The organism is Paraburkholderia haematera (assembly GCF_905220975.1).
Lineage (GTDB): Bacteria > Pseudomonadota > Gammaproteobacteria > Burkholderiales > Burkholderiaceae > Paraburkholderia > Paraburkholderia haematera.
The window spans coordinates 56,809-103,470 of the sequence record NZ_CAJNBK010000023.1 but is presented as its reverse complement, the minus strand read 5'-3'; the positions used below and the strand labels follow the sequence as shown (position 1 = coordinate 103,470).

General features: G+C 61.6%; 40 protein-coding genes and 1 pseudogene (1 of these 41 only partly in view). 22 read left to right on the top strand and 19 right to left on the bottom strand.

Annotated features, from left to right (window positions below; translation table 11 throughout):
- Positions 1–767: 767 nt before the first annotated feature.
- Positions 768–2,051 carry a 4-aminobutyrate--2-oxoglutarate transaminase gene (locus KHO23_RS28230; protein WP_211615304.1) on the bottom strand — a complete coding sequence of 428 codons (1,284 nt, stop codon included), beginning with the start codon at positions 2,049–2,051 and terminating at the stop codon, positions 768–770.
- A gap of 123 nt (positions 2,052–2,174) precedes the next feature.
- Here KHO23_RS28230 and pdxR point away from each other — a divergent pair, with 123 nt between their 5' ends.
- Positions 2,175–3,692 carry a MocR-like pyridoxine biosynthesis transcription factor PdxR gene (pdxR, locus tag KHO23_RS28225; protein WP_211615302.1) on the top strand — a complete coding sequence of 506 codons (1,518 nt, stop codon included), beginning with the start codon at positions 2,175–2,177 and terminating at the stop codon, positions 3,690–3,692.
- 32 nt (positions 3,693–3,724) lie between these two features.
- Here the strand turns inward: pdxR and KHO23_RS28220 are convergent, their stop codons facing one another.
- From KHO23_RS28220 to phnC, 6 genes are all read right to left on the bottom strand, one after another.
- On the bottom strand, positions 3,725–4,297 hold the full coding sequence (locus KHO23_RS28220) for a PIN domain-containing protein (RefSeq protein WP_211615300.1): 573 nt from the start codon (positions 4,295–4,297) through the stop codon (positions 3,725–3,727).
- A 3-nt stretch (positions 4,298–4,300) separates the two neighbouring features.
- Positions 4,301–4,759: a helix-turn-helix domain-containing protein gene (locus KHO23_RS28215; protein WP_211615299.1), complete on the bottom strand. Its 459-nt coding sequence runs from the start codon at positions 4,757–4,759 to the stop codon at positions 4,301–4,303.
- 89 nt (positions 4,760–4,848) lie between these two features.
- Positions 4,849–5,685: a DMT family transporter gene (locus tag KHO23_RS28210; protein ID WP_211615298.1), complete on the bottom strand. Its 837-nt coding sequence runs from the start codon at positions 5,683–5,685 to the stop codon at positions 4,849–4,851.
- Between the two features lie 270 nt (positions 5,686–5,955).
- On the bottom strand, positions 5,956–6,798 hold the full coding sequence (phnE, locus tag KHO23_RS28205; protein ID WP_211615297.1) for a phosphonate ABC transporter, permease protein PhnE: 843 nt from the start codon (positions 6,796–6,798) through the stop codon (positions 5,956–5,958).
- Positions 6,795–7,772, bottom strand: a complete 978-nt coding sequence (phnD, locus tag KHO23_RS28200) for a phosphonate ABC transporter substrate-binding protein (protein ID WP_211615296.1) — start codon at positions 7,770–7,772, stop codon at positions 6,795–6,797. Before phnD ends, phnE begins: the two co-directional genes overlap by 4 nt.
- Positions 7,773–7,814: 42 nt before the next feature.
- Positions 7,815–8,732 (bottom strand): phosphonate ABC transporter ATP-binding protein, encoded by a 918-nt coding sequence (phnC, locus tag KHO23_RS28195; protein ID WP_211615295.1) that lies wholly within the window; start codon positions 8,730–8,732, stop codon positions 7,815–7,817.
- A gap of 291 nt (positions 8,733–9,023) precedes the next feature.
- On the opposite strand from phnC, the gene KHO23_RS28190 reads away from it, so the two are divergent.
- From KHO23_RS28190 to KHO23_RS28170, 5 genes are all read left to right on the top strand, one after another.
- The gene (locus tag KHO23_RS28190; RefSeq protein WP_211615293.1) at positions 9,024–10,058 is read left to right on the top strand and encodes a M14 family zinc carboxypeptidase; all 1,035 of its coding nucleotides are present in this window, start codon (positions 9,024–9,026) and stop codon (positions 10,056–10,058) included.
- Positions 10,055–10,831 carry an alpha/beta fold hydrolase gene (locus KHO23_RS28185; protein WP_211615290.1) on the top strand — a complete coding sequence of 259 codons (777 nt, stop codon included), beginning with the start codon at positions 10,055–10,057 and terminating at the stop codon, positions 10,829–10,831. The genes KHO23_RS28190 and KHO23_RS28185 overlap by 4 nt, the downstream gene beginning before the upstream one ends.
- Before the next feature lie 146 nt (positions 10,832–10,977).
- Positions 10,978–15,819, top strand: a complete 4,842-nt coding sequence (locus tag KHO23_RS28180; protein ID WP_211615288.1) for an NAD-glutamate dehydrogenase — start codon at positions 10,978–10,980, stop codon at positions 15,817–15,819.
- A 154-nt stretch (positions 15,820–15,973) separates the two neighbouring features.
- Positions 15,974–16,879, top strand: coding sequence for a cation diffusion facilitator family transporter (locus KHO23_RS28175; RefSeq protein ID WP_211615286.1), 906 nt, complete (start codon positions 15,974–15,976; stop codon positions 16,877–16,879).
- A 229-nt stretch (positions 16,880–17,108) separates the two neighbouring features.
- Positions 17,109–18,182, top strand: coding sequence for a purine-nucleoside phosphorylase (locus KHO23_RS28170; RefSeq protein ID WP_211615284.1), 1,074 nt, complete (start codon positions 17,109–17,111; stop codon positions 18,180–18,182).
- 938 nt (positions 18,183–19,120) lie between these two features.
- Here KHO23_RS28170 and KHO23_RS28165 read toward each other — a convergent pair.
- Complete coding sequence (locus KHO23_RS28165; RefSeq protein WP_211615282.1) at positions 19,121–19,432, bottom strand: DUF4148 domain-containing protein; 312 nt, start codon at positions 19,430–19,432, stop codon at positions 19,121–19,123.
- 238 nt (positions 19,433–19,670) lie between these two features.
- The gene (locus tag KHO23_RS28160) at positions 19,671–20,675 is read right to left on the bottom strand and encodes a LysR family transcriptional regulator (RefSeq protein ID WP_211615280.1); all 1,005 of its coding nucleotides are present in this window, start codon (positions 20,673–20,675) and stop codon (positions 19,671–19,673) included.
- 174 nt (positions 20,676–20,849) lie between these two features.
- Between KHO23_RS28160 and KHO23_RS28155 the strand changes: the two genes are divergently transcribed.
- The 4 genes from KHO23_RS28155 (at position 20,850) to KHO23_RS28140 (ending at position 27,846) form a co-directional block, all read left to right on the top strand.
- Positions 20,850–21,704 carry an alpha/beta hydrolase gene (locus tag KHO23_RS28155; protein WP_211615278.1) on the top strand — a complete coding sequence of 285 codons (855 nt, stop codon included), beginning with the start codon at positions 20,850–20,852 and terminating at the stop codon, positions 21,702–21,704.
- A 45-nt stretch (positions 21,705–21,749) separates the two neighbouring features.
- Entirely contained in the window at positions 21,750–22,961 is a 1,212-nt protein-coding gene (locus tag KHO23_RS28150) for an efflux RND transporter periplasmic adaptor subunit (RefSeq protein WP_211615276.1), read from the top strand.
- 74 nt (positions 22,962–23,035) lie between these two features.
- Positions 23,036–26,221, top strand: a complete 3,186-nt coding sequence (locus KHO23_RS28145; RefSeq protein WP_211615274.1) for an efflux RND transporter permease subunit — start codon at positions 23,036–23,038, stop codon at positions 26,219–26,221.
- Between the two features lie 14 nt (positions 26,222–26,235).
- Positions 26,236–27,846 carry an efflux transporter outer membrane subunit gene (locus KHO23_RS28140; RefSeq protein ID WP_211615272.1) on the top strand — a complete coding sequence of 537 codons (1,611 nt, stop codon included), beginning with the start codon at positions 26,236–26,238 and terminating at the stop codon, positions 27,844–27,846.
- A 99-nt stretch (positions 27,847–27,945) separates the two neighbouring features.
- Here KHO23_RS28140 and KHO23_RS28135 read toward each other — a convergent pair whose 3' ends face one another.
- Together KHO23_RS28135 and KHO23_RS28130 are read right to left on the bottom strand one after the other, a co-directional pair.
- Positions 27,946–29,247, bottom strand: a complete 1,302-nt coding sequence (locus tag KHO23_RS28135) for a type II toxin-antitoxin system HipA family toxin (RefSeq protein ID WP_211615271.1) — start codon at positions 29,245–29,247, stop codon at positions 27,946–27,948.
- Positions 29,240–29,539 carry a helix-turn-helix domain-containing protein gene (locus KHO23_RS28130; RefSeq protein ID WP_211615269.1) on the bottom strand — a complete coding sequence of 100 codons (300 nt, stop codon included), beginning with the start codon at positions 29,537–29,539 and terminating at the stop codon, positions 29,240–29,242. Before KHO23_RS28130 ends, KHO23_RS28135 begins: the two co-directional genes overlap by 8 nt.
- A gap of 382 nt (positions 29,540–29,921) precedes the next feature.
- On the opposite strand from KHO23_RS28130, the gene KHO23_RS28125 reads away from it, so the two are divergent.
- Genes KHO23_RS28125 through KHO23_RS28095 form a run of 7 tightly spaced genes read left to right on the top strand, consistent with a single transcriptional unit; the run spans position 29,922 to position 36,834 of the window.
- Positions 29,922–30,761: a MetQ/NlpA family ABC transporter substrate-binding protein gene (locus KHO23_RS28125; RefSeq protein ID WP_211615315.1), complete on the top strand. Its 840-nt coding sequence runs from the start codon at positions 29,922–29,924 to the stop codon at positions 30,759–30,761.
- 52 nt (positions 30,762–30,813) lie between these two features.
- Positions 30,814–32,244, top strand: coding sequence for an LLM class flavin-dependent oxidoreductase (locus KHO23_RS28120; RefSeq protein ID WP_211615266.1), 1,431 nt, complete (start codon positions 30,814–30,816; stop codon positions 32,242–32,244).
- 13 nt (positions 32,245–32,257) lie between these two features.
- Positions 32,258–33,415 carry a methionine ABC transporter ATP-binding protein gene (locus KHO23_RS28115; RefSeq protein ID WP_211615264.1) on the top strand — a complete coding sequence of 386 codons (1,158 nt, stop codon included), beginning with the start codon at positions 32,258–32,260 and terminating at the stop codon, positions 33,413–33,415.
- The gene (locus KHO23_RS28110) at positions 33,408–34,064 is read left to right on the top strand and encodes a methionine ABC transporter permease (protein ID WP_211615262.1); all 657 of its coding nucleotides are present in this window, start codon (positions 33,408–33,410) and stop codon (positions 34,062–34,064) included. The genes KHO23_RS28115 and KHO23_RS28110 overlap by 8 nt, the downstream gene beginning before the upstream one ends.
- 21 nt (positions 34,065–34,085) lie before the next feature.
- On the top strand, positions 34,086–34,265 hold the full coding sequence (locus KHO23_RS28105) for a hypothetical protein (RefSeq protein ID WP_211615260.1): 180 nt from the start codon (positions 34,086–34,088) through the stop codon (positions 34,263–34,265).
- Positions 34,252–35,445 carry an acyl-CoA dehydrogenase family protein gene (locus KHO23_RS28100; protein WP_211615258.1) on the top strand — a complete coding sequence of 398 codons (1,194 nt, stop codon included), beginning with the start codon at positions 34,252–34,254 and terminating at the stop codon, positions 35,443–35,445. The genes KHO23_RS28105 and KHO23_RS28100 overlap by 14 nt, the downstream gene beginning before the upstream one ends.
- A 60-nt stretch (positions 35,446–35,505) precedes the next feature.
- Positions 35,506–36,834 carry an Nramp family divalent metal transporter gene (locus KHO23_RS28095; protein WP_211615256.1) on the top strand — a complete coding sequence of 443 codons (1,329 nt, stop codon included), beginning with the start codon at positions 35,506–35,508 and terminating at the stop codon, positions 36,832–36,834.
- Positions 36,835–36,995: 161 nt separating this feature from the next.
- On the opposite strand, the gene flhC is transcribed toward KHO23_RS28095, so the two are convergent.
- The 6 genes from flhC to KHO23_RS28065 all read right to left on the bottom strand — a co-directional run bounded on the left by flhC (position 36,996) and on the right by KHO23_RS28065 (position 41,024).
- A complete protein-coding gene (gene flhC, locus KHO23_RS28090; protein WP_211615254.1) occupies positions 36,996–37,565 on the bottom strand; it encodes a flagellar transcriptional regulator FlhC in 570 nt (189 codons plus the stop codon).
- Positions 37,566–37,579: 14 nt separating this feature from the next.
- Positions 37,580–37,900 carry a flagellar transcriptional regulator FlhD gene (flhD, locus tag KHO23_RS28085; protein WP_007177882.1) on the bottom strand — a complete coding sequence of 107 codons (321 nt, stop codon included), beginning with the start codon at positions 37,898–37,900 and terminating at the stop codon, positions 37,580–37,582.
- A 790-nt stretch (positions 37,901–38,690) separates the two neighbouring features.
- Positions 38,691–39,218 carry a GNAT family N-acetyltransferase gene (locus KHO23_RS28080; RefSeq protein ID WP_407946082.1) on the bottom strand — a complete coding sequence of 176 codons (528 nt, stop codon included), beginning with the start codon at positions 39,216–39,218 and terminating at the stop codon, positions 38,691–38,693.
- 101 nt (positions 39,219–39,319) lie between these two features.
- A complete protein-coding gene (locus KHO23_RS28075) occupies positions 39,320–40,183 on the bottom strand; it encodes a helix-turn-helix domain-containing protein (RefSeq protein ID WP_211615250.1) in 864 nt (287 codons plus the stop codon).
- A 170-nt stretch (positions 40,184–40,353) separates the two neighbouring features.
- A complete protein-coding gene (locus KHO23_RS28070; protein ID WP_063499837.1) occupies positions 40,354–40,656 on the bottom strand; it encodes an addiction module antidote protein in 303 nt (100 codons plus the stop codon).
- Positions 40,653–41,024, bottom strand: a complete 372-nt coding sequence (locus KHO23_RS28065) for a type II toxin-antitoxin system RelE/ParE family toxin (RefSeq protein ID WP_211615248.1) — start codon at positions 41,022–41,024, stop codon at positions 40,653–40,655. Before KHO23_RS28065 ends, KHO23_RS28070 begins: the two co-directional genes overlap by 4 nt.
- A gap of 292 nt (positions 41,025–41,316) precedes the next feature.
- On the opposite strand from KHO23_RS28065, the gene KHO23_RS28060 reads away from it, so the two are divergent.
- The 5 genes and pseudogenes from KHO23_RS28060 (at position 41,317) to KHO23_RS28040 (ending at position 43,712) form a co-directional block, all read left to right on the top strand.
- Positions 41,317–41,685: a nuclear transport factor 2 family protein gene (locus KHO23_RS28060; RefSeq protein ID WP_211615246.1), complete on the top strand. Its 369-nt coding sequence runs from the start codon at positions 41,317–41,319 to the stop codon at positions 41,683–41,685.
- Positions 41,686–41,714: 29 nt separating this feature from the next.
- A pseudogene (locus KHO23_RS35585) lies at positions 41,715–41,945 on the top strand (hypothetical protein); the annotation flags it as partial.
- Between the two features lie 187 nt (positions 41,946–42,132).
- The gene (locus KHO23_RS28050) at positions 42,133–42,597 is read left to right on the top strand and encodes an RbsD/FucU family protein (RefSeq protein WP_211615243.1); all 465 of its coding nucleotides are present in this window, start codon (positions 42,133–42,135) and stop codon (positions 42,595–42,597) included.
- A gap of 346 nt (positions 42,598–42,943) precedes the next feature.
- Complete coding sequence (locus KHO23_RS28045) at positions 42,944–43,375, top strand: DoxX family protein (RefSeq protein WP_211615241.1); 432 nt, start codon at positions 42,944–42,946, stop codon at positions 43,373–43,375.
- Between the two features lie 64 nt (positions 43,376–43,439).
- Complete coding sequence (locus KHO23_RS28040; RefSeq protein ID WP_211615239.1) at positions 43,440–43,712, top strand: hypothetical protein; 273 nt, start codon at positions 43,440–43,442, stop codon at positions 43,710–43,712.
- A 12-nt stretch (positions 43,713–43,724) separates the two neighbouring features.
- On the opposite strand, the gene KHO23_RS28035 is transcribed toward KHO23_RS28040, so the two are convergent.
- On the bottom strand, positions 43,725–45,305 hold the full coding sequence (locus KHO23_RS28035; protein ID WP_211615237.1) for an MFS transporter: 1,581 nt from the start codon (positions 45,303–45,305) through the stop codon (positions 43,725–43,727).
- A gap of 151 nt (positions 45,306–45,456) precedes the next feature.
- Positions 45,457–46,662, bottom strand: the 3' portion of a protein-coding gene (locus tag KHO23_RS28030) for an MFS transporter (protein ID WP_211615235.1). 96 nt of this gene lie beyond the right edge of the window; only the last 1,206 of its 1,302 coding nucleotides appear in the window; its start codon lies off the right edge, out of view; its stop codon occupies positions 45,457–45,459.

The window sequence follows — 46,662 nt, the reverse complement described above, 5'->3', positions numbered from 1 at the left end:
TCGAGGCACTCTAGGCAGACGAGCTGACTGTCCATGTGGCGACAACTGATCGGGTCGACGCCACAGGAGGGAATATACAAGTAGGCAAAAGAAAGCGGCTCACACCGCCAGTTCTTAAGCGGGTCCCCTGGCTTGGAGGAGGTAGTGGTGCATCTGGAATCGGTGCCCTCGCACATTCGGCGTGAGTGACAAGGCCGTCATTCCTCCGGCGGCGCTGCGCGCGCCGAAGCGCACTTTACAAAACCAACCACCGTGTTCTGGCTCTCGCGTTTTGCTCGGCACCCTAGCCCATCATTGCACCGCAACCGCAACCGCAACCGCAACCGCAACCGCAACCGCAACCGCAACCGCAACCGCAACCGCAACCACCCGACATTTCATTCGAAGTGGGGGCACTCGTAAGTGCACGGGCGCAACGCCGAGGCGAAGCCGATGGCCCCCACCGCACACGAACGAAGCCCCTGGTTTCCCGGGTAGACCCGTCCGCGACGCACGCAGTGCGGAGTGGGAGCTGATGACTCCCTTGTCACCAACGCAGAATGTGCGAGGGCACGGATTCCAGATGCACCACTGCCTCCTCCAAGCCAGGGGACCCGCTTAATAGTTAGCGGTGTGAGCCGCTTTCTTTTGCCTACTTTTCTTTGCGGCAGGCAAAGAAAAGTAGGTGCCGCCCCGCACAGGGGCGACGCTAATAGACCGCTAAGAAAACAAGGAAAGGCCAACACCGCAGGCATACAACCACCCGCCGCGCAAGCCAAAAAAAACAATCAAACAGCTACAGCAACACTTTCCTTAAGCACAGCTTCCAAAATCCCCATCGCCTCATCAAAAACAGAATCCTGAATCGTAAGAGGAAAAAGAAACCGAACCACGTTCGAATAAACACCACAAACCAGCAACAACAACCCGCGCTCAAGCGCCCGAGCCTGCACCCGCTTGGTGAAGTCAGCATCCGGCTCCGTCCCACCCGCCTTGCAGAACTCAACAGCCACCATCCCACCCGGCCCACGCACATCGGCAATCTGCGGCACGTCGCTCTGAAGCGCGATCAGCTTCGCCTTAACACGATCGCCCAAAACAGTAGCCCGCTCGCAGAGCTTCTCTTCATCGATGATATCGAGCACGGCATGTGCGGACGCAACCGCCAGCGGGTTACCCGCATAAGTGCCGCCCAAACCGCCAGGCGCAGCCGCATCCATCAAATCAGCACGCCCGACCACACCCGACAACGGCATGCCGCCCGCCAGGCTCTTGGCCATCGTCATCAGATCAGGCACCACGTCATAGTGATGCATGGCAAACAACTTGCCAGTACGGGCAAAACCCGTCTGCACTTCATCGGCAATCAGCAAAATGCCATGCTCGTTGCACAGCTTGCGCAAGGCGCGCACGAACTCGGCCGGCGCCGGATAGAAACCGCCTTCGCCCTGAACCGGTTCGAAAATAATCGCCGCGACGCGCTTCGGATCAATGTCGGCCTTGAACAGAAACTCGATCGCCTTCAGCGAATCAGCCGTCGTCACGCCATGCAGCGGATTCGGGAACGGAGCGTGGAACACGTCCGCCGGGAACGGGCCAAAGCCGATCTTGTACGGCGCAACCTTGCCGGTCAGCGCCATGCCCATCATCGTGCGGCCATGAAAGCCGCCAGTGAACGCAATCACGCCCGGACGGCCGGTCGCGGCACGCGCAATCTTGATCGCGTTTTCAACGGCTTCGGCGCCAGTCGTGAAGAAAGCGGTCTTCTTCGGATAGTCGCCCGGCGCACGCGCGTTGATCTTTTCAGCCAGTTCGACGTACGACGCGTACGGCACGATCTGATACGCGGTGTGCGTGAAATGATCGAGCTGGTCGCGGATCGCCGCCAGAATCTTCGGATGACGGTGGCCCGTGTTGCACACGGCGATACCCGCGGCGAAATCGATGAAACGGCGGCCTTCAACGTCCCACAACTCGGCGTTCTCCGCGCGCTCGGCGTAGAAATCGCACATCACCCCAACGCCGCGCGGCGTGGCAGCGTCTTTGCGGCTCTTCAGTTCAGCATTCTTCATGGTATCTCCTTCGCTCCTCGGTTTTTGCGGGGTGTCGCGCGCTCAGCGCAGCACATGCAGCGACTATAATGAGATTTGGCTCTTAATTTCAGAGCCATTTCAATAAAAATATAGGAGCCAATCTTGCGCACAAGCGTTTTGTCCGACTGGCTGGCGCAGCGCCTCGACCGTGGCAACGGTCAGCCGATCTATCGTCAGCTTCATCGGCTGTTGCAGCAAGCGATTTTGTCGCGCGAATTGCCGGCGGGCAGCAAGGTGCCGTCATCGCGTCTGCTGGCGCAGGAATTGGGTATCGGACGCAATACCGTCACGCAGGTGTACGAGCAGTTGGTGCTCGAAGGCTATGTCAGTTCGACAACCGGCCGCGGCACGTTCGTCGCCGATAGCGCGCCGGACGAGATCGTCGGCGTGCCCGACGCCGAGGTGCCGGCCCCGCCGCTCGAGTCATTGCCGCCGCCACGGACGTTGGAGGGCAACCGCGCGTTGTCGACGCGCGGCGCGCGGCTCATCGCGGGGGCGGGCGTGTCGAAGCGGCAATGGGGCGCGTTCATGCCCGGGGTGCCGGATGTCACGAAGTTTCCGGCGCGCGTGTGGAGCCGCCTGCACAACAAGTATTGGCGCCGTCTGCGCCCGGACCTGCTGACCTACGCGCCGGGCGGCGGGCTGGCCTCGCTGCGGCACGCATTGGCCGACTATTTGCGTACTTCGCGCTCGGTGCGGTGCACGCCCGAGCAGATCATCATCACGACCGGGATCCATCAGTCGGTCGATCTGGCTGTGCGCCTGCTTTCCGATCCGGGCGACGTGATCTGGACCGAAGACCCTTGCTACTGGGGCGTGCGCAGCGTGCTGCACGTGTCCGGCCTGCAATCGCGGCCGATCGCCGTCGACGAAGAAGGCATCAATCCTTCCGCCGACGATCTCGCGCAGCCGCCCAAGCTGATGCTCGTCACGCCGTCGCATCAATATCCGCTTGGGATGGTCATGAGCCTCGCGCGGCGCCGCATGCTGCTCGAGTATGCTCGGCAGAATCAGTGCTGGATCATCGAAGACGACTACGATAGCGAGTTCCGCTATGGCAGCCGGCCGCTGGCATCGCTGCAAGGCCTGGACCGGTCTGGACAGGTGATTTATGTAGGCAGCTTCGGCAAAACGCTGTTTCCGGGCTTGCGCATCGGCTACCTGGTGGTGCCCGAAGCACTGGCCGAGAGCTTTGCGACCGCGAGCGCGGAGTTATACCGGGAAGGGCAATTGTTGCAGCAGGCGATGCTCGCGGAGTTCATCGCGGAAGGGCATTTCACGTCGCATATCCGCAAGATGCGCACGCTTTACGGGCAGCGCCGCCAGACCTTGCTGGATGCTGCCGCGCACCGTTATGGCGATGCGCTGCCGGCCGTAGGCGGCGATGCCGGTTTGCATCTGGTGATGCAATTGCCTGACGGCAGCGATGACCGCGCGGTGGCGGCCGCCGCGCTGGAACGCAATATCGTCGTGCGGCCTTTGTCGGGGTATTACGCGCAACCGGCGCTGGCGCCATCGGGTTTGCTGATCGGCTATGCATGCGTGCCGGACGAGGAGATCGCGCCTGCTTTCAATACACTGGCCGATGCGATCGACGCGACGCTTGTGCAGTTCGCGTGAGGGAGTAAGGGCCTGGATGACGGGGTGTTGTTTCAGATCGCCACGCTGTAGGGGCGAACCGCAGAAACGGTTTGCGTAAGTCCCAGGCTAGCGAGAGTGTTCAGGTATTCCTCGACGGACTTGGGCGGATTTTTCAACGATTTTCTGTGCTCGGCCATCGCTTCGAGAACTGTAGTCGGGTTCAGGTCAAAGAGATCGGTGATGAAGTCGTCAGGATGTTGCGCGGCTACGTTGAAGGTGCTTAAAGCGTCGGCCGGAAAGTCCTTCAGGTTAAACGTGACGATGAGTTCGGCGCCGCAATGCACGGCGGCGGCGACCCCATGAGCATCATCCGGGTCCGGTAAATGAATGGCCGGTATTAGGTGCTCGTAGCTGTCGACCAACGCGTCCCGCACGTGCGCGTCCATGAGTTCGCGGACGCGATGAATTTTGTCAGGGTCGAGGTCGGGTCGGTTCGCAATCAGATTGCGTGTCCACTCGTCGTGAATAGCCGGCGTCCAGCGCGCCCGGTAAAGATCGGTTAGCGCCAGACGCATCAACAGGTTTCGTAATGGTTGGGAGTACAGAACGCAAGCGTCGTAAATGGCTGTGAAATGTGACGACATCGATTATTCCAGACCCATGTCCTGCGACAACGCCGCGAGTTCGTCCAACGCCTTGCGACGGTTCGAGTCGATTCGGTTCTTATAGGCCATTACGTCTTCGTAACGCACGCGCCGATGCGTGTTCACCTTCCGGAAAGGGATTTCTTTCTTCTCCAGCAACTGGACGAAATACGGGCGCGATACATTGAGCAGGTCGGCCGCTTCCTGAGTGGTCAATTCGGCATGAATAGGGATGATCGAGACAGCATTGCCCTGACCGATTTCCGCAAGGACGTCGACAATCAGACGCACGACCGACGTCGGCAATTCAACACTGCGCGTTTCGCCCTCGTTGTCCTTGAAGTCGAACTGCTGTGTCTCCGCGCGGCTCGAAAGGACGACCGACAGATTCCGACCGGAGACGCGAGCGAGTTCGGCCTCTTGTGCGGACGGAAGCGGTGTGGGGTGGATAGAGGTGTTCATGGCACGATTCCTTTCGAATTCCGGCATTGTAAATCGAAATATTCGAAATCGCAATAAACGAAACAAGCCGGCGCACGTCCTTTGAGGCGTCAAATCCGAATCAACACCGCCCCCAGCGTAACCAGTGCGCACGCCAGGATCCGCCGCGCCGTCAGCTTCTCGTGCATGAACAGCCAACCGATCAGCACCGCGAAGATCGAACTCAGCTCACGCAATGCCGACACCATGGCAATCGGCAGATAGCGGTAGGCCTCGATGATCAGGCAATAGGCGGTGAGCGCGAGCGCGCCGGATGCAATGCCCTTAAGCACCACCGCGCGGCCGATGAAAAGCCCCCGGGCGCCACCGCGCCAATGCCAGGCGAGCAGAAACTGCGGGATATTCCAAATCAGATAAACCCACATGATGTAGCTCAGGCCGTTGCCCGCCACGCGCGCGCCGATTCCGTCGACGACCGAATACGACGCGATGAAGAAGCCGGTCAGTAGCGCAAACGGCACGCTTTCGCCGGAGAACTGCATGCCGCGGCGAAATGCCAGCGAAACGATGCCGAGCGACACGAGCGCCACGCCGATCGCCGCCAGCGGTTTGAGCGTTTCGTGCGCGAACACCAGCGCGCCGACGAATACCAGCATCGGCGAAAGACCGCGCGCAATCGGATAGATTTGCCCAAAGTCGCCGCTCCTGTAAGCGCGGATCAGTGCCAGCAGGTAGCCGAATTCGAGTACCACCGAGGCGAAGATGTAAGGCCAGGCCGCCGGTTCAGGTAGAGGCAGCACGATCACGCCCACCGCGCTGACGGCGATATACGGAATCGCCATCATGCCGAGCAGCCATACACGGTCTTCGGAGAGATGCAGAAACGCGTTCCAGGTGGCGTGAAGCAGCGCGGAGAGCAGCACCAGCGAGACGACAAAGGAGTCCATCGAAGGAAGGCCAGGGAGAGAAGAAAGAAGGCCAGGGGGCGGCCGCAAGCACGTGATTATTCCAGCAGAACGCCGGAATGGAGGGGTGGACGACTAAAGTGAAGGGGCTTTATGTAGCAAAAAGAGGCAATTTGTGGCAACGGAAACCCGCTGCCCAACTTTAGCGCTGGGTCGTCACGTCGGCGCACTGACACACTGCCACGCAATATCGAAGCGATCTGGGTGAGGGGCGTCTGGCCAGCCCCTTCGCATCGAGGAATCGTGAAACGGTTACGTCACCCGTTCTCGCAGCCACGCGGACGCCAGATCGATCACCGTCACGACGACGATCACCATGATCATCACCGCGGCCGTCTGCGCATAATTGAAAGAGCGGATCGCCTCGTACAGCACCACGCCGATCCCGCCTGCGCCCACCATGCCGACCACCATCGCCGAGCGCACGTTCGATTCGAAGCGATATAACGCGTACGAGATCCACAACGGCAGCACTTGCGGCAGCACGCCGTAAATGATTTCGTCGAGACTGGTCGCGCCGGTGGCGCGCACGCCTTCGGCCGGACGCGGATCGATTGCCTCGACCGCTTCGGCGAAGAGCTTGGCGAGCACGCCGGTGGTGTGCACCCACAACGCCAGCACGCCGGCGAACGGACCGAGTCCCACCGCGACGATGAACAGCATCGCGAAGACCATTTCATTGATCGCGCGGCACGCGTCCATCATGCGGCGCATGGGCTGCACGATCCACATTGGCGCCATGTTGTGCGCGGACATCAGTCCGCACGGCACCGCGCACACCAGCGAGAGGGCCGTGCCCCATACCGCCACGGACAGCGTCACAGCCATCTCGTGCAGATAGCTGCGCCATTCGGTGAAGTCCGGCGGGAAGAAGTCCTTGGCGAACTGGCCCATGTTGCCGGAGTCGGAGAGCAGATCGAGCGGACGCATATCGGCGCCGTGCCATGCGCCACCCAGCACGGCAAGCACGGCGATCCAGCCGATGAGCGACAGCCAGCTTCGCTTGCCCGCAGCGGGGGCGGCAGGGCGCGCCGCCTGCGCGGCGAGCGCTTCGCTCGCACGCGCGGGCGACGTGATCAGATCAACCGTGTTCATTGCTTGGCTACGGCGCTGTTGAGCGCGCTCAGTTTCGCATCGAGCGCGGCCAGTTGGGTCTTGCGGTCGTCGTCGGAAAGATGCGTGTCGCTCTCAATCTTCTGCTTCTGCTGGAACAACGCGACCTGGCGAATCGGCAGCAACTGCGCATCCGACGATGCCGCGAAACCGGCGTAACCCGTAATCTGCGCCATCACCGCTTTTTCATGCGGATCGGTCTTCCCATAGTTCACGAAGAAGTTGCGGATCTTGTCCTTGGTCGCTTGCGGCAGATCCTTGCGCCATACCAGCGGGTCCGACGGAATCAGCGGCGACGTCCACAGCACCCGTACTTGTGCAAACTTGTCCGGATGCTGCTTCTTCAGCGAGTCGAGTTCCTCGGTGTTGTTGGTCGCAATGTCGACCTTGTTGTTCACGACCGCCAGCAGATTCGCTTCGTGGCTCGACGGCAGCACGGCTTTGAACGACGTGTTGACCGGCGTGTTGTGCTGGGCGAACAGGTAATAGCCAGGGATCAGCGTGCCCGAGGTGGAGTTCGGATCGCCGAAACCGAGCGTGACGTCCCTGGTGTTTTTAAACACGTCGTCGAGCGTCTTGAAACGGCTGTTCACGTTGGTGATCAGCACCGACTTGTAACCGGCTTCGCCATTCAGATACAGGACCTTCGCGAATACTTCGCCTTGCGAGCGATCCACCGCTTCGATCGCCGAGGCATTGCCGAAATAGCCGACCTGTACCTTGTTAAAGCGCATGCCTTCGATGATGCCGGCGTAGTCGGTCGCGAAAAACGCTTTGACGTTCAGGCCGGTTTGCTTGTTCATGTCCGCGATCAGCGGCTCCCAGCGCTCTTTCAACACGGAGGAGGAGTCGGTCGAGATAATGCCGAGGTTGATGTCCTCGGCTTGTGCAGTGGCGACGCAGGCGAATGCGGCCGCGCCGACGGTCAGCGTGATCAGTGAACGCAGGAATTTCATCGCTTTGAGGTCCGGTTGAGTGAACAGAATGGGTGGGCGCGCTCAGTTCGAGTGCGCCGGATTGAGGGCGAACGCATAGCGCGTCGAGGTGGGCGCGGCGTCTTGCGCCGGGGTGCTGGTATCGCCGCCGTTAGCGTGGTTGTCCGCATGATTGGGCGTGCTATCGGCGCTGGCCTCGTCGAGCAGTTCGCGGGCGTCGTCGCCGTAGAGCTTCTTGAGCAGGGCAGGGCTTAGCGCTGCGGAGGGGCCTTCGTAGACCACCTTGCCGCGCCGCAATGCAACGGTGCGCGGGCAATACTGCATGGCGATGTCGACCTGATGCAGCGACACCAGTACCGTCAGTTGATGTTCGAGGTTGAGCGTGCGCAGCATCTCCATGACGCGGCGCGACGATTCGGGGTCGAGCGAGGCGATCGGTTCGTCGGCGAGCACGATGCGCGCGCGTTGCACCAGCGCGCGCGCCAATGCCGCGCGTTGCTGCTGGCCGCCGGAGAGATTGGCGGCGCGTTCGCGCGCATGGTCGCCAATGCCGACTTCATTGAGCGCGGCCATCGACAACGCCCGTTCCGCGCTCGGAAAGCGTCCGCTCAAACGGCGCCACAAAGGCAGCCGTGCAAGCGCGCCGATCAGCACGTTGCTCTCCACGGAAAGCCGGTTCACCAGATTGAATTGCTGGAACACGAAGCCGATATCGCGGCGAATGCTGCGCACTTCGCGCACGATGCGACCGTTCTGCTGGATCGGCCGGCCGAGAATCGCGATCTGCGACGGCTGCGCGTCCGAGGCCGTGAAGCCCGCGATGTGCCGCAGCAGCGTCGATTTGCCCGAGCCCGAGGCGCCGATCAAGGCAACCATTTCGCCCGGCTCGATACGCAGATCGATTTCGTCCAGCGCCTTACGGCCGTTGCTGAACGTCTTGCTCAACCGTTCGATACGAATCGCTTCCCGAATTGCTTCCATAAGTACCCCTTCATGCATCCGGCCGTTGCCGGCATGTGTGGGGCTCATTCTAGGAAGCGTCTGTGACGGTTGAGTGAAGGCGTCGCAACGTCTAGACGACTATATCTTCATGTGTCTTTTTTGCGTCGCTGGAAAGGCAGGAAAAAGTCACTTGCCCGAATGAAAAATGACACCCGTATGACACGATTTGCATTGGACCGGTCCGGCTGCGCATGATCGCCCGTTGCCAGGCTATATTGCGTCATTCGGTGTGCCGTCCCCAATAACCTTGCAGTTCTATTCGATGTCGTCATGCAGCCTTTGAGCTTTCTTCCCGACAGTTTTGCGGAGTACGACGATCTCAAGACGATCCTCGAGCAAGGGCGCGCCAGCTTCGAGATCCGAACGGTCTGCGAGACGACCGTGCGTGGCCGGCAATTCGCGGTGCACACCGCGAGTATCGGTTCGACGGATCCGCTCGCGCCGGCCATAGGATTTTTTGGCGGCATTCACGGGCTGGAACGGATCGGCTCGCAACTCGTGCTTGATTACATGCGTGCGCTGCTCTCCCGGCTGGAATGGGACGAACTGCTGGTGCGGCAATTGCAGTCGATTCGTCTGATCTTTATGCCGATCGTCAATCCGGGCGGCATGTGGGCCGCCACGCGCGCCAATCCCAATGGCGTCGATCTGATGCGCAACGCGCCGCAGAATGCCGACGAACGCGTGCCGCTGCTTGCCGGCGGCCAGCGGGTGGGTGCGTGGCTGCCGTGGTATCGCGGCAAAGAAGGCGATCCCATGGAGCCCGAAGCGGCAGCGCTCCTGCGGGTAGTCGAAACCGAAATGGCGGCGCGGCCCCTGAGCATTGCGCTCGATTGCCACTCGGGTTACGGCTGGCGGGATAGCATCTGGTTTCCCTACGCGCGCACGCGCGAGCTGATGCCGCATCTGCCGGAAATGTACCTGCTGAAAACCATGTTCGAGCGCGCGCATCCGCACCATGGCTACGCGTTCGAACCGCAGAGCCATCAATACCTGTTGCACGGCGATCTGTGGGACTTCGCGTATGACCGTACACCGGCGCCGAACGTCTTTCTGCCGATGACGCTCGAACTCGGTTCGTGGCTGTGGATCAAGAAGAATCCGCGCCAACTGTTTTCGCGTCAGGGCATGTTTAATCCGGTAAAGGCACATCGCACTGCGCGCGTGCTGCGGCGTCATGCGAATCTGCTCGATTTCCTCGCGCGCGCGGCGTTCTCGTCGCAACGCTGGCTGCCGCAAGGTCGTCATCGCGAGGAATTGCTGCAAAGCGCGATCGACCATTGGACCAAACCGGAAGCGTTATGAGCACGTGGATCCTGTTGCGTGGGCTGACGCGCGAAACACGCCACTGGGGTCGCTTGCCCGACTTGCTGCGCGAGGTAGCCGGCACGGACCGCCTGGTGCTGCTCGATCTGCCCGGCAACGGCGAGTTCGCTCATTTACGCGCGCCGGCAATGGTCGAAGACATGGTGGGCTTCGTGCGGATTGCTGCGCTGCAAACGGGAGCAACAGGACCCTATCGCGTGCTGGCGATGTCGCTGGGCGGCATGGTGGCGACCGACTGGGCGCAGCGGCATCCGGGCGAAATCGAGCGGCTCGTACTGATCAATACCAGCATGCGTCCCTTCAGCCGCATGCACGAACGCTTGCGTCCATCCGCATGGCCGGGTCTTCTGGGCGTCGCGGCACACTGGCGCGACGCGACGCGCGCGGAAGGCGGCATTCATCGGCTCACCTGCAATAACGTCGACACGCTGGGCGAGGATCTCGATGCATGGAGCGAGATTCGCCAGAGCGCCCCGGTGAGCCGGGGCAATGCGATACGGCAGCTTTGGGCCGCCGCGCGCTTTAGCGCGGCGGCAACGAAACCACGTTGCCCGTTGCTTATTCTTTCTTCGCGCGCCGACAAGCTGGTCAACCCGGTGTGTTCGGCGAAGCTCGCGGCTGCGTGGGGCGCAGCGCATCGCGAGCATCAATGGGCCGGTCACGACCTGCCGCACGACGACCCGGCGTGGACCAGCGAACAGGTTCAAGCATGGCTTGGGCAAGCTGCTGGCGAATCGAAGGCCATGCTTTAAACAGAGGCAGCACCTTCACTGGCAGCGGGTATAACCTAAGTGGGCTCGCGCATCGCTTTTCGGGGCGGCAGGTGCATAATCCCCGTTCAGACGATGCATGCGAATCAAGCGATACCCGCTATTGCCGCCCGCCACGGGAGTTGATCATGCAAGCAAAGAATGAAGAAGCCGTCACGCACCTGCTAAACGATGTCTTCGAATTTGCGCGCGGGCGCTTGCCAGAGCCGACCTTCGCAGTCGTCGAGCCTTTCCTGCGGCACTACTACGATTTCGTCGACGCCGACGATCTGCAGAGCCGCGCGATCGCCGATCTTTACGGCGCGGCGCTCGCGCACTGGCAAACCGCGCAGCGCTTCGTGCCAGGCAGCGAAAGGCTGCGCGTCTACAACCCGATACTCGAACAGCATGGCTGGCATTCCGATCACACGGTGATCGAGATCGTCAATGACGACATGCCGTTCCTGGTCGATTCGGTATCGATGGCGGTCAACCGCCTCGGGCTCGCGCTGCATTCCGTCGTGCATCCGGTGTTTCGCATCTGGCGCGGACCGGATGGCAGCATCGTGCGAGTCGGTCAGGGCGCTGAAGATTCCGCCGATACGCGCTCGCAGCTTGCTTCGTTCATTCACTTCGAAGTGGACCGTTGCGGCGACGCAGCGAAGCTCGACGCCCTGCGTGACGAGATCGCCAAGGTGCTGCGCGACGTGCGCGCTGCCGTCGAAGACTGGCCGAAGATCGTCGAACTCGCGCGCGCCACCGTCAAAGGCATGAAGGCCGGCGAGGCGGGGCCCGAAGGTGTCGAGGCTCGCGCGTTCCTCGAATGGATGGTGGCTGATCATTTCACGTTTCTTGGCCAGTGCGACTATGAATTGGTGCAGCACGATATCGGCTTTGGCTTGCGTGCGGTACCGGGCTCTGGACTCGGCATCCTGCGTGACGCGATGCGTCCCGCCGGCGCGCCCGAAGTCACGCCGTTGTCACCGGCGGCCGCCGACATTATCTCCGGCGCGTGGCCCATTTTCCTGACCAAGGCCAACTCGCGCGCGACGGTGCATCGGCCGGGCTATCTGGATTACGTCGGCATCAAGCTGACCGGTGCGGACGGCAAGGTGAGCGGCGAACGGCGTTTTATCGGCCTGTATACGTCTACCGCGTACCTGGTTTCGACTTCGGAAATTCCGATCGTGCGGCGCAAATGCGCGAACATCGTGCGGCGGGCCGGGTTCCTGCCGAAGGGCCACCTGGCCAAATCGCTGGTGACGGTACTCGAAACCTATCCGCGCGACGAACTCTTTCAGGCCGACGAAGACCAGCTCTACGACATCGCGCTGGGCGTGCTGCGATTGCAGGAGCATCAGCGCACGCGTCTATTCGTGCGGCGCGACCGTTTCGACCGCTTCGTGTCGTGTCTCGCGTTCGTGCCACGCGACAAGTACAACACCGATCTGCGGCGACGCATTGCCAACCTGCTGACCGACGCATTCAACGGGGAAAGTGTCGAGTTCACGCCACTGTTGTCGGAGTCGGCCATCGCGCGCATTCACTTCGTTGTGCGTGCGAAACCGGGTGGCATGCCCAACGTCGATACGCGCGAACTCGAGGCGCGGCTCGTGCAGGTCACACGCCGCTGGCAGGACGATCTCGCCGACGCCTTGCTCGACGCATTCGGTGAAGAGCAGGGCAACCGTCTCCTGCAACACTATGCGGATTCGTTTCCCCCCGGCTATCGCGACGACTATCCGGCTCGCACCGCGGTGCGGGATATCGAGCTGATCGAGCGCGTGCAGGGTAGCGAGCGGCTCGCCATGAACCTGTACCGCCCGATCGAAGCCGGGCCGCGCGCGTTTCGCTTCAAGGTCTATCGTGCGGGCTTGCCGATTGCGTTGTCGCGCAGCTTGCCGATGCTTGAACATCTCGGCGTGCGTGTCGATGAAGAGCGGCCTTATCTGATCGAAGCGATCGACGCCACGCCGGCCTGGATTCACGACTTCGGCCTCGAACTCGCGGACGATGCGGAATTCGATATCGAACGCGTGAAGGATCTCTTCGAAGATGCGTTCGAACAGGTGTGGACCGGCGGAATCGAAAGCGACGATTTCAACCGCCTCGTGTTGCGCGCGCAACTGAGTGCGCGCGAGGTGACGATTCTGCGCGCTTATGCCAAGTACCTGCGGCAAGTGGGGTCGACCTTCAGCGACGCCTATATCGAGCGCGCGGTCACCGGCAATCCGGCGATTGCCCGCATGCTGGTGGAGTTGTTCGTGACTCGCTTCGATCCAGTACTCGGCGATACGCGCGAGGCGCGCGTCGACGGCTTGTTGAAGACGATCGACAGCGCGCTCGATCAGGTGCCGAATCTCGACGAGGACCGGATACTCCGGCAATTCCTCGGCGTTATCAAGGCGACGCAACGCACGAACTACTATCGCTTCGATGCCGACGGCCATCCTAAGCCGTATCTGTCGTTCAAGTTCAATCCCGCGCACGTGCCCGGTTTGCCTGAACCGAAACCGATGTTCGAAATATGGGTGTACTCGCCGCGCGTGGAAGGCGTGCATTTGCGCGGCGGCCGTGTCGCTCGCGGCGGGCTGCGCTGGTCGGATCGGCGTGAGGACTTCCGCACGGAAGTGCTTGGGTTGATGAAGGCGCAGATGGTGAAGAACGTGGTGATCGTGCCAGTCGGCTCCAAAGGCGGTTTCGTCGTGAAGAATCCGCCGCCGCAAACCGACCGCGACGCGTGGATGCGTGAAGGCATTGCCTGCTATCAGACGTTCCTGCGCGGTCTGCTCGATTTGACCGACAACCTCGCGGGTACGGCCGTGGTGCCACCGCCCGATGTGGTGCGGCATGACCCCGACGATCCCTATCTGGTGGTCGCCGCCGACAAGGGCACCGCCACCTTCTCCGACTACGCGAACGCGATCTCTCAGGAATACGGCTTCTGGCTCGACGACGCCTTTGCGTCGGGCGGTTCGGTCGGCTATGACCACAAGAAAATGGCGATCACGGCGCGCGGCGCGTGGGAGTCGGTCAAGCGGCACTTCCGGGAAATGGGCGTCGATACGCAGGCGATGGATTTCACCGTGGTTGGCGTCGGCGATATGTCGGGCGATGTGTTCGGCAATGGCATGTTGTTGTCGCCGCATATCAAACTGGTGGCGGCGTTCGATCACCGGCATATTTTCCTCGATCCGAATCCCGATCCGGCGGTAAGCCTTGCCGAACGCGGGCGTCTGTTCGTTCTGGACCGGTCGAGCTGGGCCGACTACGATCCGGCGTTGATCTCGGCCGGCGGCGGGGTGTTTCCACGCACGGCCAAGACGATTCCGTTGTCTGCGGCGGTGCAGTCGGTGCTTGGCATCAGCGCGCCGGCGCTCGCACCCGCTGAATTGATGCGTGCGATTTTGCAGGCGCCTGTCGATCTGCTCTACAACGGTGGCATCGGCACCTACGTGAAAGCGAGTCGTGAAACGCATCTGCAGGTCGGCGACCGCGCCAATGATGCGATCCGCGTCAACGGCGCCGATTTGCACTGCAAGGTCGTCGCGGAAGGCGGCAATCTGGGTCTCACGCAACTCGGGCGTATTGAATTCGCGCAGCGCGGCGGCCGCATCAATACCGATGCGATCGACAACTCCGCCGGGGTCGACTGTTCGGACCATGAGGTCAACATCAAGATTCTGCTGGGTCTGGTCGTCTCCGATGGCGAAATGACTGAGAAACAGCGCAACGCACTGCTCGCGGAAATGACCGACGAGGTGGGCTTGCTCGTTTTGCAGGACAACTATTACCAGACCCAGGCGCTCTCCATTGCGGGCCGCTACGGCGTCGAATTGCTCGATGCCGAAGCGCGCCTGATGCGTTACCTCGAACGCGCGGGCCGCCTGAACCGCGTGATCGAGTTCTTGCCGACCGATGAGGAAGTCGCAGAACGCCTGGCCGCGAAACAAGGGTTGGCCACGCCCGAGCGCGCCGTGCTGCTTGCCTATAGCAAGATGTGGCTGTACGACGCCCTGCTCGAGTCGTCGATGCCGGAAGACGCGCTCGTTAGCGACATGCTGATTGAATACTTTCCGAAGCCGTTGCGGCAGCGTTTTAGCGAGCCGATGCAACGTCACCCGTTGCGGCGCGAAATCCTCGCCACGCATCTGACCAATGCGTTGGTGAATCGCGTGGGCTGCGAGTTCGTGCATCGCCTGATGGAAGAGACCGATGCGAAGCCCGGTGACATCGTGCGGGCCTGCATCATGGCGCGCGACGTGTTCGATCTCGACGAGGTGTGGCGCAGTATCGATGCGCTGGATAACCGTGTCGCCGACGATGTGCAGGCGCGCATGTTCGTCGAAGTGGCGCGGCTCGTCGAACGTTCGGCGCTGTGGTTCCTGCGGCAGTTGCAATCGGGGGCGCTCAGCGACGGCGATGTCGCCGGCTTGCTCGCACGCTGCCGCGACGCGGCGCAACGCCTCGCGCCGCAATGGCCCGCGCTGCTGCCCGCCGCCGATCTCGAAGCGCTGTCCGAGCGGCAACGCGCGCTCGTGGACGCGGGTGTCGATAGCGAACTGGCGGTGCGTATCGCCAGCGGCGAGATCTCGGCGGCGTTGCTCGACATCGCTGAGGTGTCGTCGACCTGCGGGCGTAGTCTCGAACTCGTGGCGGGCGTCTACTTCGCGCTCGGTACGTTGTTGAACTATGGCTGGATCAGCGAGCGCGCGGCCGCACTGCCGGCGCCCACGCACTGGGACATGCTGGCGCGCGCCACCGCGCTGGCGGAGCTCGCACGCCTGAAACGCGCACTGACTACGAGCGCGCTGGCCGACGCCGACGAGGCGTCGACGCCGGAGGTATTGGTGCAAGCATGGCGCGAGAAGCGCGCCGCGCAACTCGAACGTTACGCGCGCCTGCTTGCCGATTTGCGGGCCACGGGCGGCGCGAGCTTGTCGATGCTGCTGGTGATCGTCCGGGAGATGGCTGCGCTCGAAAGGGTTTAGCACGACGGAGCGCGAGCGAGGGTCGAGGCGCTGCCTGCGTCCGACCTCAGCGCAAAACTGCGCCGGGGTTGGACGCATGCGGGCTGGCATGTCCATAATACGGACTCTTGCCAACCGAAAGCGCTCTGCACACTCACGGACCCCCGCCACGACGATGAAAGAAGAATCGCCGAAAGCCATTTTCTATGCGCTTGCCGCCAACCTCGGCATTGCCGTCTGCAAGTTCGCTGCTGCCACGTTTACCGGTTCCGGCTCGATGTTCGCCGAAGCCATTCATTCCACCGCCGACTGCGGTAACCAGTTGCTGCTGCTATTCGGCTTGCGTGAAGCGCGCAAGCCCGCGAGCGCGTTGCATCCCATGGGCAGCGGCCGCGAGATCAATTTCTATTCGCTGCTGGTGGCGTTGCTGCTGTTCTTTGTCGGCGGTGCGTTTTCGGTGTACGAGGGCGTGCATCGTCTGTTTGCGCGCGAGCCTTTGCAGTATGCCTATGTGGCGCTCGTCGTCCTTGGTGTTTCGGTGGTGCTCGAAGCCCTTTCGTTGTGGGGGGCGCTTAAGGAGATCCGCAAGACGCATCCCGACAAAAGCCTGTGGCGCTGGTTTCGTGAAACGCGCGAGTCCGAACTGCTGGTGGTGGCCGGCGAGGACATTGCCGCGTTAGCGGGTCTTGCGATCGCCTTTGTCGCCGTGCTGCTGACGATGGTGACCGGCAATCCCGTCTACGACGCGCTGGGCTCAATCGGCGTGGGTGTGTTGCTGATGGTGATTGCGTGGCTAGTGGCGCGCGAAGTGAAGTCGATGATCGTCGGCGAATCGGCGGGCCCGGAAGTGCGTCGCGCGATCGAGGCGCATCTGGGCGCCCGCGCCGAGATTCGCAGCATCATCAACATGATTACGCTGCAGTGGGGCCGTCACGTGGTGGTGGCCGTGCAGGCTGAAATGATCGACTACGCGAGTGGGCGCGCGATGGTCGATGCGATCAACGTGATCGAAGCGGACCTGCAGGCGGCGTTCCCGCAAGTGCGTTGGGTGTTTTTTGAACCGGACGTGCCGCGGGGTTGAGGCATTGGCTTGCTTGCGGCGTGTGTCTGGTCCTCCGCTTTAGACGCGGCCGCGTTGATGTGCAGAGGCGCTGATGGGCCAACCGAACGCGTGGGTCGGCCGGGTTCAATCGCCGCGCATGAATTGCTGCAACACGTAGTGGAAAATAATTTCTTCGCATCTATACTTCTTTCGGCTTGAAAGCGGCCTTTCTCCCAATCTGCATCACAAGCAAAAAGGAAGAATCACGATGCTGACTCGCACATTAGGTGCAATCTCCGTCATTACGCTTGCGGCTTGCGCCGCCTTCACGTCCGGGCCTGCCAGCGCGGACGACAACGATGGCTTCTCGCAAGGCGACGGCGGCTCGCACGGGCGGCCGGTCAAGGTGATGATCATTTCGATGTTCGGGCCGGAAGGGCAGGTATGGCTCGATCGGCTCGGGCCATGGCGCGAGATTACGGTTGACGGCTTGTCGCCCGATTACCCGACGGTTCATTGCAATAAGCAGGACGTGTGCGTTATGACGACCGGCATGGGGCATAGCAATGCTGCCGCGTCGATCATGGCGCTGACCTTCTCGCCGCGTTTCGATTTGCGGCATACGTACTTTATGGTGGCGGGGATTGCCGGGATTGATCCGCAACAGGGCACGGTTGGGTCTGCCGCGTGGGCGAAGTACCTGGTGGATTTCGGGATTCAGTGGGAGATCGATGGGCGGGAGATTCCGTCTGGCTGGAATACCGGGTACCTGGGGATCAATACCAAGAGCCCGGCGGATAAGCCGCCGCTCGACTATCGGACGGAAGTGTTTCAGTTGAATACTCAGCTCGCCGATACGGCGTTTGCTTTGTCGCGTAGTGTTGTGCTGTCGGATAACGCTCAGGCGCAGGCTGCGCGGGCCAAGTATTCGTATGCGCCTGCGAATCGGCCGCCTGCTGTCATTCAATGCGATACGCTGGCTGGGGACACCTGGTGGTCAGGGACGCTGCTTGGGCAGCGGGCTCGGGATTGGACGAAGATTCTGACGGATGGTAACGGCGTTTATTGCACGACGCAGCAGGAGGATAACGCGACGTATGAGGCGCTTAAGCGCGCGGCCTCTGTGCATAGGGTTGACTTGAGCCGCGTTGCGGTGCTGCGGGCTGGGTCCGATTTTGATCGGCCGTACGATGGGCAGACTAGTGCGGATAATCTGCTTAACTATGCCGCGCAAGGGGGCTTTACGATTGCTATTGAGAACCTGTACAGGTCGGGGAATCCGCTTGTGCAGGATATTGCTACGCATTGGGGGGAGTGGCGGGAGGGAGTGCCGAAGAGGTAGGTTTTTGGTTTGCCTGCGCGGCGCTTGGTTGTGGTTTTATGGCGTTGGCCTTTCCTTGTTTTCTTAGCGGTCTATTAGCGTCGCCCCTGTGCGGGGCAGCACCTACTTTTCTTTGCCTGCCGCAAAGAAAAGTAGGCAAAAGAAAGCGGCTCAAACCGCTAACTATTAAGCGGGTCCCCTGGCTTGGAGGAGGTAGTGGTGCATCTGGAATCGGTGCCCTCGCACATTCTGCGTTGGTGACAAGGGAGTCATCCGCTCCCACTCCGCACTGCGTGCGTCGCGGACGGGTCTACCCGGGAAACCAGGGGCTTCGTTCGTGTGCGGTGGGGACCATCGGCTTCGCCTCCGCGTTGCGCCCGTGCACTTACGGGTGCCCCCACTTCGAATGAAATGTCGGGTGGTTGCGGTTGCGGTGCAATGATGGGCTAGGGTGTCGAGCAAACGCGAGAGCCAGAACACAGTGGTTGGTTTTGTAAAGTACGCTTCGGCGCGCGCAGCGCCGCCGGAAGTATGACTGCCTTGTCACTCACGCCGAATGTGCGAGGGCACGGATTCCAGATGCACCACTACCTCCTCCAAGCCAGGGGGCCCGCTTAAGAACTGGCGGTGTGAGCCGCTTTCTTTTGCCTACTTTTCTTTGCGGCAGGCAAAGAAAAGTAGGTGCCTGCCCCGCACAGGGGCGACGCTAATAGACCACTAACAAAACAAGGAAAGGCCAACGCCACAGGAACACAAACAAACAAGCGCCGAGAAGGCAAAAACCAAACCCAAATCTAAACCATCACTGCGGCGCCCGATAAGGCATCCACACTGGCGCATCCACATCCCAATCATCAAGTTCAGACGGTGTCATAACAAGCCCCATTGAAAACAGAGAAAACAGCCTAAATCGCAATGAAAAATTACTTCGGAAACCGAATCATCGCGGCGTATCCGCCTTACTGCCCGTTGGCAACACGAGTGACATCACCACCGGCACCTTCTTGCAATGCAATGCGCGCAGCCTGCGTCTGACCAATCAAACCTTTATTCGGATACGACGTCCGATTCAGCGAAGCCAGCGACCCGTCGCGATACGCAGCAACCAATTCGGCCTGAACTTCAGCACGCGTTTTGCCGCCAGTAGCCGGCGCGGATTGCGTTTGATATGTGCCCGCATGGCCAATGCCACCGCCGCCATTGCTTTGTGCAAACACCGGCGCGCTGGCAAGCAGCGAAACAACCAGACCTGCTAAGAGATTGCGTTTCATGATCCACTCCTGTCGATTCGTTTGCAGCACAAGCAGCGCTGCGACAGGGTGAAATGTAGACTTCGACGCAGTACGGATAAACCGCACTTTCACGAAATGAATTGTCGCGATTCCAGAACAATCGCGATGACGCTGGCGTTCCCCGGCTATTGCGAGGCAACCGCGGCATTAGCGCCGCGGCTGGAATTCACTGTTTCAATTTCTGTACTTCAACTCGCGCGAATCAAGCGACCCATAATCAAGCAACCCATTCCGTTATCACCGGCGTATCGAGCATCGGAGCAGACTCACGTTCTTCGAAAGTACGCTTCGTGCACATTGCGTCGAGACTGCCACGTCCGCTTAGCAACGGGCAGCGGTCAAACAGCTCGGCAATCCAGTCTACGAAAACACGGACTTTAGGCGACAGATGCCGGCTGTGCGGATAGACTGCGGAAATCGGCATCGGCAAAGGTTTCAGCTCCGGCAGCACTTCAACCAGTTGACCCGAACGCAGATGCGGCAGCACCATGAAGAGCGCCGGCTGAATCAGGCCGAAGCCCTCCAGTCCGCACGTTACGTAGGCATCGGCGTCGTTCACCGACACAATGCTCTTCATCTTCACTTCGATTTCTTTGCCATCAACCATGAAGGCCCAATCGATCGTGCGCCCCGTGCGGCTCGAGAAATAATTGACCGCTTTTTGATTGTCGAGGTCCTCAAGCGAAGTCGGCATGCCCGCGCGCTTGATGTACTCGGGGGAGGCGCAAGTCACGCCCTCGAACAAACCGATACGCCGCGCCACCAGCGACGAATCCTGTAGCGCACCCACACGCACCACGCAATCCACGCCTTCCTGCAACAGATCGACGGGCCGATCCGTCAATCCGAGCTGCAGGTCGATGTCCGGATATCGCGTGTGGAATTCACACAGCGAAGGGATCACCAGCAGGCGCCCGATCGATCCCGGCATGTCGATGCGCAACTTGCCGTGCGGCTTCTTGTTGCCGCTCTGGAAGCTGGCCTCGGTCTCTTCGACGTCCGCGAGGATGCGCACGCAGCGTTCGTAATACGCGGCGCCGTCCGGCGTAAGCGACAAACGCCGCGTGGTCCGGTGCATCAAACGTGTGCCGAGGAACGCTTCGAGGTTCTGAATGATGGTGGTAACCGACGCGCGCGGCAGATCGAGCGTTTCCGCTGCGCGGGTAAAGCTGTTGGTGTCGACGACGCGCGTGAACACTTGCATGGCCTGAAGCCGGTCCATTGCAAACCTCCAGAAAGGGGCGGGCGCACTGAGCAGGAATCGAATCCGCAGAGCAATCGCGTTCGATTGTTCAGAGTCGCCGAATTGTGTTGCCGGATTATAGGCATTTATTTAGGAGTCTGCCGAAGCCACAATTCGCAGCATTGAAGTTCTATGCGCATTGCGCGGCTCGACATGGATGCATTTAAACCGCCGTACTCCTTTGTGCCCGCCGGCAGCGGCCCGGCACAGGCAACCAGCACGGCACTCGACGTCACAGACGTGCAGATAGAAGGGCACGCACAGGAAATTACGTTGCGTTTGTACCGGCAGCCACAAAAAACCTCACTGCCGGTACTGCTTTATTTCCATGGCGGCGGTTTTACCAAGGGCTCGATCGATCAGGCCGACTACGCCGCGCGTTATTTCGCAGAACACTTACCGGCTCTGGTCGTCTCGGTCGGTTACTCGCTGGCGCCGCAGTTTCCGTTTCCGGCGGCGCCTGAAGACGCACATCGCGCGGCGCTGTGGGTGCAAACACGAGCACGCGCGTTTGGCGGGAATAGCAAGAAGGTCGGCGTGGCGGGCCACGATGCGGGCGGGCAGTTGGCCAACTGCCTCGCTTTCATCGCGCGTGATCGCGGCGACGTGCAGATCGCCGCTCAGGCGCTGTTCGGACCGATGCTCGATCCGAGCCTGACGCGCCTCGGCGACGAAAGGCGCCTTGGCTCGGATATCACCGCGAAGGAATGCGCCGCGTGTTATCGCGCGTATCTGCCGCAAGCGTCGCAACGCATGCATCCGTATGCCGCGCCGCTCGAATCGTCGCGCCTCGCCGGCCTGCCTGCCACGCTGATCGCGACGGCGCAAAACGATGTGCTGCATGTGGAAGCGGAGAAATACGCGAGCAGTCTGATCGACGCAGGGGTGCTGACCCAGGTGGTCCGCTATCCCAGCATCTCGCACGCCGCGTTGGCCGACCATCCGCCCGCATTGCAGGAGGCGGTGAGATTTTTTCAGTGGCGCTTCGATGCGCGCGCCCATCGCTGAGACAGAAATAAGCAGAACCTTAATCAACGATACCGGGAGCTTCTCATGACTATCCTTCCTCTTTCCCGTCGCCGTGTGGCGATTGCCGCGCTAGCCGTCATCGTCGTGGCCGGGCTGGGCACGTTCGGCGCGATTCGCGTCGACGCGAGCTCGCCCGCTGCGCCGACCATCGTGCCGGAAGTCGATGTGGCCACCGTGGTGCAAAAGACCATCACCGACTGGCAAAGCTATTCGGGCCGCCTCGAAGCGGTCGAAAAAGTGGACGTCCGTTCGCAGGTGCCGGGCACGATCGTGTCCGTCAACTTCAAGGACGGCGCGCTCGTGAAAAAGGGCGACACGCTGTTCGTGATCGATCCGCGTCCGTACGCGGCCGAAGTGGATCGCACCGAAGCACAGGTCGCGGCGGCGCAAGCGCGTACCGGCTACACGCAAAGCGATTGGGAACGTGCGCAGCGTCTGATCGCCGACAACGCGATCGCCAAGCGCGATTACGACGAGAAGCAGAACGCCGCGCGTGAAGCGAGCGCCAACCTGAAGGCCGCGCAAGCCGCCGTCGAAACCGCGCGCATCAATCTCGGCTACACGAAGATCGTCGCGCCGGTGTCGGGCCGCGTCTCACGTGCGGAAATCACGGTGGGCAATGTGGTGTCCGCGGGTGCAAGCTCGGCGCCGCTGACCACGCTGGTGTCGGTTTCGCCGATCTACGCATCGTTCGACGTTGACGAACAAACCTACCTGCAATACCTGAGCCGTGCGAAGGATGGCCGCAAGGTGCCGGTGGATCTGGGTCTGGCGGATGAAAGCGGCTACTCGCGCAGCGGCACGATCGAATCCGTCGACAACCGGCTGGATACGTCGTCCGGCACGATCCGGGTGCGCGCGCGCTTCGATAACGAGGACGGTGCATTGATCCCGGGTCTCTATGCGCGCGTGAAGGTCGGCGGCAGTGAGCCGCATCCGGCATTGCTGATCGACGACGCAGCCGTGGGCACCGATCAGGACAAGAAGTTCGTGCTGGTGGTCGACCAGAGCAATCACGTCGTGTATCGCGAGATTGCGGTTGGCGGCATGCAGGGCAACCTGCGCGTCGTCAAGGGCGGTTTGCAGGCCAGCGACCGGATCGTCGTGAACGGTATCCAGCGCGTGCGTCCGGGCGATGCAGTGCGCGCTCACATGGTGCCGATGACCACCGATCAGGATCCGAACAGCGCGCCGCTTGCGCAGACGCGGGCGAAAGCAGCGGACAAGAATTCGTGAGCCTCGTGCGCCACGTTTGGCCAGTCATGTTGACGGGCTGTAGCGGGCGCATGCTCCAACGTTAAGAGCTTCCCATGAACATATCCAAATTCTTCATCGATCGACCGATCTTTGCCGGCGTGCTATCGGTATTGATCCTGCTGGGGGGCATCATTTCGCTCTTCAAGCTGCCGATTTCGGAGTACCCGGAAGTCGTGCCACCTTCGGTGGTGGTGCACGCGCAATATCCGGGCGCCAATCCGAAAGTGATCGCCGAGGCTGTTGCAGCGCCGCTCGAAGAGCAGATCAACGGCGTCGAGAACATGCTGTATATGCAGTCGCAAGCCAATAGCGACGGCAATCTCACGCTGACGGTGACCTTCAAGCTCGGCACCAATCCGGACCTTGCGACGCAACTGGTCCAGAACCGCGTCAACCAGGCGCTGCCGCGTCTGCCGGAAGACGTGCAGCGTCTCGGCATCACGACGATCAAGAGTTCGCCCACGCTGACCATGGTGGTCCACCTGATCTCGCCGAATAACCGCTACGACATGACGTATCTGCGCAACTACGCGCTGCTCAACGTCAAGGACCGGCTTGCGCGGATTCAGGGCGTAGGCGAGGTGCAGTTGTGGGGTTCGGGCGACTACGCGATGCGCGTCTGGCTCGATCCGCAGAAAGTCGCGCAGCGCGGTTTGACAGCGACCGAAGTGGTCAACGCAATCCGTGAGCAGAACATTCAGGTGGCAGCCGGTGTGATCGGCGCATCGCCTTCGGTGCCGGGCACGCAGTTGCAGTTGTCGGTGAATGCGCGTGGCCGTTTGAAGACTGAGGGCGAATTCGGCGACATCATCGTCAAAACCGCGCCGGATGGCGGCGTGACGTACCTGCGTGACATCGCGCGTGTCGAACTGGCGGCGTCGGAATACGGCCTGCGTTCGCTGCTCGACAACAAGCCTGCTGTGGCGCTCGCTATCAACCAGGCGCCGGGTGCGAACTCGCTCGCGATTTCCGACCAGGTTCGTTCCGCCATGAAGGAACTGGCGGAAGACATGCCGGCGGGCGTCGAATACAAGATCGTCTATGACCCGACGCAGTTCGTGCGCTCGAGTATCGAGGCGGTGATCCACACGCTGCTCGAAGCGATCGCGCTGGTGGTGATCGTGGTGATCGTGTTCCTGCAGACGTGGCGTGCGTCGATTATTCCGTTGATTGCGGTGCCGGTGTCGATTGTCGGGACGTTCTCGTTGCTGCTTGCTTTCGGATTCTCGATCAATGCGCTGTCATTGTTCGGGATGGTGCTTGCCATCGGGATCGTGGTGGACGATGCGATTGTGGTGGTGGAGAACGTCGAACGAAATATCGAAAGCGGGCTCAGTGCGCGCGACGCGACCTATAAGGCGATGCAGGAGGTGAGCGGGCCGATTATCGCGATCGCGCTCACGCTGGTTGCCGTGTTCGTGCCGCTTGCTTTCATGACCGGCTTGACGGGCCAGTTCTACAAGCAGTTCGCGATGACCATCGCGATCTCGACCGTGATCTCGGCATTCAACTCGCTGACCTTGTCGCCGGCTTTGTCCGCGATGCTGTTGCGCAGCCACGGCGCGAAGGAAGACTTCCTGACGCGTGTGATGAATCGCGTGCTGGGCCGCTTTTTCAAGGGCTTCAACAAGGTGTTCCATCGCGGCTCGGCGGAATATGGCCGTGGCGTGACGGGCGTGCTGCGCCGCAAGGGCGCGATGCTTGTGGTCTACGCGATCCTGCTGGGCGCAGCGGTGCTGATCTCGCGCGTCGTGCCGGGCGGTTTCGTGCCGGCGCAGGACAAGGAGTACCTGATTGCCTTCGCGCAATTGCCGAACGGTGCGTCGCTGGATCGCACGGAAAAAGTGATCCGCGATATGAGCGCAATCGCGCTCAAGCAGCCGGGTGTGGAAAGCGCGGTGGCGTTCCCGGGCTTGTCGGTGAACGGTTTCACCAATAGTTCGAGCGCGGGCATTGTGTTTGTCACGTTGAAGCCTTTCAAGGAACGTGGCAGCAAGAAGCTCTCGGCGGGTGCGATTGCCGGCGCGTTGAACCAGCAGTACGGCGCGATCAAGGATTCGTTCGTGGCGGTGTTCCCGCCGCCTCCGGTGCTGGGTCTCGGCACACTCGGCGGCTTCAAGATGCAGTTGGAGGATCACGGCGCGGTGGGTTACGCGGAGTTGAACAAGGCAGCGGAAGCATTCGTGAAGAAAGCGGCGCAAACGCCTGAACTCGGTCCGACCTTCTCCAGCTATCAGATCAACGTGCCGCAGTTGAACGTCGATCTGGATCGCGTGAAGGCCAAGCAACTCGGTGTGCCGGTCACGGACGTGTTCAACACGATGCAGATCTATCTGGGCTCGTTGTATGTGAACGACTTCAACCGCTTCGGCCGCGTGTATCAGGTGCGGGTGCAGGCCGATGCGCCGTTCCGTCAACGTGCCGACGACATCCTTCAACTGAAGACGCGCAATGCTGCCGGCGACATGGTGCCGTTGTCGTCGCTGGTGACAGTGACGCCGACGTATGGTCCGGAAATGGTGGTGCGTTACAACGGCTATACGGCCGCCGACATCAACGGTGGACCGGCGCCGGGCTTCTCGTCGGGCCAGGCGCAAGCCGCGGCTGAACGCGTGGCGGCGGAAACCTTGCCGCACGGTGTGAAGCTGGAATGGACCGACTTGACGTATCAGCAGATCATCGCCGGGAATGCGGGCTTGTGGGTGTTCCCGATCAGCGTGCTGCTCGTGTTCCTCGTGCTGGCCGCGTTGTATGAAAGCCTGACGCTGCCGCTCGCGGTGATCATGATCGTGCCGATGAGCGTGCTGTCGGCGCTCACCGGTGTCTGGCTCACGGGCGGCGACAACAATATCTTCACGCAGATCGGCTTGATGGTGCTGGTGGGGCTGTCGGCGAAGAACGCGATTCTGATTGTCGAGTTCGCCCGGGAGCTGGAGCATGACGGGCGTACGCCGCTGGCGGCGGCGATCGAGGCGAGCCGCATGCGTCTGCGTCCGATTCTGATGACGTCGATCGCGTTCATCATGGGTGTGGTGCCGCTGGTGCTCTCAAGTGGGGCGGGTTCGGAGATGCGTCACGCGATGGGTATCGCGGTGTTCTTCGGCATGCTCGGCGTGACGCTGTTCGGCCTGATGCTGACCCCTGTGTTCTATGTGGTGCTGCGTACGTTGGCGGGCGGGACGATTCACGTCGCGCAGAAAGACGCACCGCACCTTGGTGCGGCAGTGACGGACGCCTGAGGAGAAAACAAAAAATGAATCGCTTTGAATCTTTAGGCGGGTGGGGCCGGGCGGCTGCCAGCGGTTTGCTGGTGGCGTTGCTCGCGGCCTGCTCCGTGGAGCCCACGTATAAGCGGCCGGAGGTGGATACGCCGGCTGCGTTCAAGGAAGCGCCTGCTGCTGCATCGGGTGTTCCCGCAGCATCGGCTACGTCCGCCGCGTCGCCGCAGGACACGGGCACCTGGAAGCCGGCTCAACCCGCCGACGACGCGCATCGCGGCGAATGGTGGACGATTTTCGGCGACCCGCAGCTCAATGCGCTGGAAGAACAGGCTGCTGCCGCGAATCAGGATCTGAAGGCGGCCGCGGCGCGTGTGCAACAGGCGCGTGCGGTGACGCAGGCAGCGAAGTCGGACTGGTTCCCGAAGTTCGACGCGGGCTTCGGGCCGACGCGTGAACGTGCGTCGGCGGCCTCGCAATTGCAGCCGGATAGCGTGGGCGGTACGACGGGCACGATCTGGCGCGCGCAGGTGGGCGCGTCGTATGAAACCGATCTGTTCGGGCGCGTTGGTTCGAACGTGAATGCGTCGCGTGCGGACGAGCAGCAAAGTGAAGCGCTATTCCGGTCGGTGCAATTGTCGCTCCAGGCTGACGTCGCGCAGAACTATTTCCAGTTGCGCGAACTTGACACGGATCAGGATCTGTACCGCCGTACCGTGGCATTGCGCGAGGACACGCTGAAGCTGGTCGAGCGCCGGTTCAGGGAAGGCGATATCGGCGAGCTGGATGTTTCGCGCTCTCGCAATGAACTGGCGAGTGCGCGTGCCGATGCAGTGGGCGTGGCGCGCCAGCGCGCGGCCTCCGAGCACAGCCTTGCGATTCTGCTCGGCAAGCCGCCGGCGGATTTCTCGTTCGCGGAAGCGCCGCTTGTGCCGGTGACGGCGCGCGTGCCGCCGGGTCTGCCTTCGGCGTTGCTCGAACGTCGGCCGGATATTTCGGCGGCAGAGCGGGCGATGATGGCGGCGAATGCGCGGGTCGGCCTGGCCAAGTCGGCGTTTTTCCCGAAGCTCGATATCACGGGCGCGGCCGGCTTTGAATCGGCGACGCTCGGCGATCTGTTCAAGTGGTCGAGCCGCGCATTCCTTCTCGGGCCGATCGCCGGCACTGCACTGACGGTGCCTTTGTTCGACGGTGGCCGCCGCAAGGCGAATCTTGCGCAAGCTCGCTCGAAGTACGACGAGGACGTTGCGCAATATCGTCAACAGGTGCTGATGGCGTTCCGTGAGGTTGAAGATAATCTGTCTGATCTGCGGTTGCTCGACGATCAGTTGCGCGAGCAGAACGACGCGGTCGTGGCCTCGCAACGGGCGGCGCATCTGTCGCGCACGCAGTACACGGAAGGTGCGGTCAGTTATCTGGATGTGATCGACGGCGAGCGGCAGGTGCTGATTTCGCAACTGCAGGCGAGCCATCTTTCGGGCACGCAGGCGGTCGCGACGGTGGATCTGATTCGCGCGCTGGGCGGCGGCTGGGGTGAGGTGAAGCCTGCGGGCGATGAGGCGGTGGGGGCGGTTGCGCCGGCTTCGGGTCCGGCTGCTGCGTCTACGTCTGTTGCTGCGTCGGTGGATCAGGTGGCGAAGCGTTAGGGTTTGCTTTTTGGTGAGTTGGCTGGTGAAGAACGCCGGGTTGCGCAAAAGCGCGGCCCGGCGTTTTTGTCGTCTGTCGCCGGCATGGGAGAACCGCCTTTATCGACGGCGCCGGCCCAACGTCACCAAATCCAGCGTCTGCTGTCCGGTTGAGATGTCTTCCGCCAGCTTAAATGCAGGGCGTTGAATTTCGACCTCTTGTTCGCTGAGACCGCATAACTCCGCGAATAGTGCGCGCCACGACGTATGCACGGTGTCGGCCATTGCGCGCAACGTGTCCCACGCTTCCTCCATCTCGTACGAAAACGCGGGTGCGTCGACGACCAGGCTATCAGGCGTTGCAATGCGACTTCCCCGGCGGTTCAATGCCATCGCCTGATCTTCTCGCCGTCGCGGTATCGCCACGATGTCATAGGCCGGCGACATCCCCCAGGAACCAGAGCGGTAAAGCAGGCCGTGATTGCGTGGATGATCGTCATAGTTGCCGACCAGCGCATTGAACACCATACGCCGCCACAGTTCGCGTTGCTGATCGGCGTAGCCTTGGTTCCGATCTGCGCACCAACGCCGCAACTCATGCGCGAACTTGACATACGAGCGGTCCGGGTCCTCCCGCGTCGAATCGCTGCGCAGTCGCAGCACGGTTGCCGCGCTCGCGAACAGCGAGCGTTGGACTCCGTTAGCGACCACGTCACGGTCGAATCTTTTAACCAGTACGACCTCGTGCTGGCCCATCCTGCTGTAGTGCACCTGGGCCGCGTCAATTCCACATTGCGCGGCCAGCGTCATCGCAACGAATTCGCGCGCCGGAAGAAACGGTGCCGCGCCGCGCTCCTGTAGCTTGGCAATCCACCATTGTGTCGAACTGTCGCTTTGCCGTGTGATGGTCAGCTTGGGTTTTTCGCCACCAAGACTGGTGCCGTCGTCTATTCCGGATAGTTGCTCAACGACGCGACGGACCGAGAATCCGGGCTCGGCATCGGCGAGTTGCAGTTTCAAGTCATCTTCGGATGGCGGCCGAAATGCGATCTTTCGATCGATCATTTCGGGCAAGCAGACTTCGATTGCTCCGACACCGTCTCCGACGGCGAGGTCCATCCGGTCGATCTCGTCGAGATCCTGCCTCGCGTGTTTCGCGAGGAGTAAATCCAGGCCGAATCCCTCAGGCGCTGCATCGCGCAATACGCCGAAAATACCATTCATCAGTGTTGTCGTTGCAGGTTTCGTCGAGCGCGAGAACGGCAGGTTGCTCGGGTCGATAGGCAGGGCGCCAGCACGTGTCCTATATTCCGGAAGATAGGCGAATTGCCCAATCTGCGGCGACCATTCGAAAGTGCCGCAGGCGACTGGCTCAACTTCGCCGGGAAGCCATATCCACACCGGTCGTGTTTTTTCAGCCATGCGATCCCCGCACGCGCTTTGGCAAGCGCCTTAGCGCTTCATTCTGGATCACGGGGTCATCTTCCGGTCGTGCGGCCTGCCGAAGCATGTCCAGAGAGTCCAGCAACCAGAGGGCCATGACGACTTGCCCGAATGCAACAGACGGTCGGCCCTTCTCAAGGTTGACCACGGTGTTCACGCTGACGCCCATCTTCGCGGCGAGATCCGCCTGAGTCCACGATCGGGCTCGGCGCGCGAGCCCGATCTTGCGTCCCAAGGCGGCGATGACCTCTTCGGCTTCGAACGGCAGCATGTCGAGCAGCTGAGTTTTTTTCACAATTAAATCAAATTTAAGCGGCTAAATTTTGATTTTATACATATTTTTGTGGTTTTCAAGTCCTGCTGTCGATCCCGCCTCCCCAAATCATTTTTCCCGCTTATCTTCCCAAAATCCATTCGTAGACCGCCGGTTTCCCGCCGTCTATCATGATTCGCACCTCATCTGGAGAGAGGCGATGACCTGTCCGATCTGCCGCTGTCCGCGTTGATCCGCTCGCGCGTTCTATTGCTGCTGTGCGCTGATTAACCCGCGCGTTGCAGATTCCCGTTGTCCTACCGATTCCGGCATGCGTGCCCGCATGCCGTGGGATCGGCTCGCCTCGAAACGCACCACACACAACCCTGAAGAGCTCACCATGCGCATTTCTCTGTCTGCAGTGAAGCGATTTTTCCATGTGCCGGCGCTAGCGCTGATCGGTGCATTCGGCGTTGCGCTGGCGTTGTCTGCTGCGCCTGCCTTCGCGGCGGACACGCCCACCTTGAAAATCGGCATCGCCACCAGTCCGCAAATCGAGGCACTCAAAGTCGCCGCGCGCGAGGCGAAGGAGCAAGGGCTGGACGTGAAGATCATCGAGTTTACCGACTGGAATACGCCGAACGCCGCGCTCGCCAACAAGGATATCGACGTCAACTATTTCCAGCACATCCCGTTTCTCGAGAACGCAAAGAAGCAGGGCGGCTATACCTTCGTCGCGATCGCGCCGGGCACGATCATGAAGATCGGCCTGTACTCGAAGAAAGTTAAACGCTTCGACGAATTGAAGGACGGCGCCACCGTCGCCATCGCTAACGATCCGGTCAACGGTGGCCGTGGTTTGCTGTTGTTGCAACGCGCCGGTCTCATCAAGCTGACCCCGGGCATCGACTATCGTGCCACCACGCTTGACATCATCGACAACCCGAAGCATCTGAAAATCGTCCAGCTCGAAGCATCGCAGTTGGCCCGCTCGCTCGACGATGTCGATCTCGCCCAAGGCTACCCGAGCTTCATCAAGCTGGCGGGCACGACCGATCCGAATAGCGCATTGCTGTTCGATGGCCTGGAAAACAAGAACTACGCGATCCAGTGGGTCGTGCGCCCGGAAAGCGTCAACGATCCGCGTATCCGCAAGTTCATCTCGATCTATCAGCATTCGCCCGCTGTGCGCGCCGCGCTTGATAAAGCGTTCGGCAATCTCTATGCCGTCGCGTGGTGAGTCAGACAACCCAGCCACGCAACTAGCGTCGTATAAAGCAAGGAGCCGCACGATGGCGAAGAAAAAGATCCTGCTGAACGCGTTCAACATGAATGCGGTGGGCCATATCAATCATGGTTTGTGGACGCATCCGCGCGACCGTTCGGCGCATTACACCGACCTCGACTACTGGACGAGCCTCGCGCAAACGCTTGAGCGCGGCAAATTCGATGGCATCTTTCTCGCGGATATCGTCGGCGTATATGACGTCTATCAGGGCGGCCCGGACACCCCGTTGCGCGAATCGGTGCAGATTCCGATCAACGATCCATCGCTGATCGTGCCCGCGATGGCGCATGTGACGAAGCATATCGGCTTTGGCGTCACGTCGAATCTGACGTACGAGCCACCGTATCTGTTCGCGCGCCGCATGTCGACGCTGGATCACCTGACCAGGGGCCGGGTTGGCTGGAACATTGTCACCGGCTATCTGGACAGTGCCGCGCGCGGCATGGGCCTCGCGCAACAGATCAGCCACGACGATCGTTACGATCGCGCGGACGATTACATGGACGTCGTCTATAAGCTGTGGGAGCAAAGCTGGGAGGACGACGCGGTGGTGCGCGATCGCGAGGCACGTATCTTCTCGCATCCTGACAAGGTGCATCGCGTGAAACACGACGGTCCGTACTATTCGATCGACGCCATTCATTTGAGCGAGCCGTCGCCGCAACGCACGCCGGTTTTGTATCAGGCGGGCTCGTCGAGCCGGGGTGTCGATTTCGCGGCGCGTCACGCGGAATGTGTGTTTGTCGGTGGCCAGAACAAACAACTGACGCGCTCCATTGTCGACGACATTCGTGCACGAGCGGTCAGCTTCGGCCGCGCGCCTGACGATATCAAGATCTTTGCCGGCATTACCGTTGTAGTCGGCGAAACAGAACGCGCTGCACAAGAGAAATTCGAAGAGTACCGGCGTTATGCGAGCGCGGAGGGCGGTATTGCGCATTTCTCCAGTTCGACCGGCATCGACTTCTCGCAGTACGAACTGGACGAACCGATCTCGTATGTGAAGACCGAATCGATGCAATCGGCAGTCGAAGCGATTTCGAAGAAGAGCGTGAGCGGTGTGTGGACCAAGCGCAAGGTGCTCGAACAGATGACGCTCGGTGGCCGTGCGAAGCCGGTAGTCGGCTCGCCGCAGCAGATCGCGGATGAGCTGGTGTCGTGGATTGAAGAGGCGGGCGTCGACGGATTCAATCTGACGCGTACGGTCATGCCCGAATCGTTCGAAGACTTCGTCGATCTGGTGGTGCCGGAATTGCAGAATCGCGGCGTTTACAAAGAGGACTACGACCCGGCGCCGACATTGCGCGAAAAACTATTCGGTGCCGGTCGCGCGCGACTGCCTGAGGCACACGCCGGCGCGCAACATCGGCGTAATACGCAAACCGGGGCGCAAACCGGGGCGAAATCCGGCGCGCGATCCACAGTGGCAGCATGAGAGGAACGAAGCCATGGCTAACCTATTCGACGTGCCGCAGTTCATTGAAGACGCGCCGTCCCTCGCCTTGAATCGTGCCGCGGCCGATACCGCGCAAGACGTTGTCGTATTCGACGACGTGGGCAAGGTGTTCGCCAACACGCGCGGTGTGTCGACCGCGGCGTTGGCGAACGTCACGCTGAAGGTGGCGCGCGGCGAAGTGTTCGGCATCATCGGCCGCAGCGGCGCAGGAAAATCGACGCTGCTTCGGCTCGTCAACGGTCTCGAAAAACCGAGTTCCGGCGCTGTGCGCGTGAACGGCGTGAGCGTCGGCGAACTCGACGAACGCGGGCTGGTCACGCTGCGGCGGCGTATCGGCATGGTGTTCCAGCATTTCAATTTGCTCTCAGCGAAAACGGTGCACGAGAACATTGCGTTGCCGCTAAAGATCGCGGGCGCGCCTAAAGCGGCGATCGACAAAAAGGTCGACGCCTTGCTCGAACTGGTCGGGCTGTCGACCAAGCGCGATGCCTATCCGGCGAGTCTGTCCGGCGGACAGAAGCAGCGCGTCGGGATCGCGCGTGCACTCGTGACCGACCCGGACATTCTGCTGTGCGACGAGGCGACCTCCGCGCTCGACCCCGAAACGACACAAGCCATTCTCGCGTTGCTGCGCGATATCAATCAGCGGCTCAATCTGACCGTCGTGCTGATCACGCACGAGATGCAGGTCATCCGGGAGGTCTGCGATACCGTGGCCGTGATCGAGCGCGGTGAAGTGGTGGAGACCGGTCCGGTCTGGCGCGTTTTCGGCGACCCACGGCATGACGCGACCCGCGCATTGCTGCGTACCCTGGTTCATGACCTGCCCACCGATCTGGCTGCGCGCGTCAAACCGTTGCACGAGATCGCGCAAGCGGATGCGCGGATTCTGCTCGACGTGCGCTTCACCGGCAGTGATGCCCGCGAACCCGACCTGGGCGGATTGACGTCCGCATTGAGCATGGAAGGTGGCCGCGTGAGTTTCGTGCATGGCGGCATCGACCGGATTCAGGGACATGCGCAAGGGCGTCTGGTGGTGTCGGCAGAAGTGCGCGCGAATGCGGACGGCACGCTGCAAAAGCAGATCGCGACGCTGCTCGAGCGAGCGCGTCACCATGCCAATCATGTCGAGGTACTAGGCTATGTCTGATCTCTGGCTCTCGGAACTCGCCGATGCCATTCGCGATACCGTCGTCATGGTCGGCGTATCCGCTTTCATCGCAGCGTTGGTCGGCATTCCGCTCGCCCTGGTGCTGGTCACCACCACGCGCGGCGGCATCTTTGAAAAACGTGCGGTGAACAACACGCTCGGCGCGCTCGTCAATGTGTTCCGTTCAACACCTTTCATCATTCTGCTGGTCGCGCTGCTGCCGCTCACGCGTTTGCTGATCGGCACGACGATCGGTGTGTGGGCCGCGATTGTGCCGCTCAGTATCGCGGCGATTCCCTTTTTTGCACGCGTGGCCGAAGTGAGCTTGCGCGAAGTGGACCGTGGTTTGATCGAAGCCGCGCAGGCAATGGGCGCGCAGCGCCGGCATATCATCTGGCATGTGCTGCTGCCTGAAGCGCTGCCGGGCATTCTCGGCGGCTTCACGATCACCGTGGTGGCGATGATCGGTTCCTCGGCCATGGCGGGCGCCGTGGGCGCCGGTGGTCTCGGCGATCTGGCGATCCGCTACGGCTATCAGCGTTTCGATACCACCGTGATGGTGACGGTGATTGCGTTGCTAATTGTGATTGTGACGGCGGTGCAGTTCGTCGGCGACCGCTTCGTGCGACGGCTTGCGCAGCGCGCATGACCGGCGCGTTTCGACCGCTATTTGAATGACGAATACGCGTATACGGCCCACGATTTCAGCGCTGACGTCACCGTCTGCCATGCTATTTACAACGGGCGCGGCGAGACGCCCGCTCACCTGATCGAATGCAAACCGGCCGCGCTGATAAACCGCGTGTCGCTCGCCAAACTCTTCACGTGGACATTGCATGAACGAACCTAGACATCCCGAGGCGCTGCAAACCGACGCTGCACCCGTGGTGCGCGATCTCACCGGCTTGCTTGGCGCGTTGCGGTCCAGCGCGGCTCAGCGCGATCGCGACGGCGGTCACGCCGCGCAGGAGAAACAATGGATCGCCGACGCGGGGCTGCTTACGCTCGCTGTGCCGCGTGAATTCGGCGGTATCGGCGCGCGCTGGCCTGAGATCTACGACACGATTCGCCAGATCGCGCGAGTCGACAGTGCGCTCGCGCATCTGTTGGGCTTCACCTGCCTGCAGGTGGTCAGCGTCAATGTTTGGGGCAATCCGGAACAACGTGCCCACTATCTGAGCGGCACCGTGGAAGGGCGCTGGTGGTGGGGCAATGCGGTCAATCCGCTCGACACGCGACTCGTTGCACGTGCAACCAGCGACGGCGGCTATCGTCTCGATGGACAGAAAGGATTTTGTTCCGGCACGCGCGGCTCGCACATGATGACGGTTTCCGCGCACGATCCGGCTACCGGCAAAGCGATGTTCGCCGTGGTGCCGACCGCGCGCGAGGGCATCACCGTTCAGGACGACTGGAATCCGATCGGTCAGCGGCAAACCGATAGCGGCAGCGTCTCCTTTGTGCAAGTCAAGGTCGAGCCGCATGAGGTGCTGGAGCGGGCCGACACGCCATACGCGAGTTTGCGCACGCTGATCTCGCAGCAGGTGCTGACCAATCTGTTCGTCGGGATCGCGCAGGGTGCGCTCGAAGAAGCACGCGCCTACGTCACGCAATACGGCAAGCCGTGGATCTCGTCCGGTGTCGATAAGGCCACAGACGATCCCTACCTGATCCAGCGTTTCGGCGAGATGCGCCTGCAGACGGTAAGCGCCGAGGCGCTGGCAGCGCGAGCCGCCTACGCGCTCGAAGATGCGTGGCAACAAGGCCCGGCTTTGGACGCCGAAACCCGAGCGCACGTGGCGCTCGCCACCTCGGAGGCGAAAATCGTCGCGCACCGCGCCGCGCTCGACGTCAGCGAGCAACTGTTCGACGCCTGCGGCGCCCGCGCCACGCACGCGCCGCTCGCGCTCGACCGCTTCTGGCGCAATGCTCGCGTGCATACGTTGCATGATCCGCTCGACTATCGCGTGCGCGATGTCGGCCGGTATGCACTCAGCGGGACATTGTCGGAGGTTTCTTTGTACACTTGAGGCGGTTCGCGGCGGCCTCTATGAGGCGTTGCGGTTTATCCCCTTCAAGAGACCACCGGCTTGCAGTTCAAACTACCGACTACCGCCACGGCGCCGTTTTGCCCGTCCGAAGTGCAAGGCACGGTCGCCGTCACGCTAGGCGCGCCGTTCTGGAAAAAAATCCTGCAATTCGCGGGGCCCGGTCTGCTGATTTCGATCGGCTACATGGACCCCGGCAATTGGGCCACCGATATCGAAGCGGGGTCGCGTTACGGCTATAGCCTGCTGTTCGTCGTCATGCTGTCGAGTCTTGCGGCGATGGCGCTGCAATGCCTGAGCATGCGTCTCGGCATCGCCACCGGGCGTGACCTCGCGGAATTGTCGCGACTGCGTTATTCGCCAGGTGTCGCGCGTTTTCAGTGGCTGCTTGCCGAGCTTTCCATCGTGGCCTGCGATCTGGCCGAAGTGCTCGGCGGTGCGTTGGCCTTCCATCTGCTCTTCAAATGCTCGCTGACCACGGGCGTGTTGCTGACCGCGTTCGACACGCTGATCGTACTCGGCCTGAAGGGCAAGAATTTCCGCGATCTCGAAGCGATCATGCTCGGGTTGGTCGCGACGATCGGCGTTGGCTACATCATCGAGCTGGCGCTGGTGAAGCCGCATTGGCCGTCGGTTGCGCAAGGACTGATTCCTTCGTGGCAGGCGCTCAGCAGCCGCGAGCCGATGTATCTGGCGATCGGCATTCTCGGTGCGACCGTGATGCCGCACAACCTCTACCTGCATTCATCGATCGTGCAGACCCGCGCGGTCAAGCGCGATCCGGCCAGTATCAGGTCGGCGATCGGCATGTCGCGCATCGATACGATCGTCTCGCTGGTGATCGCGCTGCTGATCAATATGGCGATCCTGATTCTCGCGGCCGCCGCGTTCAATGCGACCGGCCACAATCAGGTCACCGAAATCGAAGACGCGTACAAGCTGCTGGCGCCGATCGTCGGCACGGGTTTCGCGGCGGTGCTGTTCGCGATTACGCTGCTGGCTTCGGGGCAAAGCTCGACCTTCACCGGCACGGTGGCGGGGCAGGTCATCATGGAAGGCTTTCTCAAGCTGAAAATTCCGTGCTGGCAGCGGCGCTTCATCACGCGGGCACTCGCCTTGATTCCGGCGCTGATCGGCGTGCAGATGATGGGTAACGGCGCAGTCGGCACGCTGCTGGTTGCAAGCCAGGTTGTGTTGAGCCTGCAACTGCCGTTCGCGCTTTATCCGCTGATCCGCATGACCAATGATCGTTCGTTGATGGGCGAATTCGCCAACAGGCTGCCGACGCGGCTCCTCGCCTGGTCGCTGTTCGTGGTGATCAGTGCGGCGAATCTGTGGCTGGTGGTGCAGACGGTCGGGTTGGTGGGCTGATGGGGGCGTAGGAGGCAGCGGAGCGGATGCCGGGCGTCAGGTGTCTGGTGTCCGGTCCCCGGGCGCAAGCCACATAAAAAAAGTCCGCGTGACGGCGGACTTTTTCCCTCGGTGCTTCGGTTCGAATCAGGCTGGACCGGCCCTCATCGATTCCAATCGACTCAGGCGGCTTGCGCGATCTGCGCTGCTTCGAGCGCTTCCTGGCGAGCGGCGGCGGCCTTCTTGGTCTTGCCGGCGCGCGACGGCGGCTGGCACGCGCCACACACCACGTTGTGCTGCAGGTCGTGCTTGTGCGCGACGAACTTGCCGGTGCAACGGCAGCACTTGGTCAGCTGCAGGATGTCGGCGTCGAAGAAACGCACCAGCGTCCATGCACGCGTCAGATCCAGCACCGGTTCGGCGTCGCTGTGCTGGCAATGTTCCAGATACAGCCGATACCCTTTGGTCAGCGCATCCAGGTGCGAGCAGTGCGCTTCGTTCTTCAGGAACAGGTACGTGTTGTAAAACAACGACGCGTGGATGTTCGCCAGCCACGTCATGTACCAGTCCGCCGAGAACGGCAGCATGCCCTTGGGCGGCGATACGCCTTTAACCTCGCGGTACAGGCGGATCATGCGGTCGCGCGAAAGCGTCAACTCGCTTTCGAGAACCTGCATGCGCGCGCCGAGTTCAATCAGCGCGATGGCCCGGAATACTTCCTGGGCGTCTTCCGTCAGGCTACGCTTGAGCATCGCGGTCACCTCGATTAAGCAAACTGCTCGGCAGGCTGGCCTGCAAGCAGGATCGCCGCGTGAGTCGGTGCAACTGCCGTGTGCTTCGTCGTTTGCGTCAACGCCGACAACATCGAGTGGTCGTTGAAGCGGAAGAAGCACAAAAGCTGATCGGAAGCGGCCAGCTTGACAATCTGCGCGAGCGACAGCCCGGCAAGCAAATCAGCCAGTTCCGACGACAGTCCCAGCCGGAACATGCCGACCGGTTTGTCCTCACGCAACATACGTTGCGCGAGCATGATGTAAGACAAGTTGATCTCGCGGATTGAATCCAGCGTCTCGCTGCTACGGTCCATTTTCTGTGTTTCCGAAGCCCCGAATTACTATGTCGGCATTTTTTGCCGTTATGTCTTTTGTGCCTCACCGGAAACGGTAACCTCCGGCTACATGTCACCACCTGATACAGATGGCGACCTTTTGATACATCGCGTTACATTTCGTAACAGCTTGGGACGAATTGTATGAAGGGCAAAACAAGAAATCAATCCCCTCACAAAAAAATATCTCAAAAAAATGCATCAAATTTCGGTAACTATTTCACGGCCTTGTAATAGAGCATGCATAGCAGATTATTTGCCGCCCAGGAATTTTGTCTGATCCATGGAAACCCTTGTGTGATGGGCTCTATGGTCAATTGTCTGAGCAATGGCGCGCGGCCGGTCGAGACCCGAAAAAGCAGGCCTGAATCAGAAAGGAAATAGAAAGCGAGGCTAATTAAAAGTAATAAATACCGCTTGTTGGTGTTGCGGTAGGGGCGGATCGAAGGTGTAACAGGTTGGTGTGGCCCCAGTTACAAACTAGGCGGTATTTGTAACTTCTAGCAAGCGTTTGCGCGACCCCGGTCGACTTTCGGGGCGAACGCCGGGTGCAAGCGGGTACCGTGTACGTTGCCGGCAAAGCCGGCGACCAGCCGCAGCCAGCGGCGCAAGCTGCCTGACACGGTGCCGCAGAATTAGGCACGGACGTTACAACCCCAGGCCAGACGGGCTTTGTAGCCGAACATCAGGCCCGCTGGTCACTGCCACTGCCACTTGTCGCGGTGCCGCCGGGCGAACGACCTGCGGCGGGATCGGTACCCGATAGCTGTTACATGAAACGGGCCATCAGATCCGCATCGTGAAACACGCCGTTGACGTTCAACGCCTCGATCTCGCAGCCATATTGGCGAAAACCAAATGACTCGTAGAGTTTGCGCGCCGCCTCGTTGCGGCGACTCACCATCAACTGGATTTGCCTCAGGCCCTCTATTTGTGCCGCTCGCGCCAGCAACTCATTAAGCAACGCGCGCCCGACTCCGCGGCCCGAAGCTTCCGGCGCGACATACATGCCGACGATCGAGGCTTTGTGCCGTTGCTTGTCGTTCTGGTTGCGCAGCAATCCGACCACGCCGATCAGCGGCGCATCGGCCAATGCGTAAGCACCGAGCAAAAAGTCTCCTTCTGCCGCGCGCTCGCCCTGCAACATCGCGTCGTGCCTCGCGGCGCCTCTGGCGAGCGCTTCCTCGTAACTTTGACCGAACGACTCCGGATGTGCCTTCAGTCCGCGCAGGCGAAGCTGGAAGTAGGCGTCGCGGTCGGCCGACCCGAGTTGGCGGATCAGCGGAGCGTGGGTGATCAATTGCGTCTCTCCATGTGGTTCGAATGGCGTTGCAGGCGGTAACAACGCAGTGTTCTGCGATGCTCAGGTTTCCGCGGTTCTGCTATGGCTTTGCGACTTCAACCTTTTACGCCCTCGGCGCGCTGGTTTTCGGCAAACTCGCGCAGTGCCGCCGCGGTTTGTTGATCGGCGGGAAAGAACGCTTCAATGGCAAGTTCCGACAGCGTCACATCGACTGGTGTGCCGAATACCGTGGTGGTGCTGAAGAACGACAGCTCGCCGATTGGCGTGCGCAGCCGCAGCGGCACGGCGACCTGATGACTCGCGGTGTCGTCGTGGTCGGTTACTTTCGCGCCGGGCGGCGCGGGATACGCGGCTAGCTCGTCGCGCAGGGCGCTCAACGTCTCGTCACCACTCACATCGATTTGCCGCTGGAGTCGGGACAGCGCGTGTGCACGCCAGGCATGCCAATTGACGATCGACGCTGCGATGCCTTCCGGATGCAGGCTTAGCCGCATCGCATTGACGGGCGGTTTCAGCAGTTCCGGGCTTGCGCCTGCAAGCAGCGGCGCGAGCGCATTGTTCGCGGCCACGATGTTCCAGTGGCGGTCGATCGCGAGTGCCGGATAGGGCTCGTGACCTTTAAGCACCAGCTCGACTGCCTCGCGCGCAGCGGCCAATTGCGGGTCTGTTAATGGGCGTTCGCGGAACAGCGGCGCATAGCCTGCCGCGATCAGCAGCGCATTGCGCGCACGCAGTGGCACGTCGAGCCGCTCGGCGAGGTGCATGACCATTTCCCGGCTAGGCACCGCACGGCCCGATTCGACGAAGCTCAAATGCCGCGTTGAAATATCGGCTTCAGCGGCGAGTATTAACTGGCTCATTCTTCGCCGCTGCCGCCATTCGCGCAGCAGATCGCCGACTGTGCGGCTTGCCGTCGGCCTGTTCGACGGGATGGTTTGCGCAAGAGAGAGTGTGTTCATGTTGCCGATGATAGCCAAAGCGCGTCAGCGATCCATTACCTGGCAGGTAATGGAAAACCCCGGAAACCCCCGAAAACCTGGGAAAATCCGGGAAAGCGTAGGGGCACCCGCGAATACGCAGCACATTCAGCATGTTGCCCAAGCCGGCACGACAGGCACGACCGCGCGAATCAGGCGTGCGCCACGCCTTCCGGCACGGCGTTGAGCTTGACGCCCAGCGCGCGCAGCAGTTTGAACACGGTATCCATGCGCGGTTTCGAGCCGGGCGCGAGTGTTTTGTAGAGGCTCTCACGCCCGAGCCCCGCGTCGGCCGCGACCTTCGCGATGCCGCGTGCTTTTGCGATGTCGGCGATCGCGGCGAGGAGGAGATCGGCGTCGCCTTCTTCCAGCGCTGCGTTGAGATATTCAGCGATCATCTCCTCGCTATCGAGGTAGTGCGATGCATCGAAGCGTGCGGTTTTGACTTTGCTCATGACGATTCCTTTCTGATTGCTGCCCACATTGATTTGGCATGCTTGATGTCGGCCGGCTGCGTGGACTTATCGCCACCGCAGAGCAGCAGGTAAATCACGCGCTCTTCACGCGCGAAGTAGACCCGATACCCGGGACCACAATCGACGCGCATCTCGGACACACCGTCTTCCAGCAGCTTGACGTCGCCGAAATGACCTCGCTCCGCACGCCGGACCCGCACCAGGATTTTTGCCTTCGCTCTTAAGTCGGCAAGGCCGGCAAGCCAGCCGTCGAATTCCTCGGTGCGGTTGACCGTGTACACAGGCGGTGAACCGATCTGCTGATGAGTGTATCCTGATGGATACGGTCTTGCAAGCGTAAAAACCATATTAAAAATGCGGCTCGTGTCCGCGCCCCGTTGAGTTCGTCACATGCCGCGCGGCTACGCTGCGCGGCCCCCGTTTGCCCATGAGGTTAGCGGCTGATGCCGTGCCTGACGACTCGGCCGGATGGCTAATCCGGCGCGCAAAAAGCATAGTTCTCCCCCTCGGTGCGTCCCGGCGCTTACCTCCCACGTAATCGACGCGCGGCGTTCGAGCGTCCAATCTTCACTCCGAGCCCGCCGCATACAACGTGTCTGCCGAGCGTAGTGCTCAGTCATGCCAATCGAGGAGTTTGAGATGAATACGCATACCGATCTGATCGACCGTTATTTCGATGCATGGAATGAAACCGACGCAGTACGCCGCCGCGAACTGATTGCCGCGACGTGGACCGCCGATGCCGACTATCGCGATCCGCTGCTGGCAGGCGCGGGTCATGACGGCATCGACGCGATGATCCGTGCGGTGCACGAACGCTTCCCGCATCACACGTTTCGCCGCACGACGCAGGTCGATGGTTTCGCGAACCGCCTGCGTTTTTCGTGGGCGCTCACCACGCCTGCGGGCGAGGCGATCGTCAAGGGTTCCGACTTCGGCGTGCTCGACGCCCATGGACGCCTGCAGACGGTGACTGGCTTCCTCGACCAGGTGCCTGCCGCCACCTGACCACTCGCCGTTTTTTCATGGAGACGATCATGCACGAGTCCGTTGCCGCTATGGCTCCCGGTACTGCCCACACGTTCGCGCGCCTGTCGGACACCGTCGACGCGCTCTCCAGCGCGATCGCCGGCTTCGCTCTGCTGGCCGGCACGCGCGCCTTCACCTTCGCTGCGTTGCTGGCCTGGCGCGAGCCGGTGCTGGGTGGCGCGGGCCTCGTGCTCCTCGCCTTGGTGGGATGGCTGCGGTGGCAGTGTCGCCGGAAAGCCGCCCACCGCATCGTGCGGAAGAGCGGATTGACGGTGAGCCGCCGGCAAGGGACGGGGGCCACGGTCTTGCTACAATCGATCGCGATGCGCTGCACGATCGCGCGCAAGGACAGTTGCAACGGCAACTGCAAGAACGAACCGTTCGAACCCGGGCGGCTGGCCGCCAATCGAATCTCGAGGAGACACCGTGCTGAAGAATCTGGATCCGCTGTTGAATGCCGATGTGCTGCATGCGCTACGTTCGATGGGTCATGGTGACGAACTGGTGGTTTGCGACGCCAACTTCCCGGGCGCTTCCGTCGCGTACGAGACAGTGTTGGGCAAGCTGCTTCGGCTCGATGGCGTGAACGCAGCGCGTGCGATTCGCGCGATTCTGTCGGTGATGCCATTGGATACATTCATCGAGCACCCTGCCTCGCGCATGGAAGTGGTCGGCGAGCCGGATACGATTCCGGCGGTCCAGCGGGAGGTGCAGCTCGAGATCAATGCGGCGGAAGGGCGCGAGGTGCCGTTTGCTTCGGTCGAGCGTTTCGCTTTCTATGAGCGGGCGCGCAAAGCCTATTGCGTGATCGCTACCGGCGAAGAGCGCGGCTACGGTTGCTTCGTCTTTACAAAGGGTGTCTTGCTCGCGCCGGATGCGCCGCAGCGATAGCACTTCACCACGGCGGCGAAAATCGTGAGCTTTCGATAGACCGCCTCGATCATCTTGTCCTGAATGTCGCCGGCGTGGAAGCCTGCGCAACCTGGCAGGCTGCGTGCCGAGTTCGAGTCGCGCACCGACACGCATGAGCACCGCGGCCATACCGGCCGTGATGTGCAAAACCGGGCAGGCGCTGAGCGCTCGGTCACCTTTTCCCTCCCTTGAGACGGCGCAAATGGCGCGGTTCACTTCGGCCCGCGCTTGGAAAAGGCGGGCAATGCACCTATTCTCAGATGCAAAATGGGGAACTGCGGCCGCCTGGCCGGGTCTGCTGCTTATTCATTTAAAGGAGTTCCTCATGACGCGTCCCGTCGATTCCGGCGTCATCCTCATCGCGCGTATCGCCCTTGCCGTGCTGTTTTTGTGGGGCGGCGTGATGAAACTGCTGGGCTATGCGGGCTTTGTCAGCTATCTGCATTCGAAGGGCGTGCCGTTCGTACAGGTCGCCGCGCCACTTGCAACCGCGGTCGAGGCGCTCGGCGGTCTGCTTCTGATCTTCGGCTTCAAGATCCGCCCGCTCGCGCTCATCATGGCCGTCTACACCGTGGCGACCGCGGTGCTGGGCCACGATTTCTGGAACGTCACCGATCCCGCGATGCAACGCGATATGGTTATCCACTTCTGGAAGAACATTGGTATCGCCGGTGGATTCCTGCTGTTGTTCGTGACCGGAGCGGGCCGTATCAGTATCGACGGCGCGCGTGCGCCGCGCGGCGGGCTGAATCTCTGATCACGGCGTTGAGGGTGTCCGTGCCGGTCGCCTTTGATTCCGGCTGCAACCCAAGGGGCAAATAATGATTCAAAGTTTTGAGCAAACCATTGGTGGCAAGGTCACGCAGTTGTGCGCAAGTCTGGGCGAAGGGTCCACGCCGCATCGCGTCATCATCAGCCTTGCCGATTCGGCGAAAACGCTGGTGGTTCTGGATGCATCCGGCCTCATCGGCACAATCAGGGCCGAGATCGAACAGCCGGAAAAGCTGATCGCCGACGCCATCGCCAAGGCGCAAAACGAAGGGCTGATCGAGCGTGCGATCGACACCGGCACGATTCAGGAAGCGCCGCTGTAAGTCACGAGCTGATCAACGAGATTCGCGAACTTGCCGAGGGTTAGTCTTGTGCGGCCTCGAGGCCGACGCGTGCGGTTCCGGATGCACGAGGCAGCCCATCACGCCACCCACCACCAGCAGACCGACCGAGATCGCCGTCGCCGCCTGCATGCCCGAGACGATTTGCGTGGCAGCCGCGCCGCTCGCGAACGCGCCGAAGGCCGCCACACCCACGGCGCCCCCTGCTTGCCGGGCGGTATTCAGCACGGCGGAGGCCGTGGCCGCGCGCTTCGCTTCGACGGAGGCCAGCACGGCGGTGGTCATTGCCGGAACCGCCAGGCCCATTCCAGACGGAATCAGGAGAAACGGCAGCAGGAGGCCGGCGAGCGGCGTGGACGCATCGACGAAATGTAGCAGGCCATAGCCGAGCCCCGCGGTGATGGCACCGGCGATCATCGGCACGCGCACGCCGAAACGCCCGACCACCCAGCCGCTCGCCACATTCGAGAGCAGAAAGCCGCCGGTCAACGGCAGGAAGGCGAGGCCTGCCTGCAGCGGGGTATAGCCGCGTACGCGCTGCAAATACAGGCTCAGCACGAACACCATGCCGTAGTACGTCAGATTCACGCAGATGCCGAACAGCACGGCCGCATTGAAGGTGCGCTTGCTGAATAGCGAGAGCGGCAGCATTGGTGTCGCAACGCGCGATTCCACGGCGATGAAGGTGAGCGCAGCGATCAGCGCGAGTATGAAACCGCCGCAGACTAGTGGGTGGCTTAGCCCGAGCGGACGCCATTCGATCACAGCGGCGACGAACGCGGTGAGCGCGACGATGGCCAGGGTCTGGCCGCTCAGATCGATACTGCGTGGACTTGCCTCGGCTGTAGCTGGTGTTGTAGCCACAGCGGCAGACGCAGTTTCAGCGCCAGTCGTATTGCCAGTGGCAGTCGCGGCCCCAGCCCCAGCTCCATTCCCGGTTCCAAAGCCAGTCACGGTCGCAACCGCGCGTTGCGTCTCGTTGCGTGCTGATCGAGCCCGTGGCACCCACAGCAAAGTCGCCAGCAAACCGGCCACGCAGATCGGCAGATTGACGAGAAAAATGCTACGCCAGCCGAACGCCGCAATCAGCAGACCGCCGAGCACCGGTCCGGCCGCGATCGAAATCGCGCCCGCGGCGGTCCACAGCCCGACCGCACGCGCCCGGAGCTTCGGATCGTGGCCGTATGACTGGTTGAGCAGCGCCAGCGAGTTCGGCAGCATGGCGGCGGCGCCGATGCCTTGCAACGCGCGCGCGGCGACCAGCATGGTGGCATCGAGCGCCAATCCGCAGGCGAGCGATGCGAGCGCAAACAGCACGATGCCGGCGGCGTACATGCGCCGGGTGCCAAGCCGGTCGCCGAGTGCGCCCGCCGAAAGCATCAACACGGCGAAGGCGAGCGTGTACGCGTCGACGACCCATTGCAGCCCCGCGACATTCGCATGCAGGTCCGCACCGATCTCCGGCAGTGCGATGTTGACGATAGTCACGTCGAGTTGCGTGACGACGAAGCCCACGCTAACGGTCGCGAGAACGCGGCCGAGGGCGGGCGAGTCGGGTGTGTTGAGAGCGTTCATGAGGCACATCGTAGGCTGACGCAGCGCACGAAGTTTCGGTCCGACGTGAAGTATGGATGTCGCCGAAACAGCCGGAAAGGCGGGGCGTGGTGCCGATGGAGCAACGGCGCACGTTGCGTGCGCCGTTGCAAAACAGCTCGATTCAGCTCGATTAGCGCGCTTGCGGCGCGTCTTTGATAAACAACGTAGTCAATGCGCCGACAATGCAGATCGCGCCGACATACAGCGGTGCGGCCATCGGGTTCGACTTCATCATCAGCGACACGGCGATCGGCGTGAGGCCGCCGAACACCGCATAGGCGACGTTATACGAGAACGAGATGCCCGAGAATCGCACGACGGGCGGGAACGCCTTGACCAGCACGAACGGAATCGCGCCGATCACGCCGACGAAAAGGCCGGCCACGGCGTACAGCGGCACCAGCGCCGACGTATCGACGGCGAGCTGCTGGAACATCACGTAGTACGTCACCGCCAGCGCGAGACCGCCGATGAAGATCGTGCGCCCCGCGCCGATCCGCCCGGCGATCGAACCCGCCATCACGCAGCCGATCGTCAGGCACAGCGTCGCCATGCAATTCGCGAGCAACGCAGTGGCCGGCGCGATATGAAACTGCTTCTGCAGCAGCGTCGGCGTCATCAGAATCACCACGACGATCGCCGCCGACAGCATCCACGTAAGCAGCATGGACACGATCACGGCGCGGCCATGGTCGCGCAATACGGCCTTGAGCGGCACTTCTGCGGCGATTGCTTTGCGTTGCTTGAGTTCGGCGAACACCGGCGTCTCATGCAGCCAGCGGCGCAGATAAACCGAGAACATGCCGAACACGCCGCCCACTAGGAACGGAATGCGCCATGCGTACGCGGCGATTTCAGTGGGGGCGAAGTTGCGGTTCACCGCCGATGCGATCAGCGAGCCGAGCAGGATGCCCGCCGTGAGGCCGGCCGTCAGCGTGCCGCACGCATAGCCGACGTGCCGCTCTGGCACGTGTTCGGAGACGAACACCCATGCGCCCGGCACTTCGCCGCCCACCGCCGCGCCTTGCATCACGCGGAACAGCAGCAGCAAGACCGGCGCCATCACGCCGATGCTGGCGTAGGTGGGCAGCAGGCCCATCATCAGCGTCGGCACCGACATCAGCAGCACGCTCAGCGTGAACATGCGCTTGCGGCCGAACAGGTCGCCGAAATGCGCCATGATGATGCCGCCGAGCGGACGTGCCAGATAACCCGCCGCGAAGATGCCGAAGGTCTGCACCTGACGCAGCCAGTCCGGCATCGCGGCGGGGAAGAACAACTGGCCGATCGCCGGTGCAAAGAATACGAAGATGATGAAGTCGTAGAACTCCAACGC

Coding starts and splice junctions, on each gene's coding strand:
- KHO23_RS28230 (WP_211615304.1), bottom strand. CDS start 2,051: ATGAAGAATGCTGAACTGAAGAGCCGCAAAGACGCTGCCACGCCGCGC.
- KHO23_RS28220 (WP_211615300.1), bottom strand. CDS start 4,297: ATGTCGTCACATTTCACAGCCATTTACGACGCTTGCGTTCTGTACTCC.
- KHO23_RS28215 (WP_211615299.1), bottom strand. CDS start 4,759: ATGAACACCTCTATCCACCCCACACCGCTTCCGTCCGCACAAGAGGCC.
- KHO23_RS28210 (WP_211615298.1), bottom strand. CDS start 5,685: ATGGACTCCTTTGTCGTCTCGCTGGTGCTGCTCTCCGCGCTGCTTCAC.
- phnE (WP_211615297.1), bottom strand. CDS start 6,798: ATGAACACGGTTGATCTGATCACGTCGCCCGCGCGTGCGAGCGAAGCG.
- phnD (WP_211615296.1), bottom strand. CDS start 7,772: ATGAAATTCCTGCGTTCACTGATCACGCTGACCGTCGGCGCGGCCGCA.
- phnC (WP_211615295.1), bottom strand. CDS start 8,732: ATGGAAGCAATTCGGGAAGCGATTCGTATCGAACGGTTGAGCAAGACG.
- KHO23_RS28190 (WP_211615293.1), top strand. CDS start 9,024: ATGCAGCCTTTGAGCTTTCTTCCCGACAGTTTTGCGGAGTACGACGAT.
- KHO23_RS28185 (WP_211615290.1), top strand. CDS start 10,055: ATGAGCACGTGGATCCTGTTGCGTGGGCTGACGCGCGAAACACGCCAC.
- KHO23_RS28180 (WP_211615288.1), top strand. CDS start 10,978: ATGCAAGCAAAGAATGAAGAAGCCGTCACGCACCTGCTAAACGATGTC.
- KHO23_RS28175 (WP_211615286.1), top strand. CDS start 15,974: ATGAAAGAAGAATCGCCGAAAGCCATTTTCTATGCGCTTGCCGCCAAC.
- KHO23_RS28170 (WP_211615284.1), top strand. CDS start 17,109: ATGCTGACTCGCACATTAGGTGCAATCTCCGTCATTACGCTTGCGGCT.
- KHO23_RS28165 (WP_211615282.1), bottom strand. CDS start 19,432: ATGAAACGCAATCTCTTAGCAGGTCTGGTTGTTTCGCTGCTTGCCAGC.
- KHO23_RS28160 (WP_211615280.1), bottom strand. CDS start 20,675: ATGGACCGGCTTCAGGCCATGCAAGTGTTCACGCGCGTCGTCGACACC.
- KHO23_RS28155 (WP_211615278.1), top strand. CDS start 20,850: ATGGATGCATTTAAACCGCCGTACTCCTTTGTGCCCGCCGGCAGCGGC.
- KHO23_RS28150 (WP_211615276.1), top strand. CDS start 21,750: ATGACTATCCTTCCTCTTTCCCGTCGCCGTGTGGCGATTGCCGCGCTA.
- KHO23_RS28145 (WP_211615274.1), top strand. CDS start 23,036: ATGAACATATCCAAATTCTTCATCGATCGACCGATCTTTGCCGGCGTG.
- KHO23_RS28140 (WP_211615272.1), top strand. CDS start 26,236: ATGAATCGCTTTGAATCTTTAGGCGGGTGGGGCCGGGCGGCTGCCAGC.
- KHO23_RS28135 (WP_211615271.1), bottom strand. CDS start 29,247: ATGGCTGAAAAAACACGACCGGTGTGGATATGGCTTCCCGGCGAAGTT.
- KHO23_RS28130 (WP_211615269.1), bottom strand. CDS start 29,539: ATGCTGCCGTTCGAAGCCGAAGAGGTCATCGCCGCCTTGGGACGCAAG.
- KHO23_RS28125 (WP_211615315.1), top strand. CDS start 29,922: ATGCGCATTTCTCTGTCTGCAGTGAAGCGATTTTTCCATGTGCCGGCG.
- KHO23_RS28120 (WP_211615266.1), top strand. CDS start 30,814: ATGGCGAAGAAAAAGATCCTGCTGAACGCGTTCAACATGAATGCGGTG.
- KHO23_RS28115 (WP_211615264.1), top strand. CDS start 32,258: ATGGCTAACCTATTCGACGTGCCGCAGTTCATTGAAGACGCGCCGTCC.
- KHO23_RS28110 (WP_211615262.1), top strand. CDS start 33,408: ATGTCTGATCTCTGGCTCTCGGAACTCGCCGATGCCATTCGCGATACC.
- KHO23_RS28100 (WP_211615258.1), top strand. CDS start 34,252: ATGAACGAACCTAGACATCCCGAGGCGCTGCAAACCGACGCTGCACCC.
- flhC (WP_211615254.1), bottom strand. CDS start 37,565: ATGCTCAAGCGTAGCCTGACGGAAGACGCCCAGGAAGTATTCCGGGCC.
- flhD (WP_007177882.1), bottom strand. CDS start 37,900: ATGGACCGTAGCAGCGAGACGCTGGATTCAATCCGCGAGATCAACTTG.
- KHO23_RS28075 (WP_211615250.1), bottom strand. CDS start 40,183: ATGAACACACTCTCTCTTGCGCAAACCATCCCGTCGAACAGGCCGACG.
- KHO23_RS28070 (WP_063499837.1), bottom strand. CDS start 40,656: ATGAGCAAAGTCAAAACCGCACGCTTCGATGCATCGCACTACCTCGAT.
- KHO23_RS28065 (WP_211615248.1), bottom strand. CDS start 41,024: ATGGTTTTTACGCTTGCAAGACCGTATCCATCAGGATACACTCATCAG.
- KHO23_RS28060 (WP_211615246.1), top strand. CDS start 41,317: ATGAATACGCATACCGATCTGATCGACCGTTATTTCGATGCATGGAAT.
- KHO23_RS28045 (WP_211615241.1), top strand. CDS start 42,944: ATGACGCGTCCCGTCGATTCCGGCGTCATCCTCATCGCGCGTATCGCC.
- KHO23_RS28040 (WP_211615239.1), top strand. CDS start 43,440: ATGATTCAAAGTTTTGAGCAAACCATTGGTGGCAAGGTCACGCAGTTG.
- KHO23_RS28035 (WP_211615237.1), bottom strand. CDS start 45,305: ATGAACGCTCTCAACACACCCGACTCGCCCGCCCTCGGCCGCGTTCTC.